At 45.9% G+C, this 57,671-nt stretch carries 57 protein-coding genes, 1 pseudogene and 1 other annotated feature (2 of these 59 running past the window's edge); of the genes and pseudogenes, 47 read left to right on the top strand and 11 right to left on the bottom strand.

The genetic code is table 11. The features are described 5' to 3' along the window. Window positions 1-1,101 carry the 3' portion of a sensor histidine kinase gene (locus tag IRE19_RS11515; RefSeq protein ID WP_191715479.1) on the top strand. Its footprint begins 36 nt before the window's first position, so only the last 1,101 of its 1,137 coding nucleotides appear in the window; its start codon lies beyond the left edge, outside the window; its stop codon occupies window positions 1,099-1,101. Further along, the gene (locus IRE19_RS11510) at window positions 1,098-1,697 is read left to right on the top strand and encodes a response regulator transcription factor (protein WP_191715480.1); all 600 of its coding nucleotides are present in this window, start codon (window positions 1,098-1,100) and stop codon (window positions 1,695-1,697) included. Before IRE19_RS11515 ends, IRE19_RS11510 begins: the two co-directional genes overlap by 4 nt. A 38-nt stretch (window positions 1,698-1,735) precedes the next feature. Here the strand turns inward: IRE19_RS11510 and IRE19_RS11505 are convergent, their stop codons facing one another. Next, entirely contained in the window at window positions 1,736-2,098 is a 363-nt protein-coding gene (locus tag IRE19_RS11505) for a DUF2188 domain-containing protein (protein WP_191715481.1), read from the bottom strand. Between the two features lie 111 nt (window positions 2,099-2,209). Between IRE19_RS11505 and putP the strand changes: the two genes are divergently transcribed. Beyond that, window positions 2,210-3,730, top strand: coding sequence for a sodium/proline symporter PutP (gene putP / locus IRE19_RS11500; RefSeq protein WP_203340484.1), 1,521 nt, complete (start codon window positions 2,210-2,212; stop codon window positions 3,728-3,730). A 69-nt stretch (window positions 3,731-3,799) separates the two neighbouring features. Here the strand turns inward: putP and IRE19_RS11495 are convergent, their stop codons facing one another. Further along, window positions 3,800-5,356 carry a BCCT family transporter gene (locus IRE19_RS11495; protein ID WP_203340483.1) on the bottom strand — a complete coding sequence of 519 codons (1,557 nt, stop codon included), beginning with the start codon at window positions 5,354-5,356 and terminating at the stop codon, window positions 3,800-3,802. 197 nt (window positions 5,357-5,553) lie between these two features. Here IRE19_RS11495 and IRE19_RS11490 point away from each other — a divergent pair, with 197 nt between their 5' ends. Together IRE19_RS11490 and hflX are read left to right on the top strand one after the other, a co-directional pair. Further along, window positions 5,554-6,267 (top strand): VOC family protein, encoded by a 714-nt coding sequence (locus IRE19_RS11490; protein ID WP_203340482.1) that lies wholly within the window; start codon window positions 5,554-5,556, stop codon window positions 6,265-6,267. A 78-nt stretch (window positions 6,268-6,345) separates the two neighbouring features. Beyond that, complete coding sequence (hflX, locus tag IRE19_RS11485) at window positions 6,346-7,617, top strand: GTPase HflX (RefSeq protein WP_203340481.1); 1,272 nt, start codon at window positions 6,346-6,348, stop codon at window positions 7,615-7,617. A 280-nt stretch (window positions 7,618-7,897) separates the two neighbouring features. Here hflX and IRE19_RS11480 read toward each other — a convergent pair whose 3' ends face one another. Then, window positions 7,898-8,077 carry a hypothetical protein gene (locus IRE19_RS11480; RefSeq protein ID WP_203340480.1) on the bottom strand — a complete coding sequence of 60 codons (180 nt, stop codon included), beginning with the start codon at window positions 8,075-8,077 and terminating at the stop codon, window positions 7,898-7,900. A 96-nt stretch (window positions 8,078-8,173) separates the two neighbouring features. After that, a complete protein-coding gene (locus tag IRE19_RS11475) occupies window positions 8,174-9,892 on the bottom strand; it encodes an ABC transporter ATP-binding protein (protein WP_203340479.1) in 1,719 nt (572 codons plus the stop codon). A gap of 202 nt (window positions 9,893-10,094) precedes the next feature. Between IRE19_RS11475 and IRE19_RS11470 the strand changes: the two genes are divergently transcribed. The 8 genes from IRE19_RS11470 (at window position 10,095) to IRE19_RS11435 (ending at window position 17,606) form a co-directional block, all read left to right on the top strand. Next, window positions 10,095-10,958, top strand: a complete 864-nt coding sequence (locus tag IRE19_RS11470; protein WP_203340478.1) for a DUF6612 family protein — start codon at window positions 10,095-10,097, stop codon at window positions 10,956-10,958. A 370-nt stretch (window positions 10,959-11,328) separates the two neighbouring features. Beyond that, window positions 11,329-12,279, top strand: a complete 951-nt coding sequence (locus IRE19_RS11465; RefSeq protein ID WP_191715489.1) for an ABC transporter permease — start codon at window positions 11,329-11,331, stop codon at window positions 12,277-12,279. Beyond that, window positions 12,272-13,222: an iron chelate uptake ABC transporter family permease subunit gene (locus IRE19_RS11460; RefSeq protein WP_203340477.1), complete on the top strand. Its 951-nt coding sequence runs from the start codon at window positions 12,272-12,274 to the stop codon at window positions 13,220-13,222. The genes IRE19_RS11465 and IRE19_RS11460 overlap by 8 nt, the downstream gene beginning before the upstream one ends. Further along, complete coding sequence (locus tag IRE19_RS11455; RefSeq protein ID WP_191715491.1) at window positions 13,219-13,980, top strand: iron ABC transporter ATP-binding protein; 762 nt, start codon at window positions 13,219-13,221, stop codon at window positions 13,978-13,980. The genes IRE19_RS11460 and IRE19_RS11455 overlap by 4 nt, the downstream gene beginning before the upstream one ends. Window positions 13,981-14,001: 21 nt before the next feature. Next, a complete protein-coding gene (locus IRE19_RS11450) occupies window positions 14,002-14,961 on the top strand; it encodes a siderophore ABC transporter substrate-binding protein (protein WP_203340476.1) in 960 nt (319 codons plus the stop codon). A gap of 177 nt (window positions 14,962-15,138) precedes the next feature. Next, window positions 15,139-16,203, top strand: coding sequence for an ABC transporter permease (locus IRE19_RS11445; protein WP_203340475.1), 1,065 nt, complete (start codon window positions 15,139-15,141; stop codon window positions 16,201-16,203). 3 nt (window positions 16,204-16,206) lie between these two features. After that, on the top strand, window positions 16,207-16,881 hold the full coding sequence (locus tag IRE19_RS11440; RefSeq protein ID WP_203340474.1) for an ABC transporter ATP-binding protein: 675 nt from the start codon (window positions 16,207-16,209) through the stop codon (window positions 16,879-16,881). 86 nt (window positions 16,882-16,967) lie between these two features. Then, entirely contained in the window at window positions 16,968-17,606 is a 639-nt protein-coding gene (locus tag IRE19_RS11435) for a phosphatase PAP2 family protein (RefSeq protein ID WP_203340473.1), read from the top strand. A 27-nt stretch (window positions 17,607-17,633) separates the two neighbouring features. On the opposite strand, the gene IRE19_RS11430 is transcribed toward IRE19_RS11435, so the two are convergent. Both IRE19_RS11430 and IRE19_RS11425 read right to left on the bottom strand, forming a co-directional pair. Beyond that, window positions 17,634-18,923 carry an ammonium transporter gene (locus tag IRE19_RS11430; protein ID WP_191715496.1) on the bottom strand — a complete coding sequence of 430 codons (1,290 nt, stop codon included), beginning with the start codon at window positions 18,921-18,923 and terminating at the stop codon, window positions 17,634-17,636. A 12-nt stretch (window positions 18,924-18,935) separates the two neighbouring features. After that, complete coding sequence (locus tag IRE19_RS11425) at window positions 18,936-19,277, bottom strand: P-II family nitrogen regulator (protein WP_142827327.1); 342 nt, start codon at window positions 19,275-19,277, stop codon at window positions 18,936-18,938. A 117-nt stretch (window positions 19,278-19,394) separates the two neighbouring features. On the opposite strand from IRE19_RS11425, the gene IRE19_RS11420 reads away from it, so the two are divergent. From IRE19_RS11420 to IRE19_RS11320, 21 genes are all read left to right on the top strand, one after another. Then, the gene (locus IRE19_RS11420; protein WP_191715497.1) at window positions 19,395-20,039 is read left to right on the top strand and encodes a uracil-DNA glycosylase; all 645 of its coding nucleotides are present in this window, start codon (window positions 19,395-19,397) and stop codon (window positions 20,037-20,039) included. 100 nt (window positions 20,040-20,139) lie between these two features. Continuing rightward, the gene (gene zupT, locus IRE19_RS11415) at window positions 20,140-20,949 is read left to right on the top strand and encodes a zinc transporter ZupT (protein WP_191715498.1); all 810 of its coding nucleotides are present in this window, start codon (window positions 20,140-20,142) and stop codon (window positions 20,947-20,949) included. A 53-nt stretch (window positions 20,950-21,002) separates the two neighbouring features. Next, the gene (locus IRE19_RS11410; protein ID WP_203340472.1) at window positions 21,003-21,953 is read left to right on the top strand and encodes a DUF4003 family protein; all 951 of its coding nucleotides are present in this window, start codon (window positions 21,003-21,005) and stop codon (window positions 21,951-21,953) included. Window positions 21,954-22,173: 220 nt separating this feature from the next. Next, window positions 22,174-23,391: an MFS transporter gene (locus tag IRE19_RS11405; protein ID WP_203340471.1), complete on the top strand. Its 1,218-nt coding sequence runs from the start codon at window positions 22,174-22,176 to the stop codon at window positions 23,389-23,391. After that, entirely contained in the window at window positions 23,357-23,587 is a 231-nt protein-coding gene (locus IRE19_RS11400; protein ID WP_203340470.1) for a hypothetical protein, read from the top strand. Before IRE19_RS11405 ends, IRE19_RS11400 begins: the two co-directional genes overlap by 35 nt. Then, on the top strand, window positions 23,578-24,423 hold the full coding sequence (locus tag IRE19_RS11395; RefSeq protein WP_203340469.1) for a GNAT family N-acetyltransferase: 846 nt from the start codon (window positions 23,578-23,580) through the stop codon (window positions 24,421-24,423). Before IRE19_RS11400 ends, IRE19_RS11395 begins: the two co-directional genes overlap by 10 nt. A gap of 86 nt (window positions 24,424-24,509) precedes the next feature. Beyond that, window positions 24,510-25,478, top strand: coding sequence for an ABC transporter ATP-binding protein (locus IRE19_RS11390; protein WP_203340468.1), 969 nt, complete (start codon window positions 24,510-24,512; stop codon window positions 25,476-25,478). Continuing rightward, on the top strand, window positions 25,475-26,113 hold the full coding sequence (locus IRE19_RS11385) for an ABC transporter permease (protein WP_191715503.1): 639 nt from the start codon (window positions 25,475-25,477) through the stop codon (window positions 26,111-26,113). Before IRE19_RS11390 ends, IRE19_RS11385 begins: the two co-directional genes overlap by 4 nt. Before the next feature lie 13 nt (window positions 26,114-26,126). After that, window positions 26,127-27,032, top strand: coding sequence for a glycine betaine ABC transporter substrate-binding protein (locus IRE19_RS11380; RefSeq protein WP_203340467.1), 906 nt, complete (start codon window positions 26,127-26,129; stop codon window positions 27,030-27,032). Between the two features lie 218 nt (window positions 27,033-27,250). After that, window positions 27,251-28,399 (top strand): acetyl-CoA C-acyltransferase, encoded by a 1,149-nt coding sequence (locus IRE19_RS11375; RefSeq protein WP_203340466.1) that lies wholly within the window; start codon window positions 27,251-27,253, stop codon window positions 28,397-28,399. A gap of 28 nt (window positions 28,400-28,427) precedes the next feature. Then, complete coding sequence (locus tag IRE19_RS11370; RefSeq protein WP_203340465.1) at window positions 28,428-29,198, top strand: 3-hydroxyacyl-CoA dehydrogenase; 771 nt, start codon at window positions 28,428-28,430, stop codon at window positions 29,196-29,198. Between the two features lie 12 nt (window positions 29,199-29,210). After that, complete coding sequence (locus tag IRE19_RS11365; protein ID WP_203340464.1) at window positions 29,211-30,359, top strand: acyl-CoA dehydrogenase family protein; 1,149 nt, start codon at window positions 29,211-29,213, stop codon at window positions 30,357-30,359. Next, the gene (locus IRE19_RS11360; protein ID WP_203340463.1) at window positions 30,360-31,343 is read left to right on the top strand and encodes a CaiB/BaiF CoA transferase family protein; all 984 of its coding nucleotides are present in this window, start codon (window positions 30,360-30,362) and stop codon (window positions 31,341-31,343) included. Continuing rightward, a complete protein-coding gene (locus IRE19_RS11355) occupies window positions 31,340-32,956 on the top strand; it encodes a long-chain fatty acid--CoA ligase (protein WP_203340462.1) in 1,617 nt (538 codons plus the stop codon). The genes IRE19_RS11360 and IRE19_RS11355 overlap by 4 nt, the downstream gene beginning before the upstream one ends. Window positions 32,957-33,200: 244 nt before the next feature. Continuing rightward, window positions 33,201-33,436: a binding site (T-box leader), on the top strand. A gap of 62 nt (window positions 33,437-33,498) precedes the next feature. Further along, entirely contained in the window at window positions 33,499-34,491 is a 993-nt protein-coding gene (trpD, locus tag IRE19_RS11350) for an anthranilate phosphoribosyltransferase (RefSeq protein ID WP_203340461.1), read from the top strand. Continuing rightward, window positions 34,488-35,264, top strand: coding sequence for an indole-3-glycerol phosphate synthase TrpC (trpC, locus tag IRE19_RS11345; protein ID WP_203340460.1), 777 nt, complete (start codon window positions 34,488-34,490; stop codon window positions 35,262-35,264). Before trpD ends, trpC begins: the two co-directional genes overlap by 4 nt. Further along, a complete protein-coding gene (trpB, locus tag IRE19_RS11340) occupies window positions 35,261-37,057 on the top strand; it encodes a tryptophan synthase subunit beta (protein WP_203340459.1) in 1,797 nt (598 codons plus the stop codon). Before trpC ends, trpB begins: the two co-directional genes overlap by 4 nt. Beyond that, window positions 37,054-37,824, top strand: a complete 771-nt coding sequence (gene trpA / locus IRE19_RS11335; RefSeq protein WP_203340458.1) for a tryptophan synthase subunit alpha — start codon at window positions 37,054-37,056, stop codon at window positions 37,822-37,824. The genes trpB and trpA overlap by 4 nt, the downstream gene beginning before the upstream one ends. Window positions 37,825-37,844: 20 nt before the next feature. Further along, on the top strand, window positions 37,845-38,435 hold the full coding sequence (locus tag IRE19_RS11330; protein WP_203340457.1) for a DNA-3-methyladenine glycosylase: 591 nt from the start codon (window positions 37,845-37,847) through the stop codon (window positions 38,433-38,435). Window positions 38,436-38,505: 70 nt separating this feature from the next. Then, window positions 38,506-39,027 carry a type 1 glutamine amidotransferase domain-containing protein gene (locus IRE19_RS11325; RefSeq protein WP_349291271.1) on the top strand — a complete coding sequence of 174 codons (522 nt, stop codon included), beginning with the start codon at window positions 38,506-38,508 and terminating at the stop codon, window positions 39,025-39,027. 191 nt (window positions 39,028-39,218) lie between these two features. Beyond that, window positions 39,219-40,514, top strand: a complete 1,296-nt coding sequence (locus IRE19_RS11320) for an arsenite/antimonite efflux transporter (protein ID WP_203340456.1) — start codon at window positions 39,219-39,221, stop codon at window positions 40,512-40,514. Window positions 40,515-40,555: 41 nt separating this feature from the next. On the opposite strand, the gene IRE19_RS11315 is transcribed toward IRE19_RS11320, so the two are convergent. Then, a complete protein-coding gene (locus IRE19_RS11315) occupies window positions 40,556-41,365 on the bottom strand; it encodes a GNAT family N-acetyltransferase (protein ID WP_238943197.1) in 810 nt (269 codons plus the stop codon). 209 nt (window positions 41,366-41,574) lie between these two features. On the opposite strand from IRE19_RS11315, the gene IRE19_RS11310 reads away from it, so the two are divergent. From IRE19_RS11310 to IRE19_RS11295, 4 genes are all read left to right on the top strand, one after another. After that, window positions 41,575-42,501, top strand: coding sequence for a manganese-dependent inorganic pyrophosphatase (locus tag IRE19_RS11310; RefSeq protein WP_191715517.1), 927 nt, complete (start codon window positions 41,575-41,577; stop codon window positions 42,499-42,501). Between the two features lie 388 nt (window positions 42,502-42,889). Then, complete coding sequence (locus IRE19_RS11305; protein ID WP_203340455.1) at window positions 42,890-43,600, top strand: DsbA family oxidoreductase; 711 nt, start codon at window positions 42,890-42,892, stop codon at window positions 43,598-43,600. A gap of 109 nt (window positions 43,601-43,709) precedes the next feature. Next, a complete protein-coding gene (locus IRE19_RS11300; RefSeq protein WP_203340454.1) occupies window positions 43,710-44,348 on the top strand; it encodes an FMN-dependent NADH-azoreductase in 639 nt (212 codons plus the stop codon). Window positions 44,349-44,577: 229 nt separating this feature from the next. Further along, on the top strand, window positions 44,578-46,131 hold the full coding sequence (locus tag IRE19_RS11295; RefSeq protein ID WP_203340453.1) for an FAD-dependent oxidoreductase: 1,554 nt from the start codon (window positions 44,578-44,580) through the stop codon (window positions 46,129-46,131). 281 nt (window positions 46,132-46,412) lie between these two features. On the opposite strand, the gene IRE19_RS11290 is transcribed toward IRE19_RS11295, so the two are convergent. Then, a complete protein-coding gene (locus IRE19_RS11290) occupies window positions 46,413-46,934 on the bottom strand; it encodes a YceI family protein (protein ID WP_191715521.1) in 522 nt (173 codons plus the stop codon). A gap of 202 nt (window positions 46,935-47,136) precedes the next feature. On the opposite strand from IRE19_RS11290, the gene murB reads away from it, so the two are divergent. From murB to IRE19_RS11270, 4 genes are all read left to right on the top strand, one after another. Then, window positions 47,137-48,054: a UDP-N-acetylmuramate dehydrogenase gene (murB, locus tag IRE19_RS11285; protein WP_191715522.1), complete on the top strand. Its 918-nt coding sequence runs from the start codon at window positions 47,137-47,139 to the stop codon at window positions 48,052-48,054. Window positions 48,055-48,158: 104 nt separating this feature from the next. Then, complete coding sequence (locus tag IRE19_RS11280) at window positions 48,159-50,525, top strand: penicillin acylase family protein (protein WP_203340452.1); 2,367 nt, start codon at window positions 48,159-48,161, stop codon at window positions 50,523-50,525. Between the two features lie 375 nt (window positions 50,526-50,900). Beyond that, window positions 50,901-51,251 (top strand): hypothetical protein, encoded by a 351-nt coding sequence (locus tag IRE19_RS11275; RefSeq protein ID WP_203340451.1) that lies wholly within the window; start codon window positions 50,901-50,903, stop codon window positions 51,249-51,251. A gap of 330 nt (window positions 51,252-51,581) precedes the next feature. Beyond that, window positions 51,582-52,040 carry a hypothetical protein gene (locus IRE19_RS11270; RefSeq protein WP_203340450.1) on the top strand — a complete coding sequence of 153 codons (459 nt, stop codon included), beginning with the start codon at window positions 51,582-51,584 and terminating at the stop codon, window positions 52,038-52,040. Window positions 52,041-52,334: 294 nt separating this feature from the next. Here the strand turns inward: IRE19_RS11270 and IRE19_RS18430 are convergent. Beyond that, window positions 52,335-52,472: pseudogene (locus tag IRE19_RS18430) on the bottom strand (DUF1541 domain-containing protein); the annotation flags it as partial. 300 nt (window positions 52,473-52,772) lie between these two features. Here IRE19_RS18430 and IRE19_RS11260 point away from each other — a divergent pair. The 3 genes from IRE19_RS11260 to IRE19_RS11250 all read left to right on the top strand — a co-directional run bounded on the left by IRE19_RS11260 (window position 52,773) and on the right by IRE19_RS11250 (window position 54,095). Further along, complete coding sequence (locus IRE19_RS11260) at window positions 52,773-53,105, top strand: hypothetical protein (RefSeq protein ID WP_203340449.1); 333 nt, start codon at window positions 52,773-52,775, stop codon at window positions 53,103-53,105. 310 nt (window positions 53,106-53,415) lie between these two features. Then, complete coding sequence (locus tag IRE19_RS11255; RefSeq protein ID WP_203340448.1) at window positions 53,416-53,769, top strand: fluoride efflux transporter FluC; 354 nt, start codon at window positions 53,416-53,418, stop codon at window positions 53,767-53,769. Continuing rightward, window positions 53,766-54,095 (top strand): fluoride efflux transporter FluC, encoded by a 330-nt coding sequence (locus IRE19_RS11250; RefSeq protein ID WP_191715530.1) that lies wholly within the window; start codon window positions 53,766-53,768, stop codon window positions 54,093-54,095. The genes IRE19_RS11255 and IRE19_RS11250 overlap by 4 nt, the downstream gene beginning before the upstream one ends. Window positions 54,096-54,227: 132 nt before the next feature. On the opposite strand, the gene IRE19_RS11245 is transcribed toward IRE19_RS11250, so the two are convergent. Together IRE19_RS11245 and IRE19_RS11240 are read right to left on the bottom strand one after the other, a co-directional pair. Continuing rightward, window positions 54,228-54,647: a universal stress protein gene (locus IRE19_RS11245; RefSeq protein WP_203340447.1), complete on the bottom strand. Its 420-nt coding sequence runs from the start codon at window positions 54,645-54,647 to the stop codon at window positions 54,228-54,230. A 12-nt stretch (window positions 54,648-54,659) separates the two neighbouring features. Then, window positions 54,660-56,126: a SulP family inorganic anion transporter gene (locus IRE19_RS11240; RefSeq protein ID WP_203340446.1), complete on the bottom strand. Its 1,467-nt coding sequence runs from the start codon at window positions 56,124-56,126 to the stop codon at window positions 54,660-54,662. A gap of 254 nt (window positions 56,127-56,380) precedes the next feature. Here IRE19_RS11240 and IRE19_RS11235 point away from each other — a divergent pair, with 254 nt between their 5' ends. Together IRE19_RS11235 and IRE19_RS11230 are read left to right on the top strand one after the other, a co-directional pair. Beyond that, window positions 56,381-56,737, top strand: a complete 357-nt coding sequence (locus IRE19_RS11235; protein WP_203340445.1) for an ArsR/SmtB family transcription factor — start codon at window positions 56,381-56,383, stop codon at window positions 56,735-56,737. Beyond that, window positions 56,730-57,671, top strand: partial view of a heavy metal translocating P-type ATPase gene (locus tag IRE19_RS11230; RefSeq protein ID WP_203340444.1) — the start only. Its footprint extends 1,128 nt past the window's final position; the window shows 942 of its 2,070 coding nt (coding positions 1-942); it begins with the start codon at window positions 56,730-56,732; its stop codon lies beyond the right edge, outside the window. The genes IRE19_RS11235 and IRE19_RS11230 overlap by 8 nt, the downstream gene beginning before the upstream one ends.

Here is a 57,671-nt window from a genome sequence, read left to right as displayed (position 1 = left end):
TGGTTGAGTCTTTACGCCTGGGTCATCTTTTGTATTTTGCCTTTTTTCTTTATTTTTCGTTCTTCCTCATTGCCTGAGATCGTCATCGGCATTTTGCTGCTGCTGCTGTTCTTTATTGCGTACCGTCTTTCATTCAATTCGAAAACCGGCTTTGTCTATGTCTGGGTAAGTATAGAAATGGCTATCAATATTGCGATGATTCTGTTGTTCGGTTATGTTTATCTCGCTATTTTTGTGGCGTTTTTCATCGGCAATCTGCGTAATAAAGTCGGCTTTTTCATCATCTATGGCCTCCATATTGGCACGACGATTGCTGCTGTGGTATTCGGCTTTTTTGAACACAGTGAATTGTATGTTTCGCAGTTGCCGTTTATCGTGCTCAGCATATTGGGAGTTATTCTGCTGCCTTTCAATACCTACAACCGCAACAAACGAGAGAAGTTGGAAGGCCAACTTGAAGATGCCAATAAGCGGATCTCCCAATTGGTTATTATTGAAGAACGCGAGCGGATTGCACGTGACCTGCATGACACTTTAGGACAGAAGTTGTCACTGATTGGTTTAAAAAGTGACTTGGCAGGCAAGTTGATCTACCGGAATCCGGAGTCGGCCTTGAATGAAATCAATGACGTGCGGCAGACAGCCCGTACAGCTCTAAAGGAAGTGCGGGAGCTGGTATCCAATATGCGGGGCACGAAACTGGACGAGGAACTTCTGCGGATTCAGCAAATTTTAAAAGCGGCTGAAATCGATTTTGTGTTTTATGGTTCGCCGCAATTGACCAATACACCGCTGCTTGTTGAAAACGTTTTGAGCATGTGTCTGAAAGAAGCTGTGACAAACGTCGTGAAACACAGTAATGCTACACGGTGCAGTGTCCTGATCAAACAAAATCCTGAAGAAATTCTTGTTCAGGTACAGGATGATGGAAAAGGATTTCCGGAAGGAAACACATCTTTGCAAGGAAATGGATTGGCAGGGATGCGCGAACGCCTGGAATTTGTCAACGGATCAGTGGATATCAAAGTAATGGAAGGCACCACATTGAATATTCGGGTGCCGAACGTGATTCTTTATAGTTCAAAGGAGGCGATTAAATGATCCGAATCGTATTGGCTGAAGATCAGCGGATGATGTTGGGGGCTTTAGGTTCTTTATTGGATTTGGAAGAAGATATGGAAGTAGTGGGCAAAGCATCGAATGGAGAAGAGGCCATTGAACTTGTCGAAAAGCTGCAGCCTGATATTTGTATCATGGACATCGAGATGCCGTTAAAAAGCGGGTTGGACGCAGCTGAAATCTTGAAAGAAAAGCCGTGTAAAATCATTATTTTAACGACCTTTGCGCGCTCAGGTTATTTTGAACGTGCTCGAAAGGCAGGAGTCAGCGGCTATTTGCTGAAAGACAGCCCGAGCGAAGACCTTGCAACATCCATTCGGACAATTATGGATGGACGCCGTATTTATGCACCGGAATTGGTGGATTTGGCATACGGCGACGAAAATCCCTTAACCGAGCGTGAGAGCCAGGTAATGGAGTTGATTGCCGAGGGGCGGAGTACGAAAGAAATTGCCAAAGAGTTGTTCATAACAACTGGAACAGTACGCAATTACATCTCGACGATTTTGGATAAGCTGGAAGTGGGGAACCGGATTGAAGCCATTTCCCGTTTTAAAGAAAAAGGATGGTTCAAATAAAATGCCGCTGTCATCCGACAGCGGCGTTTACTTTTCAATCATTCATAAAGTGTATCTGACAAGGAGCCGTCTTCCGTGTAGATATGGAGTTCTCCGTGATTTTTATTGACATAACGCTTGGCTTCTCCCATCAGGCTTTCTTTGGTTTCTTCAATCAAGATGGCTTTTTTGCTGTCTTTTTTCTTTAATTGCCAACCTTCGTCGTGCTTTCTGATTTCATAAATCGGCCGTTCTTCGTCGCCCTCTACGCTTTTTTTTGCCTGATCCAAAGCAATTGGAATGGCACGGCCTTCTTCGTAGCCATCACGAAGCAATGCGTTGGCAATTTCAATGGCTTTATTGCGGACGGCACTGTCTAGATTTTTGAACGAATCCGGATAATCATTTTTGCTCCACGGCATAATAATCTCCTCCTTGAGATTCTTTTCCCCACTTGGATTGGCTATAAAACCGAAAAAGGGACTTTTAATAAAAGTTAAGGATGTTACACTGTAAAACAAGGAGGGGATAGAATGACAGATACTACTTATCAAATCATTGCACTATCTATTTATCTTGCAGCCATGTTGTTTATTGGTTGGTACGCTTATCGGAAAACAGCAGATTTATCCGACTACATGCTTGGTGGAAGGGGTCTTGGACCAGCAGTTGCTGCACTTAGTGCCGGTGCCTCGGATATGTCCGGTTGGCTCTTGCTTGGCTTGCCGGGAGCGATTTACCTTAATGGACTAGTTGAAGTGTGGATTGCGATCGGATTAACCGTCGGTGCCTTTTTAAACTGGTTCTTCGTTGCACCGAGGTTGCGGATTTATTCATTTGTAACCAGTGACTCGATCACGATTCCAAGTTTTCTGGAGAATCGTCTAAAGGATAAATCACGGTTATTGAGAATTGTTTCAGGTATTATCATTTTAATCTTTTTTACATTCTACGTTTCATCCGGAATGGTCGCTTCTGGTTTGTTCTTCCAGAGTTCATTCGGTATGGACTATCATTTAGGGTTAGTCTTGGGCTCGATTGTTGTTGTAGCCTACACTTTATTCGGCGGATTCCTGGCCGTCAGCTATACGGATTTTGTTCAGGGCATCATGATGGTGCTGGCTTTGATCGCAGTACCGGCAGTAGGCATTTTTGCCACAGGCGGATTCGGCGAAACAGCTGCCAGTATCCGTGAAGTGGATCCCAAGATGCTGAGCCTGGTTTCCGGTGCTTCCACAATCGGTGTCATTTCAGCAGTAGCCTGGGGACTTGGTTATTTTGGCCAGCCGCATATCATCGTCCGTTTTATGGCGATTAAAACCTTGAAGGAAGTACGCGTAGCCCGCCGTATCGGTATGGGCTGGATGATTTTCAGTCTTCTTGGAGCAGCAGCAACAGCACTTGTTGGGATTGCCTACTTCCAGCAGAACCCTTCAGCGACTCTGGTGGATCCTGAATCGGTCTTTCTGGACTTGAGCCAGATTCTGTTCCATCCACTGGTTGCTGGATTTGTACTGGCTGCTGTTTTAGCAGCGATTATGAGTACAATTTCTTCCCAGCTTTTGGTGAGTTCATCAGCGTTGATTGAAGATCTGTATAAGATTGCCTTCAAGAAAGAATCATCGCCAAAAGGATATGTGAACTTAGGGCGTATCGCTGTGGCGTTGATTGCTGTTATTGCCGCCTACCTGGCATGGGAACAGAACAATACAATTCTTGGCTTGGTTGCGTATGCGTGGGCCGGATTCGGTGCCGCTTTCGGACCGATTATCCTGTTGTCTTTATTCTGGCGTAAGCTAACATCAATGGGTGCTTTAGCCGGAATGATCGTCGGTGCTGTAACGGTCATCGTATGGGATTTGATCGGTACAATTCCCGAGGATCCTGGAGCTACTGAAACAACGAATTTCATCGGCAGTGTCTATGAAATCATTCCTGGATTCTTCCTGTGTTTGCTTGTTACATGGCTTGTCAGCCTGGTCACATACAAACCAGATGCACAGATTGAGAAAGAATTCGATGAAACAGTTCGATTGATCAACGAAGACAAATAAGTTTACCAACAAAAAGGCGTACAGCTCCTTCCAAATGGAAGGGCTGTACGCCTTTTGCATGCTGAGTTATTAACTATTACGGTTGCGTTGTTTGCGGGATTCCTGTTCCATCCGCTTAAAGCGCTGCAATTCCGATTCCTTAATAGGTGGTGATTCTCTGCGGATGATTTTTGTGAAAGACCAAAGCATCAGTACCAGCAGCACCGTGAACGGCAGAGCTGAAATCAAAGATGCGGTTTGAAGAGCTTCTAATCCGCCTGCATACAGCAGGACTGCTGCAATTGCAGCCATCAGCACACCCCAGACAATCTTGAAGGCTGTTGGTGGATTCAGGCTTCCGTAACTGGTCATAGAAGCCAGAATATAGGTAGCAGAGTCAGCCGAAGTCACAAGGAAAGTGAAAATCAGAAGGATTGCGAGAATGGACATGACGGTTGTCAGCGGCAGAACATCAAACGTCTGGAACAATGCCGAAGTCAGGTCATTATCGACCGCTTCAGCGATTCCTGTGCCCTGATTCAAGTCATACCAAAGGGCAGTGCCCCCAAAGACGGCAATCCATAGACAGGCGATAGCAGGCGGGATGACAAGCACACCCATAACGAATTCGCGTATTGTGCGCCCTCTGGAGACGCGTGCAACAAAGGCACCGACGAATGGAGACCAGGCAATGGCCCAGGCCCAATAGAATATCGTCCAGCCTTCTACCCAGTCGCCGTTTGCATATGGCTGAAGGCGAAGACTGTAAGAAACGAAGCTGGTGATGTAATCGCCCAATGCCAAAGTGAAAGTTTCCATGATGAAAACGGTTGGGCCTGCAATAAAGACAAAGACCATCAGGACCAGCGCCAACCCAAGGTTCAGGTTGCTTAAGTACGCAATCCCTTTTTTCAGGCCGGTAGAAGAAGACAGAGTGTAAGCGGCGAACATGACAACGATGATCCCTAGTTGGATTGGAAAGGCATTGTCGATGTCAAACACCGCATTCAGCCCGCCATTCATTTGGAGAACGCCAAGCCCAAGAGATGTAGCGATTCCCATCACGGTAGCGATAACTGCCAGCGAATCGATGGAATGTTTGACTAAAGGTTTACCGCCGAGCACCGGCTCAAGTGCCGTGGAAACCAATCCAGGTTTCTTTTTGCGGAATTGCAGAAATCCGATGACAAGACCAACGAGTGCGAATACCGACCACTGGCTGACTCCCCAATGAAAGAATGAATAGCCCATGGCAATTCGAGCCGATTCCGGTGTCTGTGCTTCGTCGCCGAAAGGTGTGGTGAAAAAATGGCTCATTGGTTCGGCTACTCCCCAGAAAACAAGGCCTGCTCCAAACCCTGCAGAAAACAACATGCCAATCCAGGTGAAGAATGGGAACTCGGGGCGATCACTGTCAGCGCCAAGGCGGATGCCGCCGTATTTGGATAAAGCGATGATGATGAGGAAGAGGGTGATGATAAAGACGGCAAGGAGATAAAACCAGCCGAAATTCAAGGTCGTAAAGTTAAATAAAGTTCCTGCTACATCTCCAAAACGGACCGGCATAACCGCTCCTAAGACGACAAGGATAAGTATGACCGTAGCAGAGACGATGAATACGGGATTTCCAAGTGATTTTCTATTCATTTGTACCTCCTAAAAGTGTTTCTATAATTTAGCCTACCGAACATAGCAGAAGAAAACCACCCTATCTGGCAAAAAAATCTAAATTATCGCTAAGTATTTGCCTTATTCTTTAGAATATTACTTTTCGCCATTTAAAGGAAACCTGCAGGAAACGGCGAACGGTATAGCATGGGTAAAAAAGATAAGCGAGGTGCTTTATGAAATTGGATCACATAGTTCATTTTATTCAAAAAAAGCCCAAAGAAGCTGTGGAACAGTGGCAACAGAAAAACTTTCATGCCGCTGTTGGAGGACAACATGTAAATTGGGGAACGCATAATGCGTTGCTGTACCTGAAGAATTGCTATATTGAATGGCTGGCAGTAGAGAAAGAAGAAATAGCTTCCTGTGCAGATCACCCTTTGACAAGGCTGTTGTTGCACGACCAAATAGGTTTTGGAACCATATGCCTTCGGACCAGCGAGATTCAGGCAGTCCACGAAGACTTAGAAGGCCGAGGGATTAAAACTTCCGGCATTTTGGATGCCGAGCGGCAGACTGAAGCGGGACAAGTGATCAAATGGAAGATGTTATTTATCGAAGAGCCCGTATCGACGAGCTTGCCTTCCCCATTTTTCATTGAATGGCAGGAAACGGACGAGCAACGCTACAGGAAGTTACGGGATAATGGCGCCGTGCAGGATATGAACGAAAAGCTTGCGATCGACCACTGCGTGTTTGGAGTATGGAATCCGGAGGAAACGGCAGATGCATGGCGGAAGATTCTCGGCGGCAGCCTGGAATTGCCGAATTGCCGAATTGAATTCAGAAAAACCGATCAGCCAAAGGAACGTCTGGAAGAAGTGCATTTTGTGGATGGTGAAAATAAGGTTGAATATGCACATGGCCGGTACTGGCTGCCGCGTCTATAGTTTAGCTGCAGCTAATCTGTGGTAAAATGGATAGATTGAATGGGAAATTGCCTTTCCTGCAAAAGGAGGACATGATTAATGGATGAACTACAAGAAAGAGCGGTCATCGTCGGTGTCCAGCTTCAAAAGGATCTTCATTTCGCATATGGAATGGAAGAACTGCATAATTTAGCGGAAGCTTGTAATGTCGAAGTGGTCGGGGAAGTTACACAAAACCTGGATCGCATCAATCCTTCGCATTACGTCGGAAGCGGTAAAGTGGAAGAAATTAAAGCCTTCTATGAAGAAGCCGATGCTAATCTCGTGATTTTCAACGATGAGTTGTCGCCATCGCAGATTCGAAATTTAGAAGAAGACTTGGAATGCAAAGTCATTGACCGGACGATGTTGATTTTGGATATCTTCTCGCGGCGTGCAAAAACGCGTGAAGCGCAAGTGCAGGTGGAACTGGCTCAGCTTCAGTACATGCTGCCGCGCTTAGTCGGCCTGCGTGCATCACTTGGCCGCCAAGGCGGGAGCAGCAGCGGTGGCGTAGCCAACCGTGGAGCTGGTGAAACCAAATTGGAACTGGATCGCCGGAAAATCGAAGACCAAATCTCGAAGCTGCACAAAGAGCTCGAGCATATTAAAGACCAGCGCGTTACGCAGCGCAAACAGCGCACCAAAAAAGGTATGCCCGTCGTGTCGTTGGTCGGTTATACGAATGCCGGAAAATCAACGGTGATGAATGGATTACTGACGAAAACAGGACAAAATGAGGAAAAGCAGGTATTTGAAAAAGACATGCTGTTTGCTACATTGGAAACGTCTGTCCGTCAGATTCGCCTGGAAGACAATAAAAGCTTCTTGCTTACAGACACAGTCGGTTTCGTCAGCAAACTTCCGCATCATTTGGTGAAAGCGTTCCGCTCGACATTGGAAGAAGCCCGCAATGCAGACCTGTTGCTGCATGTTGTCGACGTGTCTAATGAAGAGCACCGTTATATGATGGAAGTCACGAACCTAACCTTGCAGGCCGTTGGAGTGGAAAATGTGCCAACACTGTATGTATACAATAAATCCGATTTAGCGGGAGTCCGATACCCGGCCGTAAATGGCGACGGCTTGTGGATTGCTGCAAAAGAAGGGAAAGGCCTGGATGAATTGCTGGAAGTCATCAAAAAAAGGATTTTCGCCGATTATGTCACTTGCCGGATGGTCATTCCGTTCGATCGCGGCGACATTGTCGCTTATCTGAACGAACACGCCAGCATTCTGGAAACCGAATACGAAGAAGAAGGCACCTTGCTGAAAGTGGAACTAAGCCATGCGGATTACGACCGCTACCAGCAATTTGTCATCGGGAAATAAAAAACTGAAAAAAGGGGCTTTCACATAAGTTCCTAAAATAAAACCGCTGGAGAAAAATCATTGATTTTTCTCCAGCGGTTTTTGCATTGTATGCGATTTTTTTGGATTTATTTTGAAAAGAAGATTAGTTTTATTCCATTAAAAGAGCTTACTATCCAAGTTGAGTGAAATACTTTCTGTTTGGATGTAAATACTTTCCGTAAACAGCTGAATACTTTCTAATAAGCTCTAAATACTTTCCATGCCTTCAAAAAGCTCAGGAATAGGATATATTCGATCTTTATAACTCCTGACGAATGGCATATTTGCCGATTTCAACATCTCGGAGGCGGTAGTAGTGGAATGAATCCCAGTGAATATCCCGCTTGCTGATCGTCATTTTGACCAATGCCTGGTATTGCAGCAATGCATCGAGATAAGCGACCGGATCACAATAGCCACAAATTCCGATGCGCCACATTTCCCGGCAGTAATTCCAGTCATTCAGGACCCAATACACCTCTCAAAATGAATCGCACAGCTTCTTTTTTGACTTGTCGTGCGATTTCTTCAGACCTTATTGCTGGAACTGGAGGCGGTGAAGATTGGCGAAAATGCCGTCGGTTTCCAGCAACTCAGTGTATCCGCCTTGTTCGGCAATGCCATCTTCCGTCACCACGATCACGCGGTCAGCATCGCGGATGGTCGCGAGGCGGTGTGCAATAATCAACGTCGTCCGGTTTTCTGCAAGTTCAGCCAACGCCTCTTGGATGACCCGTTCTGTTTGGGTATCGAGTGCCGAAGTGGCTTCATCCAAAATCAAGATCGGTGGATTTTTCAGGAACATACGGGCGATTGCCAGACGTTGCTTTTGTCCGCCAGACAACTTCAAGCCGCGTTCCCCGATTTGTGTATCATAACCTTGCGGCAGCTTTTGGACGAAATCTTCCAAATGAGCTTTTTTAGCAGCCGCTAAAATTTCTTCTTCGCTGGCATGGCGTTTGCCATAGGCGATGTTTTCGCGGATAGTTCCGGTAAACAGAAAAACATCCTGTTGGACAATGCCGATTTGTGAACGCAAGGAATGCTTGGTCATGTCCCGGATATCCATGCCGTCAATGGAGATGCTTCCTTGCTGAATGTCATAGAAGCGGGGAATCAATGAACAGATGGTCGTTTTCCCGGCGCCTGAAGGGCCGACAAACGCAACGGTTTCACCGGCACGCAAATTCAAATCGATTCCCGATAAAACGGGTTTGTTGTTGTCGTAGCCAAAATGGACGTTGTTGAATGAAATATCTCCATTCAGTTTCTCAACAGCTACAGCGTCTTTTCGGTCGTTGATGTCAGGTGCCTGATCAATCAAATCCCGGAATCGGCTGAAACCAGCCATTCCTTTCGGATAGAGCTCAAGCAATGCGCTGATCTTATCGATCGGCTTAATCAAGACATTCAGGAACAATACGAAACTGACAAGTTCCCCGTAAGACAATTCCCCTTGGAAATTGAGCCATGCTCCATAGACCAGCACGACTAAGGTCAAGAGACGCGTCATCATATAGATGCTCGAATGTGTAGCTGCCATGACTTTGTAAGCAATCAGCTTGGCAAGGCGGAAACGGTCGTTATCGGTTTTGAAGCGTTCGATTTCAAATTCTTCATTCGTAAACGACTGCACCACACGTGCTCCTGAAACACTGTCTTCGACTCGGCCGTTGACGTCGGCGATTTTGCCGTACATATTGCCCCAGGTCTGATTCATCTTGATGTTGCAATACGTAATAAGCCAGATGAGGAACGGAATGACAATCAGAGTAACGAGCGCCAATTTCGGGTTGATCCAGAACATGATGCCGAATGCGCCGAAAAAGGTCATGATGGCGATGAAGAAATCTTCCGGCCCGTGGTGGGCGAGTTCGCCGATATCGAATAGATCGTTGGTGACACGGCTCATGATGTGTCCGGTTTTGGTATTGTCGAAGAAACGGAAGGACTGCCGCTGAACATGGGTGAACAGTTCTTCCCGCATGTCCGTTTCAATATTGATGCCCAGTTTATGCCCCAGGTAACTGACAATATACTGTAGAAATGTACTCAATAGGAAGACAATCAACAACAGGAAGCTGACGGTAGTGATCGTTCCCCAATTGCCGCTTGGCAACAGGTCGTCGATAAACCACTGGACTGCGACCGGAAAGGCAAGTTCCAGGATAGCGACAAAGACCGCGCTGGAAAAATCAATGACAAAAAGCCGTTTGTGCGGCTTATAATACTGGAAAAATTGTTTTAATCTCAATAAAATCCACCTCGTTTTTTTCTCACAATGAAAAGTATAATCGATGTAGGCGAAATAAACGAATGGAATTTGGATAAATAAAGAATATGAAACTTTTTCCAAGATTTTTCGTAGAATAGCTAAGTCTAGCCAAAGAAGATTTTTTCTCGCTTGTTTGGTGGAGTCACACGGCACTAAAAAAACTTATAGGAGAGTGATTGTTTTGAAGAAATGGATCATGTTTATGAGTACAGCTACATTAGCGATAGGGCTTGCTGCTTGCGGAGAGACAGCAGAACCGGTATCTGGCGATGAGGCGGCGAAAGGCGAAAACAGCGAGTTGACGGCAGAAGAGGTATATACGAAATCAATGGAGGCATCTGAAGAAATTACGAGCCTTCATGCCGATATTGTAACTGACCAAGTGATGGCTATGCAGCCGGATGGCATGGTGATCAACATGAAAATGGACTCTGCAATGGACATGACCACTGAACCGTTGGCATTCCATCAAACGGCAGAAACATCCATGGTGTCAGAAGACATCGAGAACACCAATCCGATGAGCATGGAAATGTATTTTACAGACCAAGGTTTATATATGTACGAAGAAACAATGGCGACTTGGCTGAAGATGCCGGATGACAGCATCGAGGACTTGAAGGGGCTTGCTGATCAGCAGACCGCTGACCCTTCTCAGCAACTTGAAGAACTGGCCGATTTCCAGGATGATTTTACTTTTGAACAGACAGCGGATGAATACATTTTGACGCTTGATGCCTCGGGTGAGAAAATCCAGGAATTGATGGCTCAGCAACTTGAGAAAACATTGGGCCAAATGGAACTTGAAGCCCAGACGGCACTTGAAGACATGACCATCCATTCTGTAAATTATGTAATCAATGTCGATAAAGAAACCTTCTTGACGAACAGCTTGGATGTGAAGATGGACATGGATATGAATATTGAAGGGGAATCGATGAACATCAAATCGGATATACAAGCCGATTACAGTAAATACAATGAAATCGAAGCGATTACCATCCCGGCCGAAGTGCTCGAGCAAGCACAGGAAATTACAGGTTGATCAATAAGCCCCAATAGGAATTATTGCCCGGCTTTATCTATATGGAAGAAAAGTCCGGCCTATACGCCGAGAATCGTTCTTTCTGAATGGTGGTGCACCCTTGCACATCATTCAGAAAGGGCGATTTTTGCATTTTAAATAGTGGGCTTAGCTGTTTATTGGGAGTTTGCCTACATAAGCCTTATTCGTGTTCTGAATGTTTGACGAACTTTTGACAAATTAGAATCATTCTCATCTAAATGAAAATAATTCTCAATTAATCATTGACTCTAATTCTCAACATGCTATACTGAAATCTGTACGGCAGTGATAATGATTATCACTATCGAATAATCAATAATGTTTTATTGAGGACAGATGAGGGACAGTAATGAAGAAACGTTATTTAATACCAACATTGATCATACTGTCGATTGTTTCCTTGTTTGTCGGAGTAAGCAGTATCAGTGTTAGTGATTTGCTTGACTTCCAATCGGAAGAGACAGAAATATTCTTGATTAGCCGTCTGCCAAGGCTGGTTGCGATTTTGCTGGCAGGTGCAGGAATGAGTATGGCAGGACTCATCATGCAGCAGTTAAGCCGCAATAAATTTGTGTCTCCGACGACGGCAGGTACATTGGATGCCACTCGGCTTGGGATTCTGGTTTCGATGCTCTTGTTCGCAAACGCATCGATGCTCGAAAAAATGACAGTGGCTTTCGCTTTTGCGCTTGCCGGTACATTCCTTTTCATGCAAATTCTAAACCGCATCAAGTTTAAAGATGCTATATTCATTCCGCTTGTCGGTTTGATGTTCGGGAACATCCTGTCTTCCATCACAACGTTTTTCGCTTATCGCGCGGACGTTATCCAAAACATGTCCGCTTGGCTGCAAGGTGATTTTTCGATGATTATGAAGGGGAGTTATGAACTTCTCTACATCAGTGTTCCTGTATTTATCATCGCCTATCTGTACGCAAACCGATTTACGGTTGCCGGCATGGGTGAAGACTTCTCCAAAAACTTGGGGATGAAATACCGGAGCGTTGTCAACATCGGATTGGTGCTCGTGGCTTTGATTACAGCGACAGTTGTGTTGACGGTAGGAATTATCCCGTTCCTAGGGTTGATTATTCCGAACATCGTTTCGATCTTCAAAGGAGATCATCTACAAAAAACATTGCCGCATACTGCGATGCTTGGAGCTATTTTCTTGCTGGTGTGCGATATCTTGGGAAGAGTGCTGATTTACCCGTATGAGATTTCCATCAGCCTGATGGTCGGCGTTATCGGAAGCTTTATTTTCCTCTTCTTGTTGTTTAGGAGGAAAGCGTATGCGTGACCTACATAAGATGCTTATACTCGTCGGCTTGGCTCTAGCGGCTTGTGGAGTTTATCTGTTTCAGGATTTGAACGGAAGTTTCGATTATGCATTGCCGAGACGCGGTGTAAAAGTATTCGCTATGGTGTTGACGGGAGTTGCCATTGCCTATGCAACGGTGGTTTTCCAAACCATCACCCATAACCGGATACTGACGCCGAGCATTATGGGCTTGGATTCGCTTTATATGCTGCTTCAGACTGTGCTGATCTTTTTCCTTGGTTCAGATCATATTACAATCGTCAACAAGCAAGTGAACTTCTTGCTGTCGATTGCCGTAATGGTAATCTTCGCCTTGTTGTTCTACCGCTTGCTCTTTAAAAAGAATGATCGGCCGGTTTACTTTCTCTTGTTGGTCGGTATCATCTGCGGAACGTTTTTCGGCAGTATTACGACCTTCCTGCAGGTGCTGATCGATCCCAACGAATTCTCGATCATTCAGGACCGGATGTTTGCCAGCTTCAATAATGTCAATTCGGATTTGGTGTGGACCTCACTGGTCATCATCACTTTGCTCGTTGCCTTCGCTTGGAAACAAAATTCCTCTTTGGATGTTCTGACATTGGGACGCGATACAGCAATCAATCTCGGTGTAAATTACGACGCGCTGGTAAAACAAATGCTGGTGCTGTCGGCTGTCTTAATCGCAATTGCCACGGCGCTTGTCGGACCGATTACGTTTTTCGGTTTGATTGTTGCAAACCTTTCCTACCAATTCTTTACTTCGTATAAGCATTCGGTTTTATTGACAGGGTCTATTGTCATCAGTGTAGTAGCCTTGGTCGGTGGCCAGTGGGTAGTGGAGCGGATCTTCACTTTCAATACGACATTGAGCGTCATCATCAATTTCATCGGTGGAATTTACTTCATCTACCTACTATTAAAGGAGAGTCGATCTAAATGATCCAAGTTCGTGAATTGACAAAGCTATACGGAAAAAAACAAGTTGTGGAAAATGTCTCTGTTGATATCCAGCGCGGTCAGATTACGTCCTTTATCGGACCCAATGGTGCTGGGAAATCCACGCTGCTTTCCATGGTCAGCCGTCTTTTGGATGCGGATACCGGGGAAGTACTCATTGATTCAACCAATACCAAAAAGTTGAAATCCAATGAGTTCTCCAAACGTGTATCGATCTTAAAGCAGTCTAACTACATGAATGTCCGTTTGACGATTCGCGAGCTTGTTTCTTTTGGGCGCTTTCCTTATTCAAAAGGCCGCCTGAATGATGAAGATGAAAAAATGGTGGACCAGTCAATCGACTATATGGATTTGAAGGAAATGGAAAATTCATACCTGGATGAACTTTCGGGCGGGCAACGCCAGCGTGCGTTTATCGCGATGGTCATTGCACAGGATACCGATTACATTCTATTGGATGAACCTTTGAATAATTTGGATATGAAACACTCTGTCCAAATCATGAAAATTTTGCGCCGTTTGGTTGATGAGCTCGGCAAAACTGTGGTCATCGTCCTTCACGACATCAACTTCGCTTCTGTCTATTCCGACCGCATCGTGGCATTGAAAAATGGTCGAGTGGTGAAAGATGGGACAACAGAAGAAATTATTCAAAGTGCGGCATTAAAAGAAATCTATGACATGGATATTCCGATTCAGCAGATGAACAATTGCCGGATTTGCGTATACTTCAATTCTTAAAAAAGAGGAGCTCGAAAAGATATGAAAAAATGGTTATTGGTCGCATTTACCCTTATGATGGTGGCTTTCCTTGCAGCTTGTGGATCCACTGAAGAGTCGACAGAATCTGATACAGCAACTGCTAAGGCAGAAGAAACAGAAGAGATGACAGTTAAGCATGAATTTGGGGAAACAACTTTTGACAAGAACCCAGAAAAAGTTGTCGTATTTGATTACGGTGTCCTTGATTCAATGGACAAATTAGGCATTGAAGCTGTTGCAGGAGTTCCTCAGGAATCTTTGCCGGCATACCTTGAAAAATTTGAAGACGTTGAGAAATATGAAAACGTCGGTACGTTAAAAGAGGCGGATTTTGAAGCGATTAATGCAATGGAACCGGACTTGATCATCATCTCTGGACGTCAGGCTGATATGTACAATGAGTTCGCTGACATTGCACCGACAATCCACATGGCTGTAGATACTACTAAATACATGGAGTCATTCAAATCAAACATGAACACACTTGGCGAAATCTTCGGTAAAGAAGATCAAGTAACAGAAGAGTTAGCAGCAATTGATGCACAGATCGAAGAAGTAAAAGCGACGGTAAGTGAGTCTGATGAAAAAGCGTTAATTACTCTTGCAAACGAAGGCAAAGTAAGTGCTTACGGCGCGGCTTCACGTTTCGGTATCATCCATGATGTATTCGGCGTAAAACAAGCGGATGAAGGCATCGAAGCTTCAACTCACGGCCAAAGCATTTCTTTTGAATACATTTTGGAAACAAATCCAGACATGATGTTCGTAGTTGACCGCAATGCTGCTGTCGGAAACGAAGCAAGTGCTGCTGATTCTCTTGAAAATGAATTGGTACAAAAAACAAATGCTTACAAAAACGATAAAATCATCTACTTGGATCCGGATTTCTGGTACCTGTCAGGTGGCGGACTGCAATCTGTTTCTCAGATGGTAAAAGATATTGAATCTGCATTTGAATAAAGAGTGACTTTAGTCAGCGAGGGCGTTGTGCCCTCGCTGATTTTTTTATTTTATAAGCTTAATCGATTGAAAAAAATGAAATTGGGTATATAATATTTGTATAGGTTTTATATAAGTAATATAGTAATATAGACTGGTATTAAGGGTAAGATACATTATAGAGATGGAAGTGACGAAATGTTTTTAGCGTGGAACGAAATTATAAAGAATAAACTGCGGTTTACATTGATTATTGGCGTATTGATGCTCGTTGCCTATCTGGTATTCTTTTTATCCGGATTGGCAAGTGGGCTGGCTAGCTTGAATAGGGAGGCCGTGGATAAATGGGATGCTGATGCCATCGTCTTGACTGAAGAATCGGATCAGAGTCTGACTCAATCTTCTTTTGGCAGCGATGCAGTCGATACTATTGATGCAGATGAAACAGCAGTTCTTGGGCAATTGAATGCCATCGCGCAGACTGGCGACGAAAAAGCCAATGTCTCTATTTTTGGCATCAACAGTGATGAATTCATTATGCCTGAAATAACTGAAGGGAAGGAATTCACCGGTGCCAATCAGGTGGTAGCCGGTGATGCACTGAAAGATGACGGCTTTAAACTGGGAGATACCATCAGCTTGTCTTCAACTGAGGAAAAGTTGGAAATTGTCGGATTCACAGACGAAGCACGTTTCAATGCGGCTCCTGTTCTTTATACGGACTTGGATACGTTCGAACAAGTAAAGTTTGGTGAAGCGGCGGGAAGTGAAAGTCAAATCAGCGGAGTTGCTGTACGGACTGATGATATTTCAGGGGTTACAAATGAAGAGGACCTCGCGGTGATTGAGACAGAGACATTCATTGAAAGTCTCCCTGGATATACAGCGCAAAGCCTTACGCTGAACTTTATGATCTACTTCCTGTTTGCTATCTCCTCAGTAATTGTGGCGATTTTCCTTTACGTGTTGACGGTGCAAAAAATCAGTATGTTTGGGGTCATGAAAGCACAGGGAATTCCAAGCGGTTACTTGGCTCGTTCGGTTATTGCGCAGACAGCTATCCTCGCAGCGGTCGGTGTAGTGGTTGGCCTTGGATTGACGCTTTTGACAGGCGCCTTTCTTCCGAGTGCAGTTCCTGTAGCGTTTGATATTCCAACAATGCTGATATACGGATTGGTACTGATTGTGGTAGCCATTCTAGGTGCAGTGTTCTCGGTGTTAACCATTGTGAAAATTGATCCATTAAAAGCGATTGGAGGTTAAATCATGGCAGTATTAGAATTGAATCGAGTAAAAAAGTCATTTGGAACAGGGCATAAAAAAGTAGATGCATTAAAAGAAACGAACTTTCATGCGGAACGGGGAGAATTGATTGCTGTTATTGGGCCTTCGGGTTCCGGAAAAAGTACATTTTTGACGATTGCAGGAGGGCTCTTATCTCCGACAGATGGGGATATACTGATCAACGATACAAACATCGCGACATTAAATGAAAAGCAATTGTCGAAAATCCGGTTAAAGGAAATCGGCTTTATCCTTCAAGCTTCCAATTTGGTGCCTTTTCTGACAGTGGAAAAGCAATTGAAGCTTTTGGATAAAGTCAAAAAGGACAATCTGAACAAAGAACAGTTGGAACAGCTATACAAAGATCTGGGTATTGGGGACCTCCGTGCCAAATATCCATCAGACCTTTCGGGGGGAGAGCGCCAACGGGTGGCGATCGCCAAAGCGCTATATAGCAATCCCTCCATCATATTGGCGGATGAACCGACAGCCTCTCTTGACTCTGACCGTGCTTATGAAGTAATGGAATTATTGAAAGAAGAAACGAAAAATAAAAAGACCACGACGATTGTAGTGACGCATGACATCCGTCTGATCGACTATTGCGACAAGGTCTATAAAATGGTCGATGGCGTGCTGGAACTGCAGCAGCCGTGACAGTCGAGTTCGTTTGCCGATATGGCAGACGGGCTTTTCTTATGGCTTATGGTAAACTATGGGTAATGATGAAAGAGGTGAATGCGATGAAGCGTCTATTTTATCCGCTGGCAGTAGCCGCCTTACTCGGTTTTTTTGCTATTCTTGTAAATTACTCGAATGAATCCGTAATTCGAATCGATCAATCAGCGGCGGAGCTGCTGGGCGGCAGAGTGTTGCTCGATGGCATGTCCTTTATCGGTGACCCATGGATGATCATTACTGTGAGCCTGTTGCTGCTTGTCTATCTTTGGGTATTCCGGAAAAATTACAGGGGAATGTTGTTTGTCTTTTTTTCTGTAGGTCTCGGAAACGTCTTGAATCAATTGATGAAAGAATGGTTTGAACGCCCGCGCCCGGAGTCGCCGCATGATCTGGAGTCTTTTAGTTTTCCATCTAACCATGCGATGGTTGGGCTGCTCTATCTTTTTACAGTAGCGTACTTTCTCTCGGAGGCAAGTGCTTCCAGAAAATCGAAGGTGATTATCTGGGCATTGGCTGTTGCATTGGCTGTAACTGTTGCGTTGTCGCGTGTGGCGGGGGGAGAACATTATTTCTCTGATGTAGCTGCAGGTTCACTTCTAGGTTATGCGTGGTTTGTTGGAGTTGCGGTCTGGTATGAAATACGAGAACGACAGTTTCGCAACAAGGCAAAGACGCAAAAAGAAGAGGAATTCCTGGATTGAGCAGGAATTCCTCTTCTTTTGTTTGGATCAAGAAATTGATTTGCGTGGAACTGGTGCATCTCCGAGTTGATTCAGACGATGAGCGAATGAATCATTGCTTGCTGTTGGTGAACCTTGCAGCACGTCCTGCATTGAATAAGCTTGTGAGCCATGCTCTGAAAAATCGAGTCCAACTTCTTCTTCTTCGGCAGTGACTCTGAGCGGCACAATGGTGCCGATTGCAAACAGTACAAGAGTGGTTGAAATTGAAGCCCATACAATTACAGCAAGCACGCCGACTGCCTGGATGCCGAGAATTTCAGCTCCGCCTCCGTAAAGCAGACCGCCGGTAGTATCAAATAAGCCGATTGCAAGCGTCCCCCAGATACCTGCAATACCGTGAACGGAAATAGCTCCGACCGGATCATCGACACGAATTTTGGAATCAAGCAAGCGAATCGCTTCGGTCATGACGACCCCGGCTATCAACCCGATAGCAAGAGCGCCGACGAGAGAAACGTTTGCTGCGCCTGCGGTGATGCCGACAAGGCCGGCAAGTGCGCCGTTCATTGTCAAGGAAGCATCGATACGGCCATAACGCAATCGTGTATATCCAGCTGTAGCGATAACTCCGGCAGAAGCTGCCAATAAGGTATTGGCAATTACTGGAGGTACTAGAGCGGGGTCGGCTGCCAAGGTGCTGCCTCCGTTAAATCCGAACCAGCCAAGCCAAAGGATGAAAACTCCCAATGCGCCGAGCGGCAAACTGTGGCCAGGAATCGTATTGATAGCCTTGCCGCTGTATTTGCCGATGCGTGGACCGATTTTCCAAGCGGCGATAAATGCGGCTACGGCTCCTGTCAGGTGGACTACTGTGGATCCCGCGAAATCGATAAAGCCGATCTGTGACAGCCAGCCGCCTCCCCACACCCAATGGCCGACAATCGGGTAAATGACAGCGGTCATAGCGATGGTCAACAAGATGTATGCAGATAAATTCATTCGTTCTGCTACAGCTCCGGAAATGATTGTTGCGCAAGTGGCGGCGAAAACAGCTTGGAAGACAAAGAATCCGATATCTTCAACGCCTGATAAGGCGAATCCTTGTGTGCCGATTAATCCTAAAGACGAGGGACCGAACATAAGAGCATATCCGACGATAAAATAAAGAATGGACCCAAGTGAGACAGTAATCATATTTTTCATAAGAATGTTCAATGTGTTTTTAGATCGTGTAAATCCTGATTCCACCATGGCAAATCCTGCATGCATGAAAAATACCAACATAGCCCCGAGCATCACCCATAACATATCTACTGAACTTTGAACTGCTTCCATCCAATCTCCTCCTTATCCAATTGCGACTATGCCGCGTTCTTTTGTTCTGATGCGTATGGCTTCTTCGACTGGGAGTATGAAAATCTTGCCATCCCCGACTTGGCCGGTTGAAGCATATTCCAACAGCGCCTGAATAATATCCTCGACTTTGTCATCGTCCACTACCATTTCCAATTTCAATTTCGGGGAAAATTCCATGGTGTAGGCGTTGCCTCGGAATAACCCGACACGGCCTTCTTGCTTTCCGATTCCGGCGATTTCCGTTACACTCAAACCGTCTATTCCTTCAAGTGCCAAAGCTTGGCGAACGTCTGCAAAAACGGATGGCCGAATGATTGTCTCGATTTTTTTCATGTCTTCTCCTCCTTGATGTTAGGTTTGTTAACATCATAATTTATATTTTCTGAAAACGCAAGAGTTTTTTTATTTAAATGTTAGATAACCTTACATTAAAAACAGAGGTGAAAAGGAATGTATAGAATATCTGAAGAAATAGCTGCTTTGGGGAAACGAAGAATTGAAGGATACCCGGTAGAAGGCTTCGTTTGGGGAAGCGGACCCACAAATCCTGCTCTTATGCTTGTAGGCGAGGCGCCAGGAGAAAATGAATTGGAAACAGGCATCCCGTTTACCGGCAGAGCGGGAAAAGAGTTGATGGCTTCCCTGCAAAGTGTTGGCTTGTCGAGGGAAGACGTCTACATAACAAGCGCGGTCCGCAGCCGGCCGTATAAATGGGGGGCAAAAAAGAAGCGCAATGGAGAAATAATCGAAAGAAAATACAACCGTGCTCCGACGAAAAAGGAAATTATTGCGCATGCGCCCATATTAGATGCGGAAATTCGGGATGTCGGCCCACCGCTGATCGTGACCCTGGGAAATATTGGGCTGCAGCGCCTGATCGGACCGCAAGCGAAAGTAACGGAACTGCACGGCGTCCTCATGGAAACGCCAATTTTGCGGTGGAATGAGGAAGAAGGCAGCTTTAAAGAAACTGCTGAAGTTTATCATATTTTCCCTACATTCCATCCTGCCAGTGTCTTTTATAATCCGTCTGTCAGAGCACTTAAAGATGATGATTGGCGGAGATTAAAGGATCTTCTTGGAGAGATAAGATAAATGAATAATGGGAAATCTTTCTTAGTTGAAAAATGTTGCGCAAAGGAAACTTTTGCCGTACAATAACGTTATTCACTTGAATTGGAAAGAAGGCATGTCTATGGATAGTGCAGTCTTATTTGCATTAGGATTGACTCTTTTTGCTGGACTCGCCACAGGGATTGGCAGTTTAATCGCATTTTTTGCATCCCGTACAAATACGAAGTTTTTATCAATTTCTCTTGGTTTTTCAGCCGGAGTCATGATTTACGTTTCTATGATTGAAATTTTCTTCAAAGCAAAAGATTCTTTGACGGGTGCCCACGGTGAGACGATGGGTTATTGGTTGACGCTTGCAGGCTTTTTTGGCGGAATGATCTTTATGGCAGGGCTGGATCGCATCCTTCCTCAATTGGGGAATCCGCATGAAGTTAAAACCGTGGAGGATATGGATGACGGGCCGACCAATGACGAATACGCCAGATTGCGTAAAATGGGTATTTTTACAGCGTTGGCTATCGGAATCCACAACTTCCCTGAAGGAATCGCCACATTTATGTCAGCTATACAAGATCCGGCTCTTGGGGTGGCGATTGCCATTGCGGTAGCTATCCACAACATTCCAGAAGGAATTGCAGTTTCGGTGCCGATTTATTATGCGACTGGAAGCCGGAAAAAAGCATTTCAGTACAGTTTTCTTTCAGGCATTTCAGAGCCGGTAGGAGCGATTGCGGCCTGGTTGTTCTTGATGCCGTTTCTTAGTGACACGTTATTCGGGATAATATTTGCCGGTGTGGCGGGCATCATGGTCTTTATTTCGCTGGATGAATTATTGCCAGCCGCTAAACGATACGACGAAGCACACCTGTCCATTTATGGGTTGGTAGCGGGAATGGCAGTCATGGCTGTCAGCCTGGTACTCATCGTTTAAATGAAACTTTTTGCCTCCTGTTCTCGTAGTAAAGAGAAAAGGAGGCTTTTTCTATGGATATCAAACACATTGAAGAAACTTTTTCAGAGGTGTCAAAAACATTGGGATGGGCAGTGGATAAACGGATTGCCTTAGCCGTAACGAATATATACTTATCACGTGGCAAAGCCTTCGATGCCGAAGTTCATGAAGCTGTTGTTGGAGTGATCAAAAAGAATGAAGAGTGGACGTCGCCGTTGCGCTCTCATCTGCTCCATGTAGCCGCAGCTTTCATGGCGGCGAAAGAAGAGGACGTGGAAAGTTCGCTGAAGTTGATCAACCAAAATCAGAAAGAGTTGAATAACGCGGGTTTCTGGAAAACATCCTATACGTATTTGGCGGCCTTGCTGATGAAGAAACCGGAAGAAGCGGACCGGGCAAGAAAATTATACGGAGAGATGAAAAAATATCATAAATTCCTGACCTCCAATGAAGATATTCCTTATGCCGTTTTATTGGGGAGCAGGGAAGGGTCGCTTGAAGAGAGAGCTGAAACGATGAATATATACTACCGTGATTTGCGTGAGCAGGGCTTCAATATGGGGAATGATCTTCAGTGGCTATCCCAAATCATGACGTTCGATTCGCCCGTTTATGATCCGGAAATGGTCGGCAGGGTTTTGGCGATCCACCAATTTTTTAAAGAAGAGAAAATCAAAATTCGTGCGGCGCAGTATCCCGTTCTCGGTTTTTTGGCGGTCATGCGAGCAGATGGGAAAGCGCTCCGGGAGATTGTAGAAAATACTCGTGAATTAGAGGGAAATAAAATTTTCCGCTGGTATAAAGATGTGGCGTTTTCAACTGCTGTGCAGCAGGCGCTGAATGATACGATTGACGCGCAGGAAATTTCGGCAATGACCTTCTCTACGTCACTGGAAACCTTGATGCAGGCCCAACAGGCTGCCATGATGGTCAGCATCAATGCGGCAGTCATCTCTTCGACCAATAGTTCCTCAGGTTCGTGATCATAGGGCAATGTTCGAACCGTAGTGGCTTTGTGCAAAGGGCAGCTGACAGATATGATTCGGCAAGAAGTACTTGGAAGAATATTATTTTGCTTAAATGAATTTATATTGAATTAATTGAAAAAACAGACTTTTGGGTAGAGGGTTGTCACTGATTCTCCTACGGCGTATAGTGGTGTAAAGACAGTAGTTTACACGTGTCATGACAAGGAGAATGAAGATGTCAGTTTTAGTTGGGCAAAAACCAAGTACAATTTCAAGAAACAAATTATTGTGGGTCGCAGGACTGGGTTGGCTTTTTGATGCCATGGATGTTGGAATCCTTTCCTTTGTTATTGCGGCGTTGCATGAAGACTGGGGTTTGACTTCGAGTCAGATGGGCTGGATCGGCAGCGTCAACTCCATCGGGATGGCAGTAGGTGCTTTTGTTTTCGGGATTTACGCAGACCGGGTGGGCAGGAAGAAGATATTCATCATCACCTTGCTGTTGTTTTCTATAGCTAGCGGACTTTCTGCCTTTACCACCACATTAGCGGCGTTTATGATTTTACGGTTTTTTGTCGGGATGGGATTGGGAGGAGAATTGCCGGTGGCCTCCACTCTGGTTTCCGAAAGTGTACCAGCGAGAGAGCGCGGACGCGTGGTGGTCTTGCTCGAGAGTTTTTGGGCAGCAGGCTGGCTGGTTGCAGCGATTATTTCGTACTTCATCATTCCGTCGTTCGGCTGGCGGATTGCGCTGTTGCTGACGGCATTGCCGGCGCTCTATGCGCTTTATTTGCGTATCAATTTGCCGGATTCACCGCAGTTTTCTGCTAAAAAGAACGTTTTGCGATCCGTCTCTACTAATATTAAAGATGTCTGGTCCAAAAAATACAGACGGCCTACTTTGATGTTGTGGATTGTCTGGTTCACAGTCGTCTTTTCGTATTATGGAATGTTCCTATGGCTTCCGAGTGTGATGGTGCTCAAAGGATTTACGCTGATCCAAAGCTTTCAGTATGTATTGATCATGACACTGGCGCAGTTGCCTGGCTATTTCTCAGCGGCCTGGCTGATCGAACGCATGGGCCGGAAGTTTGTGTTGGTCAGTTACCTGATCGGAACAGCTGCAAGCGCTCTGGCGTTCGGCAATGCGGATACAATTGCTTTATTGATTGTGGCTGGGGCATTTTTGTCCTTCTTCAACCTGGGTGCCTGGGGCGCGTTGTATGCCTATTCGCCGGAGCAATACCCGACGGTTATCCGCGGGACTGGAACGGGGATGGCAGCATCTTTCGGGCGTGTCGGGGGTGTTCTTGGACCACTTCTAGTAGGCTCGATGCTGACAGCCGGTATTGGCGTGAATGTGATTTTTGCGATTTTCTGTGTGTCTATTTTGATTGGAGCACTGGCGGTTGCGTTTCTTGGAACCGAAACAAAGCAATTGGAATTGGAATGAAAAAGCGATAGGCAGCGCTCTCGATTTAGTTTCGGGAGCACTGCTTTTTTTTTCGGCCAAAGGAACTACTGCCTTAAGAGAAACGAAGACTTCTTTGGCAAAGAAAAAATGGATGTCAGCAGGAATTTACCAGAATATAGCTAATACCATTAAGAAGAGGAATTACGACAGAATGGACGTGGGAAAATGGAATTGATTATCTATTCGGATTCAGCTGCTTTTTCAGAAAGGGTTGCTCCCTTGTTATATCGGGACGAAGACATCCATAGTTTGTTTTTAGGGATACTCGGGCAAATCGAAGCCGAGCGGTATGAAGATTATTTTTTAGCCATTGGAGAAGAGCAGGGAGAGATTGTGGCAGCTTGCTTGATGACTCCCCCGCATGCTTTGCAGTTGGTGATCTTTCAGCCGCTGCCTGACATCGAACGAGAAGTTGCCGATCACCTGCAGAATCTGGGCGTGGAAGTCAGCGGGATTGTAGGTGAACAGGAAACGAGCCGTCTTTTTGCTGAAGCCTGGACCTCTATGAATGATGAGCAAATAAAGGTGCTGATGAACCAAGGGTTGTATCGCATCGACGCGGTCAATAAAGGGTTGCGGAAAAGTGAAGGAACATGGAGGATAGCGAGTAAAGAGTATGCGGAACTCCTGGAGGGATGGTACCGTTTATTCGAAGAGGAAACGGGGATCGGCATATCCACTAAAGCTGAGGCTGCACATAAGATTGATGATTTTCTGGAAAGAAAGGAAGTTTATATATGGGAAGTGGATGGGGTGCCTGTTTCCTGTATGAAGAAAACACGGCCTTCCAAAAATGGCATCACTGTCTCTTTTGTGTTTACCCCGATGCAATATCGGGGCAAGGGCTATGCCCGGACGCTGGTAGCCGAAGTCACCGATGAATTGCTGATGGAATATGATTTTGTAATTCTGTACACCGACCTCACCAATACAACAGCCAATAAAATCTATAGGGAAATCGGCTACGAACAAATCGCCAATCCGGTCCATCTTGTTTTTGAAGAGCAATAAATTTATGCCGACCGCTAAAGGAATAAAATAAAGGTGAAGAGGGTATAAAAAACCTAGGCTGAAAGAAACAGAAGGGAGCGGAGGCTATGATACGATTTGAAAACGTCACTAAGCGTTTTCCGGATGGAACGGAAGCCTTGAAAGACATTTCACTCGTTCTTCCCACTCATGAGTTGACTGCCATCATCGGTCCCAGTGGATGCGGCAAAACTACGCTGATGAAAATGATCAATAAGCTGGAAAAACCGACTGGCGGCACTATTTATATTGATGAAAATCCAATTAACGGAATGGATGAAGTTCAGCTGCGGCGATCGATCGGCTATGTTATTCAACGAATCGGCTTGTTTCCCCATATGACGATTTCTGATAACGTATCTCTTGTGCCGAAATTGCTGGAATGGCCTAAAGACAAAAAAGAAGCGCGGGTTCGGGAATTGCTGCAATTGGTCGGTCTTGATCCGGAAACTTACATGGACCGCTTTCCGCTCGAATTGAGCGGTGGGCAGCAACAGCGTGTAGGTGTAATCCGTGCACTTGCGGGAGACCCCAATATTGTCCTGATGGATGAACCGTTTTCAGCGCTTGATCCCATCAGCCGGGAACAATTGCAGGACGAACTCAGAAATCTTCAACAGACCATCAATAAGACCATTGTGTTTGTTACCCATGATATGGACGAAGCGTTGAAAATTGCCGATTCCATCATCGTTATGCGTGATGGCCAAGTGGAACAGATAGGGACGCCTCAGCAATTGGTGGACGATCCGGCCAACGAATTTGTCCGTAACTTTATTGGCGTAGAACGTATCAATCAAAAGCGGGCATTCGGTGAAAAACGACTTTTTGAGTTTTTGGACTTATTTACTGCAGAATGGAGTGGCGGTGCCGAGAAGATTTCTGCGGATGCCACCATTGAAAAAGCATTTCTTCAATTGGACGACAGCCGCCATAATTACCTGGCGATTGTTGAAGGCGAGCAAATTATGGCGTATGCCACCGATCGCGATCTGTTGAAAGCGGCTTTGTTTAAAGAACAGGGGGTATCGGTATGAAGAGTTTTTTGGATACTCTCGTCAGCCGCCAAGATATGATCATCAGCGCTTTTCTGGAACATATCTATCTTTCGTTTGTAGCGGTGGCAATCGGTATCGCAATTGCCTTGCCGCTTGGAATCATTATTACGCGCTACCGCCGCTATGCTGAACCGATCATTGGGGTAACTGCCGTTTTCCAGACTATTCCGAGCCTTGCTTTGTTCGGTTTTTTAGTGCCAATTTTAGGGATTGGCTCACCTACCGCTTTAATTGCGCTGATCATCTACGCTTTGCTGCCGATTCTGCGCAATACGTATGCGGGAATTGTGGGAGTCGACGGCTCTACTATTGAAGCCGGGCGGGGAATGGGCATGACGCGGACACAGATCTTGCGGCAGATTGAGTTGCCTCTTGCGTTGCCGTTCATCATGGCTGGAATCCGGACTGCGACTGTACTCACTGTCGGAATAGCGACACTTGCTACTTTCGTTGGAGCGGGAGGTCTGGGAGATATCATCTACCGCGGCCTGCAATCGTATAATAATTCCCTGGTCTTGGCGGGTGCCCTGCCGGTTGCGTTGCTGGCCATTGGATTTGATCAGATTTTGAAATGGATTGAAAAAAGAGCAACACCAAAAGGCTTAAAGACATAGGAGGAAATTGAGGATGAAAAAAGCGGCATTAGGTATTTTATTGGCTGGAACAACTGTCATCATTGCGGGTTGCGGTCCGGGTGGAGGGACATCGGATCCTCTAGTGATCGGCGGAAAGCCGTGGACAGAGCAATACATTTTGCCTCATATCCTTGGGCAGTACATTGAAGCGAATTCCGAGTACACAGTGGAATATGAAGACGGGCTTGGTGAAGTGGCGATTTTAACGCCTGCATTGGAGCAGGGAGACATCGACATGTACGTAGAGTATACAGGCACCGGCATGAAGGACGTCCTGAAGGAAGAATCGGTGCCTGGACAATCTTCGGAAGAAGTGTTGGAAATCGTCAGAAAAGGATATGAAGAAACGCTGGACGCGACTTGGCTGGAGCCACTTGGATTTGAAAATGGTTATACATTAGCGTTCTCAAAAGACAAAGGCTACGATGCTGAAACTTACTCGGATCTGGCTGAGATTTCGAAATCGGAAAATATGCGTTTCGGAGCACCGCATCCTTTCTACGAACGCCAGGGAGACGGCTTTGATGACTTAGTGGCAACCTATCCTTTCGAATTTTCAGCAACGGAAAGCTTTGATCCCGCGATTATGTACGAGGCCGTCAATAGTGGGGAAGTAGACGTCATTCCTGCCTTTACGACAGATAGCCGCATCGGACTCTTCGATCTTGAAACGACCGAAGACGATCAGTCGTTTTTCCCGAAATACGATGCAGTTCCTGTTGTGAGAATGGAGACGCTTGAGGAATATCCTGAACTTGAAGAGGTCCTAAGCGGACTGGCTGGACAAATCAGTGAAGAAGAAATGCTGGCTATGAACGCGCGTGTGGATGTGGATCAAGACCAAGCCAGTGATGTAGCCCGTGAGTTTCTGATTGAAAAAGGATTGATTGAAGAATGAGAGAGATTCTGCAGCTTCGGCTGTAGAATCTTTTTATTTGAAATACGCATCTTTTTTATTTTAGTTCAGCCTCTGCCTGATAGTGATCGTCACGGGGATTACTTCTTTATTTCTTCTAGCATTTGGGAATAGGTTCTTGTACAATGAATTTAATGAGTGAATAGTCATTCAATTCAGCTAAATGAAAGCGATTCCAATAAAATGGTGGGGTGAGACATGTGAGAGAAGTTGTGATTATAGAAGGGGTACGTTCTCCGGTAGGAAGAAGAAAAGGTGCGTTTGCCAATACACGTCCGGATGAACTGGCAGCAATTGTACTCGATGAACTGGTGACGCGTGCAGGAGTAGATAAAAAAGACATAGAAGATGTTATTTTAGGGTGTGTATCGCAGGCTGGTGAACAGGGAGGGAACATCGCCCGTACGGCAGCGTTGATCGCTGGGTTTCCGGATTACGTGCCAGGCGTCACCATTGACCGCCAATGCGGATCGAGCCAGCAGGCTGTCCATTTCGGGGCACAGGCGATTTTAGCAGGAGACATGGACATTGTCATCGCAGGCGGTGTAGAAAGCATGACGCGCGTGCCGATGTTCTCCAATATGCAAGGCGCCAAGCTGAGTGAAAAACTGACCGATCAATACGAAATCATTAATCAAGGTTTGTCGGCGGAACGGATTGCTGAAAAATGGGGATTTACACGCGAACAGCTGGATGACTTTGCAGTGCAGAGCCATGAAAGGGCACAGCAAGCCATTCAGGCGGGACATTTCGAACGTGAAATTGTGTCGATTGAGACGCAAGGGCGAGAAGGTGAAACGCAAACAGTGGCGGTGGATGAAGGGCCGCGTCCAGGAACAACCCAGGAAGTATTGGCGGGGTTAAAAACGGCCTTTGACGAAAAAGGAGTAATTACGGCAGGCAACGCCAGCCAAATGAGTGACGGCGCTTCAGCCGTTTTGTTGATGTCGGCTGAGAAGGCAAACGAATTGGGCTTGAAGCCGAAAGCGAGAATCGTTGCGCGTGTAGTGGTGGGTTCTGACCCGACATTAATGCTGACAGGGCCGATAGCGGCGACAAAGAAAGTACTTGAAAAAGCAGGGTTGAAAATCGGCGACATGGACCGCTATGAAGTCAATGAAGCATTTGCGCCGGTGCCGCTTGCTTGGCTCCGCGATATCGGGGGCGACCCAGACAAGTTGAATGTCAACGGGGGAGCAATTGCTCTTGGCCACCCACTCGGTGCGACAGGCACCAAACTGTTGGTGTCGCTGCTGCATGAATTGGAACGTACAGAAGGACGCTACGGCTTGCTGGCTATTTGTGAAGGGATGGGCATGGCCAACGCGACGATTATTGAAAAGCTATAAATCACATTGAATGTTAAGGGGGAAGACGATGGACTTTTCACAGGTGAAGGCAGTGGTGACAGGTGGAGCTTCCGGGCTTGGAGAAGCGACGGTGCGCCGCATTGCAGAAAGTGGCGGGAAAGCGGCTATTTTTGATTTGAACGCAGAACGTGCAAATCAGTTGATTGGGGAATTGGGCGAAGAATCGGTTGTTTACATGGAGACGGATGTGACAGATGGCGGACAAGTTGAGCGTAACGTCAATGCAGCGGTTGAGCGATTCGGGGCTATCAATTTGATTGTCAACTGTGCAGGAATAGGAACTCCTGGAAAAGTGCTGTCCAAAGGAACACCGATCGCGTTGGATCAATTTGAAAAAGTCATCAAAGTGAATTTGATCGGCAGCTTTAATGTTATCCGAGTTGCTGCGGCAGCCATGCAGAAAAACGAACCGAACGAGGAAGGCGAGCGCGGAGTCATCATTTCAACCGCCTCTGTTGCAGCCTATGAAGGGCAGATCGGGCAAGCGGCTTATAGTGCTTCGAAAGGTGGGGTCGTATCGATGACATTGCCGATAGCCAGAGAGTTGGCGAGAGACGGCATCCGTGTCATGGCGATTGCACCGGGGCTGATGGAGACGCCGATGGTGGAAGGGCTGCCGGATGCTGCGATTGCTTCCTTGTCTGCAGCAGTGCCATTTCCGGCACGCCTCGGAAAACCTGCTGAATATGCACGATTGGTCGAAAGCATTACAGAAAATCCGATGCTGAATGGCGAGACGATCCGGCTTGATGGAGCAATCCGCATGCAACCGAAATAAGGGGGAAGAAAAATGGGGAAATACCGTTTTGAAGAAGAAGAGCATGTCATGTTCCGCAAGTCGTTGCGGAAGTTTTTAGAGAAAGAAGCAATCCCGAATTATGAACAGTGGGAAAAAGATCGCCTCATTCCAAAGTCATTTTGGAAAAAACTTGGGGAAATGGGCTTTTTGAGTCCTCAAGTAGAAGAACAATACGGCGGGCTTGGCCTTGATTTTCGTTATGCGGTCGTAATCGGAGAAGAAATGGAGCGGGTGGGCGCCAGCTTGACAGGTGTCGGGCTCCATAATGACATTACGGTTCCTTACATTGAAGCATATGGAAACGAGGAACAGAAACGGCGCTGGCTGCCGGGCTGTGTGACGGGTGACCACATTACGGCCATCGCCATGACCGAACCGGGTGCAGGGTCTGATTTGGCGAATATCGCAACCACTGCAGTTCGAGACGGAGACAATTACATTGTCAATGGCCAGAAAACGTTCATTACCAATGGCATCAACTCGACTTTGGTGTTGGTGGTGGTGAAAACCGATCCGAAAGCAGAACCGAAGCACCGCGGAATTTCGTTATTGATGGTGGAAGAAGGGACGCCTGGTTTTACAAAAGGACGCAAGCTCGACAAAGTCGGCCTCCATGCACAGGATACATCCGAGCTGTATTTCGAGGATTGTGTAGTCCCGGCGGCGAATTTGGTCGGTGAAGAAAACAAAGGGTTTATTTATCTGATGGAAAAACTGCAGCAAGAACGCCTGGTGGTTGCCATGGCAGCTCAAGTGGCTTCGGAAGATATGCTGGAAATGACCTTGGATTACGTGAAATCAAGAAAAGCTTTCGGCAAACCGATCGGCTCGTTCCAAAATTCCCAATTCAAGTTGGTGGAAATGGCGACGGAAATCGAATTGGGCCATTCGTTTTTGGAATCGCTTATTGAAGACCATATGGCTGGCAAAGACATCGTCTCCAAAGTGTCGATGGCAAAATTTTGGCTGACCGACACGGCGAAAAGGATTTCCGGCGAATGCATGCAATTGCATGGCGGATATGGATATATGGAAGAATACAAAATTGCCCGGCGCTACCGCGACATTCCTGTAGCCGCAATTTATGCGGGTTCCAATGAAATCATGAAAACCATCATCGCTAAACGGATGGGGCTGTAAATGAAAGATGCGTTGAAAGGCGTTCGCATACTGGATGTCACTTATTATGTTCCGGGACCGTATGCCGGCATGCGGCTCGCTGAATTGGGAGCGGAAGTCATCAAAGTGGAGCCGCCTGCCGGTGACCCTGCTCGCTATATGAGCGGCGGCCATGTCCACCGGGCCAATAACCGGGGGAAGAAAATTGTCCATATCGACTTGAAATCACCTGAAGGGCGTTTGGAGATGTTGGATTTGGTGAAAAGTGCGGACGCGCTCATTGAAACATTCCGGCCGGGCGTCATGAAAAAGTTGGGATTGGATTACGATAGCTTGAAAGCCATTAAACCGGATTTGGTTTATTGCTCTTTATCGGGGTACGGGCAAACCGGTAAAATGGCAAGCCTTGGCAGCCATGACCTGAACTATATGGCTTTATCCGGTGCCTTGGATCAATTGGCGGATGCTTCGGGAAAACCGGTCCATCCGACCAATACCTTTGCTGATTTTACTGGAGGCCTATTGGCATCTGAACAGCTGATTGCGGCATTGTTGAAGAAATTCAGGACCGGCGAGGGACAGTATTTGGATATCGCCCTTGTAGAAGTAATGGCGGAATTTCTTGGCAACCATGATGTCTACCATGAAGCGGGCATTTCAGAAAAAGGAGTACCTGAAATCGGCGGTACACGCGTCAGCTATGCTATTTACGAAACAAAAGACTGCCGTTATATGACATTGGGGGCGCTTGAAGACAAGTTCTGGCGGGCGTTCTGTGAGTTTGCCCAACAGCCGGAGTGGCTTGAGTGGGCAGAGAAACCGCTGGATAGCCCGGAATACCAGGAAATAGCGGAGTTTTTCAAATCAAAGGATTGGCAGGAATGGTACCAAATTTCCTTGCAGGTAGATGCCTGCCTGGCGCCTGTATTAAAAGCGCATGAACGGCATGAGCACCCGTTTTTCATCGAAAAAAATAGAGCGAAAAAGGAGTCGGATGTGACATGATGGATTCGCCGTTACTATTATCATCTTTCGTAAAAAGAGCAGAGCGTTACTTTCCGGAAAAACTGATCATTTCACGGACTGGAGAAAATAGGGTCCATCGCATTCCTTATAAGGAGTTTGCTGTGCGGACTCGAAAATTGGCTGCTGCTCTAACGAAAATCGGCATGGAGCGGGGCACGAAAGTCGGAAGTTTTGCCTGGAATCATCATCGTCACTTGGAATTGTATTTTGGCGTGCCAGGTGCCGGCGCGATCCTGCACATGATCAATATCCGCTTGTCTCCGGAACACATCGCCTATGTCATCAACCATGCGGAAGATGAAATTCTGCTGGTTGATAATGATTTATTCCCATTGATTGAAAAATTGGCGCCGATGTTGAAAACAGTTAAACATTTTGTCGTCATGAAAGATGGCAACGATTTGCCGGAAACGGCACTTGAAAACGTCTATTCCTATGAAGAGTTGTTGGCTGCTGAAGACGGCAGTTTTGAATTCCCGGAAGATCTGGATGAAAATACACCCGCTGGCATGTGCTACACGTCGGCAACGACCGGCAATCCAAAAGGCGTCGTCTATACGCATAGAGGATTGGTGCTCCACAGCTATGCGCTGGGTATGAATGATGCTATGGGCTTGTCAGAACGTGACATCGCCTTATCGATTGTGCCGATGTTCCATGCCAACGCATGGGGCTTGCCGTTTGCTTGTGTTTTGTTCGGGACGACGCAAGTATTGCCGGGACCTGGATTTGCTCCAGGGATGCTTCTGGATTTGATTGAATCAGAGAAAGTGACGTTGACTGCCGGCGTTCCGACAATCTGGATGGGTGTTTTGAAGGAATTGGAAGCCAATCCGCGAAATATTGATACGCTGCGGATGATCATCTGTGGGGGATCCGCTTCACCAAAAGGGTTGATCCGGGCGTTTGAAGAGAAATACCATGTGCCGTTCGTAACAGGATACGGCATGACGGAAACATCGCCGCTTGTCAGTCTGGCCGTCACAACTTCAGCTATGGCTGATATGACGATGGACGAGCGCATCGAACGCCGCTCCATGGCCGGCTTGCCGATGCCGGGCCTGGAAGTGCGGATCGTCAACGAAAACGGCGAGGCTCCATGGGATGGTGAAACGATGGGTGAGTTGAATGTCAAAGGCGCATGGATCGCTGATGAATACTATAAAGACGAACGGACCACAGATGCGTTCAAGGATGGTTGGCTTTATACGGGTGACATTGCTGTGATTGAGCCGGATGGCTACATCAAGCTGACAGACCGCACGAAAGACCTGATCAAGAGTGGCGGAGAATGGATTTCCTCTGTCGATTTGGAAAATTCCTTGATGACCCACGATGCAGTTTTTGAAGCGGCTGTGGTCGCCATTCCTCATGAAAAATGGATGGAACGACCGCTTGCCTGTGTGGTACTGAAAGAAGGCTACGCGGAAGACGAAGCGACGAAATCGGAATTGCTGGCCTATCTGGAGAGCCAATTCGCCAAATGGTGGGTACCGGACGATGTGGTCTTCTTAAAGGAAGTGCCGAAAACATCAGTCGGAAAATTCCTCAAAGCGGCTTTAAGAAAAGAATTGAACGGCTATTATCAATAGTTTTTATTGATTTGAGCGCAAGTGCCCCGATAAATTTGGGCGCCTGCGCTTTTTTAATCGGTTCTTCATGGAAAAGCGCACTGCTTTGCTGGTCTTTCTTGCACCGATTAAGGTGGTATGGTGGCTTTCGCATTTCTTTTACTTGACAGAATATACAAAACCTTTTAACATAAGGGTCAACTTGTTGTACGAGAAGCAAGTCCTTTTGAGAGAAGAGCCCAGAGAAGATGAGAATAGAAGAGTGTATAAATCGAGGATTGAGACGAGTAGGCAGGGAAATCCATTTAGAGAGTCAGCGGCTGGTGGGAGCTGATTGGGTGATCTGCGCGAATGGACTTAGGAGAGCTGGCCTGAAAGCGGAAGCGAGTAAGGGAGACGTAAGCCCTGCGTTAAAGGGAAAGGCGAAGAGCCTGTTTAAGTGAGTGCAGAAATTTATTGCATTAATGCGTGGTGGTACCGCGGTTTCAACCCGTCCCCGCAATCAGATAGCTATCTGATTGCGGGGATTTTTGTATTTAAAAACGAGACGAGGAGAGATTAGCATGAGCAGAGTAGAGAATATGAGCGAGCAAGCAATGTACGAGAAATCCTTGGAAATTTTGAACGGCACTATAGATGAGCAGCGGGTAAAAGCTTTTTTATCGGGTTTGCATGAAAAAGGCGAAACAGCAGATGAATTGGTGGGTTTGGTCAAAGCGATGCGCGAAAAAGCAGTAGAGCTGCCAATGGTAGAAGGAGAACTGGTTGATGTTTGTGGAACCGGTGGTGACCGCTCATACAGTTTTAATATCAGTACGTTGACCGCTTTTGTGCTGGCAGGTTGTGGGTTGACGGTAGCGAAGCATGGCAATCGCAGTGTTTCGAGCAAAACCGGCAGTTCGGATGTATTGGAGGCGCTTGGCATTTCCACCGAATCGGACATCGAATCAATCCCAATGATGCTTGATCAGACAGGGATAGCGCTTTTATTCGCCCCGGCCATCCATCCGGCACTCGGAGGAATGCGCCAAATCCGTAAAGAGATCGGGACGCCGACTATTTTCAATTTGGTGGGGCCATTGGCGAATCCGCTGCCGATTACCGTTCAAATGACCGGTGTCTACCGCCGCGATATGCTGGAACCGATGGCGGATGCTTTGATCCGGTTAGGCCGAAAGAAAGGCGCACTGGTTCATGGGGCCGGCGGATTGGATGAATTATCGCTTGCAGGAACCAATGAATTGATCATCTTCGACGAGCATGGGAAACGGGAAATGACCATCCATCCGAATGAAGTCGGTTTGGAAGTTGCTTCAATTGAAGCGATTCGCGGAGGCGATCCGGAACGCAATGCAGAAATCTTTATGGATGTATTGTCCGGAAACGACAGCCCTTATCTGGATACAGTGGCATTGAATGCAGGTACGGTTCTGTATGTCAGCGGCAAGGCTAAAACAGTGAAGGAAGGCGTTCAGCAAGCGAAGGCTTCGCTGCAGGCAGGCGAAACTGCACGTGTCTTTGATTTGCATCGCTTAGCGGCGGGGGTGTTGGTATGACGACGATATTGGATAAAATCATTGCGACTAAACATGAAGAAATAAAAGCATATCAACCAATCGGACAAAGTGCTGCTGTTTTTCCTGAAAAAACGAAGTTGCTTCAGCGCCTTCAGGAAAAGAATGGCGTCATTTCGGAAATCAAACGTGCTTCTCCTTCGAAAGGAGATATCCAGACCGAAGTGAATATCGTAGCACAAGCAAAAAAATACGAAAAAGCAGGCGCGGCTGCAATTTCAGTGCTGACCGATGAAACTTATTTTAAGGGATCGATCGATGACTTGCGCGAAGTGGCGCAAGCGGTGTCCATTCCAGTTTTGTGCAAAGATTTCATGGTCAGTGAAATTCAGATTGACCGGGCTCAACAAGCAGGAGGCACCATTATTCTGTTGATTGTCGCAGCGTTGGATAAGCAGCAGCTGCAACACCTTTACCGATACGCGCTCTCTAAAGGACTCGAGGTTTTAGTGGAAGTCCACGATGAAGAAGAGCTGCAGGCGGCATTGGAGCTGGATGCCAAATTGATCGGCATCAATAACCGTGATTTGAAAACTTTCGAAGTATCGATCGAACGGACCGCTCGATTGGCGGAGAAGTTCCCCTTTGACGGCGAACGCGTACTCATCAGTGAAAGCGGGATGCACACAAGAGAAGATGCGAAATTTGCCTATGCAAACGGAGCGGCCGGAATTTTAGTGGGCGAAGCACTGATGCGGTCTGAAGACCCGGGCAACTGGATCCATCAGGCGACCAGTGAGGAGGCAGTCAAGTGACCAAAGTGAAAATCTGTGGTTTAAAAGAAGCGCAACATGTCAAAGCAGCGCAGCGGGCTGATGCGATCGGATTCGTCTTTGCCCCGAGCAAACGGCAGGTGACAATTGAACAAGCCGCGCAATTGGCTAAATATGCTCCAGTAGATACCGATAAGATCGGTGTTTTCGTCAACGCTTCTTTACAAGAAATCGAAGATGCAGTAGCTGGTGTTCCATTGACGATGGTACAGCTGCACGGAGATGAGCCGGACGAATTGGTCGAGGCGATTCGTGTACCCGTCATACAAGCTTTCTCGATCCGCACAAAAGAAGACGTCGATCAATTGAAAAAATCACGGGCTGATTATGTGCTGGTGGATGCACCCGGTACCGATTACCGTGGAGGCAGTGGCAATGTCTTTGATTGGACTTTATTGGACAGAGCCAATATTGACTCCTCCCGCCTGATTGTAGCAGGAGGTTTGAATCCCGAAAATGTCCATGCGGCAATCGGCCAAACAGCTCCTTATATGGTGGACGTTTCAAGCGGCGTTGAAACCAAGGGACGCAAAGATTCTTCGAAAATACAGGAATTCATTAAACAAGTAAAGGATGATTCGATGGAACAGACAATAGAAAAAACAGGATTTTTCGGCAAGTACGGTGGACAATTTGTGCCGGAAACCTTAATGAAAGCAGTTAAGGAATTAGAAGATGCTTATAATGAAGTAAAAGAAGATCCTGAATTCCAGAAAGAATACCATCACTATCTATCTGAATATGTGGGACGTGAACAGCCGCTGACATTCGCAAAACGGATGACTGAAGCATTAGGCGGTCCTAAAATCTATTTGAAGCGCGAAGACTTGAATCATACCGGTGCCCACAAAGTGAATAACGCGATTGGCCAGGCGCTGCTTGCGATGCGTATGGGCAAACGCAAAATTGTAGCGGAAACCGGAGCAGGGCAGCACGGTGTGGCGACTGCAACCATTTGTGCGCTTTTTGATCTGGAATGCGTTATTTTCATGGGTGAAGAAGATATTAAACGCCAGCAATTGAACGTCTTCCGCATGAAATTATTGGGTGCCCGTGTTGAAAGTGTCACGAAAGGCAGTGCGACCTTAAAAGATGCTGTCAATGAAGCCTTGCGCTACTGGGTTGCCAATGTAGAAGATACTCATTATTTGATCGGTTCGGCTCTTGGGCCACACCCATTTCCGACGATGGTCCGTGATTTCCAAAGTGTCATCGGCGAAGAAACCAAGCGGCAGATTCTTGATAAAGAGGGCCGACTGCCTGATGCCATCCTGGCATGTGTCGGCGGGGGCAGCAACGCCATCGGCATGTTTTATCCGTTCATTCAAGACAAAGATGTCCAGTTGATCGGTGTTGAGGCTGCAGGTGAAGGTGTGGATACAGAAAAGCATGCTGCAACGTTGACCAAAGGAACCGAAGGCGTGCTTCATGGCGCATTGATGAAATTATTGCAGGACGATGCCGGCCAGGTGCAGGAAGCGCATTCAATTTCTGCTGGGCTTGATTATCCGGGAATTGGTCCAGAACATGCTCATTTGGCAGACATAGGCCGTGTTGAATACCGCGCGATTACCGATGAAGAAGCGTTGGCTGCGGTCATCAGCATGTCCCGCCTTGAAGGGATCATTCCTGCACTTGAATCGGCTCATGCGATTGCGGAGGCCGAAAAGCAGGCGAAGGCGATGACTGCCGACCAGATTATGGTCATTTGCGTATCAGGGCGCGGCGATAAAGATATGGCTACGTACGCTGAAAAATTGGAGGGACTGTCATGAATAGACTGGAACAGCTGAAAAGTTCAGGGAATAAAGCATTTGTCGCTTATATCATGGCGGGAGATGGCGGTCTCGGCCGTTTGAAGGAACAAGTGCAGTATTTGCAGAAAGCAGGCGTGACGGCCATTGAAATCGGCATCCCTTTTTCGGATCCGGTAGCGGACGGCCCGACGATAGAAGCGGCGGGAAACCGTGCCTTGAAACAAGGGGTCACCCTTCAGAAAGTGTTGGAAGAACTGCAAAGCTGGACTTTCCAGGTTGAAATCCCGTTATTGGTCATGACCTATTTGAACCCGGTGCTGAGATTCGGTGTGGAACGTTTCGCTACTGAATGTGGCAAGGCTGGAGTCTCAGGCGTGATTATTCCGGATCTTCCTTTCGAACATAAACAGCTGGTACAGCCTTACGTGGATAAAGAAGGCATCAAGCTGATTCAGTTGGTGACTTTGACGACGACCGATGTCCGGTTGGATGCTATTCTTAGCGAAGCGGAAGGCTTTGTTTATGCGGTTACTGTCAAAGGCATTACAGGATCACGCGATGAAATGTCCGAAGAAGTCAAAGCGTTCATGCGGAAAGTCCGGGAGAAAAGCCCGGTTCCGGTCTATGCCGGTTTCGGTATTTCGAAAAGCAGCCATGTCGAATTGCTGCGTGATGACGTGGATGGCTTTATTGTGGGAAGTGCCATTGTCGAAGCTTTCAATGACAATAGAATTGAAGAAATCGAACCGCTTATCCATGCAGTGACTGCCACCCATTCGGTATAATACCGATAGGAGGGGATTTTATGTTTACACCACTTGCTGCTGATTTCTTTCATGCTCCCACTTTGGAACTGTCCCGCAATTTGCTTGGCCAGATTTTGGTCCATGAATTGCCGGAAGGCCTCGTGGCGGGACGCATCGTCGAGACGGAAGCCTATATGGGAGCGGAAGATCGCGCTGCCCATAGCTTCGGCAATCGGCGCACGAAACGAACAGAAATCATGTTCGGAAAACCTGGCCTTGTTTATACTTATCAAATGCATACCCATACATTGATCAATGTCGTCAGCGGACCGGAAAATACTCCGCGGGCGATTTTGATTCGTGCAGTCGAACCGGTCGAGGGCATTGACTTGATGGCAGAACTGCGCGGAAAACACATGCCGATCAAGCAATGGACCAGCGGACCTGGAAAGCTGACCAAAGCGTTGGGCATTACAATGGATTATTACGGCCATCATTTTACAGAGAAGCCGCTTTACATCGCGCAAGGAGATCCGGTCCATGCAGTCGCAGTCGGGCCGCGTGTCGGTATCGGAAATTCACTCGAAGCTGTTCATTATCCTTATCGTTTCTGGGAAAAAGACAATCCGTTTGTCTCGAAATTTCGTTAGTTCTGTGTTTAATTTCCTTCTTTTGTGGAATACTAAGAAAGAATGATTAAAACAGAAGGAGTGGAAGATAGTGGCTAAAATTGCAACGTTAATTACAGATATGTTTGAAGATGTAGAATATACAGATCCGTCGAAAGCATTCAATGACGCAGGTCACGAAGTTTTCACCATTGAAAAAGAAGCGGGCAAAGAAGTAACAGGCAAACAAGGCGAGGCGGTCGTTACGATCGATAAAGGAATTGACGATGTCAGCCCGGACGATTACGATGCGTTGTTCCTGCCGGGTGGATTTTCACCGGATCAATTGCGTGCGGATGACCGTTTTGTTGAATTTACAAAAGCGTTCATGGATGCGAAAAAACCGGTCTTTGCAATTTGTCATGGACCGCAATTGTTGATTACGGCAAAAGCGTTGGAAGGCCGCAAAGCAACAGGGTATAAATCGATTCAAGTCGATATGGAATATGCAGGTGCTACAGTAGTCGATGAAGAAGTGGCAGTGTGCCAGGACCAACTGGTAACGAGCCGACAGCCTGATGATATTCCGGCATTCAACCGCGAATCACTGCGTCTGCTTGAACAATTGGCTTAATAAGAAAACGGAAGCCGGACCAGCATTGCTGGTCCGTTTTTTTATGGAAAAAAAGTAAAATTAAATGGATGAAGCGAGAAAGACTGTCCGGTATGCATAATTTTTCGCTTGAATACATAAGCGCTTACTTATATAATAAAATGATTGCAGAAGGAATAGAAGAAAATGATAAGCAGGGAGTTGTATAACGCGTGGATGTTTGGTTAGCGAGTTTTATTTTTATTGTGACATTGATTTTTGTTATTTGGCAGCCAAGAGGTTTGTCGATCGGCTGGTCTGCAATTGCCGGCGCGGTTGTTGCGCTGCTGTTTGGCGTTGTTGATTTCGGTGATGTTTGGGACGTAACCGGCATCGTCTGGAACGCGACATTGACGTTTGTCGCCTTGATCATCATTTCATTGATTCTTGATGAAATTGGATTTTTTGAATGGGCAGCTTTACATATGGCGCGCTTTGCCAAAGGCAGCGGCTTGCGGATGTTTTTCCTGGTCATCATGTTGGGGGCAGTTGTTGCTGCGTTGTTCGCCAATGACGGGGCGGCCTTGATTTTGACGCCAATTGTGCTGGCGATGGTTCGGGCTTTGAAATTCAAAGATGCCATGATTTTACCGTTTATCATGGCTTGTGGATTTATCGCCGATACGGCGTCTCTGCCTTTTGTCGTAAGCAACTTGGTCAATATCGTCTCTGCAGACTTCTTTGGCATCGGATTTACTGAATACGCCATCCGGATGGCTGTGCCGAACTTGTTCAGCATCGCTGCAAGTATGCTTGTGCTGTATCTGTATTTCCGAAAAGACATTCCAAAGCATTTTGACGACAGTGTTTTGAAAACCCCGGCTTCAGCAATAAAGGATATCAAGATTTTCCGTTTGTCATGGGTGGTGCTGGTGATTTTGCTGATCGGCTATTTCAGCAGTGAAGCTTTGAATATCCCGGTTTCCTTGATTGCCGGAGCGGTAGCTATCATTTTCCTGGCGATTGCACGGAGAAGCAAATCGGTTGAAACGATGACCGTTTTAAAAGGAGCGCCTTGGGCCATCGTCTTTTTCTCGATCGGTATGTATGTTGTCGTTTATGGCCTGAGAAATGTTGGGTTGACATCGGTGCTCGCGACGGCCATCGAATGGACAGCGAGCCATGGGTTGTATGCAGCCACCATTGGCATGGGTTTTATCGCAGCCATTCTTTCGTCGGTCATGAACAATATGCCGACAGTCATGATCGATGCACTTGCCATAGCTGAAACCGATACGACAGGAGTCGTGAGGGAAGCGTTGATTTATGCCAACGTCATCGGGTCGGACCTAGGCCCGAAAATTACGCCAATCGGTTCATTGGCAACTCTACTGTGGCTGCATGTGCTGAAAACAAAAGGTGTGGAAATCACATGGGGCTATTACTTCAAAATTGGGATCATCCTGACGATACCGACTTTGTTCATCACATTGACGGGCTTGTATTTGTGGCTCAACATTTTAAATTAAAACAACGAAAAAGGAGCTTGCCGCAGGCGAGCTCCTTTTTGCTAGTCTAGAAATTTTGCTAAATAGATTTCGTTATGTGGTTTTCCATCGATCATCATGGATTTTTGGCGGATGCCTTCAGATTCAAAACCGGCATTTTCATACAATTTGCGTGCGGGTTCATTTTCTTCGACAACGGTCACTTCCAGTCGGGTGATGCCTTTTTCCCTGGACCATTCTTCTGCTTTTTCAAGAAGCGATTTTGCGATGCCTTTGCCTTGCGCATCTTTCTGCAGGCCGAGGTCGATAAAAGCACGATGCGCAGCACGTTTTGCATCATTCCCCATCACCATTAAAAAGCCGACATGCTGGCCATTTAAAATAGCGATGATGATGGTGGAGTGTCCGCTTTGTTTCCACTCGATGATTTGCTTACGGACTTTTTGTGTGGATTGCGTCCGCTCATCTTTTGCGTACAGCATATAATCAGACTCGGATTCCACTGTCTTTTGCAAAGCGGCCAGAGAACGTGCATCTCCATGCTCTGCTGTGCGGATAAGAAGAATGTCCTGGTCCTCATCGTCTTTATTGGAACCTTTTCCATTTGAAAGATCGGCTCTTTCGAATACAACGAAACGATCAGGTTCCACATCGCTGACAAAATAGCCGGCATCTACCCAGGCGTGAAAATGCTTGGCGGGTGGTTTTGTTTTTTTCCACCAGCTTTTATTCAGGTAGGCAGCATTGGGCAAATTCTGCCCCATAATCTGTTCAATCTCAGAAAAGGTTAATCTTATTGAGGCATTCGTCGCTCCGGAGAAATAATCGGCCAGAGGAATGTATTTCTTTTCCAGTAAAATGGTCACAGGCATCTCTTCCTTCCACCTAACTTTGAATTAGTTAGTCATATTATACCATTCGCATATGCTAAAGTACATAATGAATTTTTAAAATACAGATAATTCTATAAACTTATACTCTTTTAGGTCTATTTTTCTTTCTTTACCAGTTGGATTTATTTGAATAGCGGTCTTATGGTAGAATAAATACAGAAACTAAGAATTCCAGGAGGCTATTATTCATGTCAAATGTTTTAGTATTGGGCCACAAAAATCCGGACACTGATTCAATTTGTTCGGCCATTTCATATGCGTATTTAAAAAATGAAATGGGCATGGTTGCTGAACCGATCCGTTTAGGAGAAGTGAACAACGAAACAATCTTCGCATTGGAAACGTTTAAGTTCGATCAACCAAGACTGGTAACGCAGGTATCCAAAGAAGCATCACAAGTGATTCTGGTGGATCACAACGAACGCCAGCAAAGTGCTGAAGACATCAATGAAGTACAAGTAATTGAAGTAGTGGACCATCACCGGATCGCTAACTTCGAAACCACTGACCCGCTTTATTTCCGTGCGGAACCTGTTGGCTGCACGACGACCATCATCTTGAAGTTATTTAAAGAAAACGGTATTGAAGTACCGCCGAATATTGCGGGCTTAATGCTGTCAGCCATTATTTCGGATTCACTGCTTTTCAAATCACCGACTTGTACTAAACAAGATGTTGATGCTGCTGCCGAATTGGCAGAAATTGCGGGCGTTGATGCACAAAGCTACGGCCTTGATCTTTTGAAAGCAGGAGCTGATCTAAGCAATAAAACATTGGAAGACTTGATTTCATTGGATTCAAAAGAATTCGAGGCAGGCGACCGCCGTTTTGAAGTCGCTCAAGTCAATGCAATTGATGTAGAAGAAGTCATGATTCGCCAAAAAGAGCTTGAAGTGCTGATGGCAAACACCATCGCTGCTAAAGATCTTGATCTTTTTGTCTTTGCTGTTACCGATATCCTTAACAACAATTCGGTTGCCATCGTCCTTGGCGAAAGATCCGGCATCATCGAAAGCGCCTTTAAATCGAGCGTTGTTGATAACCGTGTGTTGTTGCCAGGCGTTGTTTCACGTAAAAAGCAAATCGTTCCAGTCATTACAGAAGCATTAAGCTGATTCCCAATGGGAGTCAGTTTTTTGCTTGGAGTTGGTATTTTCGTTTGGTTTAAGATGAGTGCTTGTGCATTTCTTATTGTCTAGCTTCGGCGCCTTGAATCTCGGGGTCTTAAGTCATTCCGTCTGTGCGGCAAAAAGCGCCGCTTCGACGATCTGCCTTAAGCCCGTCGATTCAGGACAGACACCTCAGCTTTTCCTTCCTGTCCAGACTCCAGCAGCCAGCTCCTCGAGTCGCTTCACCCTTGCCGGCAATGGCTGAAGAACGCCATTACCGGCAAGGCTTCCAGCGCTTGTCGGAGCTTAACGGCTGCTTCCGCTTTTCTTTCCACAGGCAAAAAAATTGAGCGCTTTTGTTTTCGTTGCTATAGTTAATGGCGAGGTGGATAATATGAAAATTGAAGTTTGGTCGGATTATGTGTGCCCATTCTGCTATATAGGCAAGCGAACTTTGGAGAAGGCATTGGTTCAATCAGGTTTTGAAAGCCAAGCGGAGATTTCGTTTAAGGCCTACCAATTAGACCCGAGTACACCCATTGATTCGACTGTTTCAACTTATGACAGTTTAGCAAAAAAATTGGGACAGACAGTGGAACAGGCAAAAGAAATGACTAAGGGAGTGGCACAACATGCCCGCTCAGTTGGTTTGGAATATGATTTTGATAACATGATGGAAGCCAATACACTGGCTGCCCATCGTTTGGTGAAGTGGGCTGAAACCGAAAACAAAGATGCAGAACTGACTGAACAGCTTATGCACCAGTATTTTGTGGAAGCAAAAAATGTTGGCAATCAGGATATTTTATTGGCCATTGTGGAATCGATTGGATTGCCGCGAGAGGAAGCAAAGCAAGTGCTTGAATCGGATCAATTTATGGCTCAAGTCCAATTGGATATTGCCGAAGCCGGTCAAATCGGTGTACAAGGCGTACCATTTTTTGTGGTTAACCGCAAATATGCGCTTTCCGGTGCACAGCCGTTGGATGCCTTTGTAGAAGCGCTGGAGCAGATTGCTGAAGAAGAAGGCATTCGCCCAAAGCTTAAGCCGATGGGCAAAGCGAAAACCACTTATTGTACGGGAGATTCCTGCGAAGGGGTTTAAGTTTGAGGCAGAGTAATTGACTTTTACTCTGCCATTTCTTATGATAAGAAAGTGCTTTTAATTTGAGATAAATAATTTTAATATAATTACAAAAGGAGTTTTACATTAGATGACTAACGTTTTAGTAGTAAAAGCAAATAACCGCCCTGCATCTGAAGGAGTTTCAAGCAAAATGTATGAAGTATTCATGGATTCGATCGGAACAGGTTCTGATCTTGACATCAATACATTTGACGTATTTAAAGAAGATATGCCCTATTTCGGCCAGGACTTTTTTGATGCAATGCAAAAATCAGCTCAAGCTGAAGAAATGACTGAGTTGGAGCAACGTATTTTGACTGCTGCCAACAAAGCAATGGACGCATTCATGGATGCTGATGTGGTTGTCTTCGCATTTCCGTTATGGAATAAAACAATTCCTGCGCCTTTGCAAACGTTCATTGACTATGTTTACCGTGCAGGCGTTACGTTCAAATATACAGCTGAAGGCCCGGTTGGCCTAGTTCCTGAGAAAAAAGTCATCATCTTGAACGCGCGCGGCGGAGTTTATTCAACACCAGAAATGGCTCCTGCTGAAATGAGCGTTAACTATATCCGTTTGATCATGGACTTCTTCGGCATCACTGACATTGAAGAAGTGATCATTGAAGGACACAACATGTACCCAGACCGCGCTGAAGAAATCATTGCGGACGGCATGAAACGCGTAGAGCAAGCTGCAAATGCATTAGTAAAAGTAAACGCATAAGTTTTTAATGAAGGACTGCCCTTAACGGGTGGTCCTTTTTTTGCTTTAAAAGGCGGTTGGACAGTAAATGTGTCAAATCGGACAGTATTTCCGAAATCTGGACAGTATTTTGTCTTAATCGGACAGTATGTCCAAATAACTGGGAATTTCCACTGCTCTCCCATTATATTGATTAGGATTTTTCAATGGGGGTAGACATTTACTAAAAGCTTTCTTGAGGAGGAACGGCATGGTACAAGGTGATAACATGAGTCGGGTTCCAGAAGAGCAGAAGTCTTATTGGAGAGAATACAAGGATATACCGAGCTATCCCGCTTTACAGGAAAATCAATCGACAGATATTGCGGTTGTAGGCGGAGGCATGGTTGGGATCATCAGCGCTTACCTATTGGCGAAAGCCGGCAAAAAAGTGACGTTGATTGATGCTGGGAAATTAGTGGACGGAGTTACGGGTTATACGACGGCAAAAATTACGGCGCAGCATGGCCTGTTTTATTACCCGCTGGTCAAGCTGGTGGGAGAAGAACAGGCGAAGCTCTATTACGAGGCAAATATGGACGGGTTGAAATTCATTGAAGAAACAGCGAAAGAGCTCAATATCGACTGCGATTTTTCCTATCACAATGCATTTGTTTATGCCAATACGGCAGTAGGAGCAAAATTGGTAGAGAAAGAAGCCGAAACTTATCGGCAGCTGGGCATCGAGGGAGAATTAGCGAAAGATGAAGTTGAGTTGCCATTCCAAGTAAAAGAAGCAGTGGTCATGCGCGGACAAGCGCAATTCCATCCGGTGAAATTCCTTGCTGGGCTGGTAAAGGAAATTGAGCGGCTGGGCGGCAAGATTTATGAACAGACCCGTGCTGTAAAAATTTTAAGCAAAAATGATCCCGTGATCCAAACCGAAAATCTATCGCATTTATCGTGCAATAAAGTCATTGTGGCTACCCATTACCCATTCAATGATTTTGATGGGATGTATTTCTCCCGCTTATCGATCAATCGATCATATATCATCGCAGCCAAAGTGAATGGAGATGTACCGAACGATATGTACATCAGCGGCGATATGCCTTCCCGTTCGTTGCGCTATGCACCGGGTGAAAACGGAGAGAAGCTGTTGTTGATCGGCGGCGATGGCCATGCGACTGGAAAAAGTTCCAGCGAAACGATGGAACATTACCGCAATCTCGAGAAATTCGGAGAAGAGCATTTCGGCATCCAGGAGATTCCGTACCGCTGGTCTGCACAGGACATGACAACACTCGACCAAATTCCGTATATTGGAACCATCACTGCAGGCTATGACAACATCTTGGTAGCTACAGGTTTCCATAAATGGGGGATGTCGAACGGCGCACTGGCGGGTATCCTGCTGACTGATCAAATTTTAGGCAAAGAAAATCGCTACGCACCGGTATTCAGTCCGACCCGCCCGAAAATGAAAGCTGTGGATGTTGCAAGCTTTGCGAAAGACAACGCCTCAGTTGCGAAGGAATTGGTGAAAGGCAAGCTGAAAAGAGCTTCCAAAACAGTGGATGATTTGGGCAAAGATGAAGGTTCACTTGTTAAAGTCGGCAAGAAGAAAGCAGGCGGCTACCGTGATGAATATGGCCAAGTCCATCTCGTCGATACCACTTGCACCCATATGGGCTGTGAAGTGAATTGGAATGACGCGGAACGTTCTTGGGATTGCCCATGCCACGGTTCCCGCTTCTCTTATACGGGGGATGTGCTGAACGGACCGGCCGTAAAACCGTTGAAGAAAATTGAACAGGAATACTGAAAAGCGTAAGCGCCCGTTTAGCTCTGCCGGGCATAAGCCACTCTGGCGAAGCGGCATGTTTTCAGCCGCATAGGCAGAGTGGCTTATGACCCAAAGAGCTGGGCGCTGGAGTCTAGACACTGAAAAGCGTAAGCGCTTGTACAGAGGAACGTAAGCTAAAGGCGCGACTTCCTGTCGCACCGCTTACGTGATCCGCCTCCTGCGGACCTCTGGCAGACATAAAATAATAAAATAAAAAAGCAGTGCGAGAAAATTTTCTCGCACTGCTTTTGCTTTATTCCTTAAGCTGGGTTGCCTTCTAATTCTAATGTGATTTTGATATCTTCGCCGACAAGTACCCCGCCAGTTTCAAGGGCCTGGTTCCATGTAAGGCCAAAATCTCTGCGGTTTACTTTGCCTTCTACGTTAAATGCCACAACTTCAACGCCCCATGGGTTTGTTGCTTTGCCGCCGTATTCCACTTCAAATGTAACAGGGCGAGTAACGTCTTTCATTGTAAGATCGCCAGTCAATTCGTATTCATCACCTTTTTTGATGATGTCATTCGCTTTGAATGTAATATATGGGAATTGTTCAACATCAAAGAAATCAGCAGAGCGCAAGTGGTTGTCGCGATCTGTGTTGCTTGTATCGATGCTTGCTACGTCAATTTTAAAGTCGATCAATGCGCCTTGCAAATCTTCTTCATTTGCTTCAACGGTTGCTTCGTAAGATGTGAAAGCGCCTTTTACTTTTGAAATCATCATGTGTTTTACTGAGAATCCGACTTCCGAGTGTGCTGTGTCTACTGTCCATTTTTTCATGTTAAATTCCTCCTAGATATAATGTTCTGAAATCAATATACCAAGTATAAATCTCGATGTCAATAGTTATTAATTAATAATTCTCGAATTCAAGATATTATTTTATTGGACTTTCGTACCTAAGAACGTTATATCGCTTGTCAAATCGGGCTGAAAATTGGATACTAGTAGAAGCTATAAGTTTAGAAGGGATTTGCTTTGAATGACGAAAGAACAATGGTTGACGGATTTACGCGAGTTTTTGGCGGATGATCACGTCAAGATGGATGAGCCGCTACACCTCCATACATTAACTAAAATGGGTGGGCCAGCTGATATTTTTGTGACACCGACAACTGAAGACGAAACTGCATTTGCAGTTAAATACGCATATAAAAACAATATACCTTTATTGCTTCTAGGAAACGGATCCAATATGGTTGTCCGGGACGGAGGGTTCCGTGGAATCGTTCTGACGCTGAAAAGCCTAGAGGCGATTCGTATAGATGGAACTCATGTTTATGCGCAAGGTGGAGCGAACATCAAGAAAGTCTCGAAAATCGTGGCAGCGAAACAACTGACTGGATTTGAATTTGCTTGTGGGATTCCTGGGTCCATCGGTGGCGCCATGGCGATGAATGCCGGCGCATACGGCGGGGAAATCAAGGACATCATTAAACAGGCGACAGTTCTTTCGAAAGAAGGAGAAAAATTGGTTTTGTCCAAGGAAGATTTGGCTCTTGGCTACCGGAAGAGCATCATCACTAAAAAAGGCTTTTACGTCTTGTCGGCCGAATTTGAACTCGAAGTCGGTAAACAAACGGTCATTGATGCCAAAATGAGTGAATTGACTTATCAGAGAGAAAGCAAGCAACCGCTGGAATTTCCTTCTGCAGGCAGTGTCTTTAAACGGCCGCCTGGTAATTTTGCGGGGAAATTGATTCAAGAAAGCGGTCTGCAGGGACGAGGATTCGGCGGAGCGGAAGTATCCACTAAACACGCTGGCTTTATCGTCAATAAAAACAATGCTTCCGCCAACGATTATATTCAGACGATTGAAATGGTCAAAGCGGCTGTTCAGGAAAAGTTTGGCATTGATTTGGAGCTTGAAGTGAAGATTGTAGGAGAAGATTTAACTTAATTAGACGGAAGATGCCCTTTTGCCGGGCATCTTTTTTTAATGGAAAAAGGAATTGATCCTTCGACAGTCGAATAAAACATAATACGAAAAAAGGGGGCACGACAATGGGTGGGAAAGTTAAGAATAAGAGATGGCTGAAATGGCTTTTAGGGATTTTGGGTGTACTTGTCGCAATTGCAGTAGCAGCGCTTATTTTTGTAAACGTTTACATAGGGAAATCCAAGCCGCTTATTGAAGGGGAAGCGGCAGTAGCAATATTGGACAGTAATGTGACAGTTGTGCGTGACGATATCGGCGTTCCGCATATTCGAGCTGAAACCGACGCAGACCTTTACCGTGCGCAGGGCTATGTGCAGGCACAGGATCGCATGTTCCAGATGGATTTATCCCGCAGGCAAGCAAGCGGCCGTTTGGCGGAAGTGATTGGAGCGGATGCAGTCGATACCGACAAGTTTTTCCGGACATTCAGTTTACGGGATGCTGCCGAGAAATCCTGGGACGGCTATGACGCAGAAGCGAAACAGGTGCTTGAGTGGTATGCAGAAGGCGTTAACGCTTATATGGAAGAAGCCAAAGAAAGTGGGGATTTGAGTTTTGAATTTGCGCTGCTCGGTTTTGAACCGGAGGAATGGACACCTGTCGATTCCTTGACGATCGGTAAGTTCATGGCTTATGACCTTGGGGGACATTGGAACACGCTGGCCGTCCGCCACTGGGCATTAAATGAATTCCCGGAAGACAAAGCACGGGAATTGTTTATCGAATACCCTGAAGATGCACCGGCTATCTTGGCGGCCAACAAACAATCGCAAGTTAAAGTGGCAGGTGAATTCGATGCTTCTGTCATTCCGCCCGAATTCAACGGCAGCAACAACTGGGTGATATCCGGAGATAAAACAGCAAGCGGCAAACCGTTGCTTGCGGACGATCCGCATCTGGGGCTCAGCACACCATCCATTTGGTACCAAATGCATTTGGAATCGCCCGAACAAAACGTCAGTGGCGTCATTTTTGCCGGCATCCCTGGGATTATTCTGGGGCATAACGAAGAAATTGCATGGGGTGTGACCAATGTGGGGCCAGATGTTCAGGATCTTTACATTGAAACACCGAACCCCGATGACCCGACACAATTTCAGTATGAAGGCAAATGGGAACAGGCGGAAGTAAGAGACGAACCGATTAAAGTGAAAGATGCGGAAACAGAGGCTTTTGAAGTGCTGGTGACGAGGCACGGCCCTGTCGTATCGAATGTCCTGTATGAAGACGAAGACCCGGGCGCAGTCTTTTCGATGCAGTGGACAGCTCTTGAACCGACGCTAGAACTGCAAGCGGTCCTTAATTTCAATAAAGCATCCAATTGGGAAGAGTTCGAATTGGCATTGGAGGATTTTCAGGCTCCTGCACAGAACTTTGTTTTCGCATCCACGGATGGCACCATTGCCTATAAAGCGAATGGCCGCATTCCAATCCGCAAATCCGGGGACGGCCAGTTGCCGGTTCCAGGAGACTCGGCGGAATATGGATGGGAAGGGTATGTGCCATTTGATGAATTGCCGCAGTCGGTCAATCCGGAAAACGGATTTATCGCCACAGCGAACAACGAAGTGGTTGACGACTCCTATCCTTATCACATCACCGATTTCTGGGCGCAGCCGTATCGATATGAACGGATTGCGGAAGTGCTGGAAGCATCAGACGAGTTGACGGCGCAGGATATGATGGACCTGCAGATGGACCAAAAGAATTTGTATGCCGCAGAGTTTTTGGCAGACATGATTGCTAACGTACGCAACAGCACTGATGAATACAATGAAGTGCTGGCTTTGCTTGAAGAGTGGGATCAGGTGGACAGCAAAGATCAGGCGGCGCCATTGGTTTTCCATAAATGGATGAAGCAATTGCCTGAGACGTTATTGGGCGAACAATTCCCTGATGACGTATTTGAAATGTTGGCAGGCAAAAACCACATCACCGATGAAATGATGCGGAATGCATTTGCAGGAGATGAAGGTGCTTGGGTGACCGAATACGGCGGATTGGAAAAATGGCTGGTGGATTCGCTGGAGACGGCAGTGAGTGACATTGAAGAAGAGCAGGGAAGTGATTTGGCTGACTGGACGTGGGGTGAGCATCACCAATTGACTTTCCCGCACCCGATTGCGGGCGCTTCGTCCATTTTCGCCGCATTCCTGAACCCGGATCCAGTACCGATCGGCGGTTCCAATATCACGGTTCAGGCAGCTGCGTCCACACCGGAAGGCAATGTCAATCACGGAGCGTCTTGGCGATTTGTGGCCGATCTTGCTGATCTATCGAGTGCCTACCATATTGTCGGACCGGGGGTGAGTGGACATTTGAAATCTGACTACTTCCATAACCAAGTGGACGATTGGGCTGAAGGAGATTTTCATGAGACGGAAATTGTCGAAGATGTGAAGGGTTCGACATTAATTTTGAAGGCTGAATAAGTTCTAGCTGAAAATCGTTCGAAAAAGTCTATAGATAGTCGCGAACGTTCGTAAAGTGTTTTAACACATTTACGAACGTTCTTTTTGTGGGTTTATAGGGGAGTTCGGAGCGTTCGTAAATGTGTACTTTTACGAACGCTTTTATTTCCAAAATTATCTAGCTATTCATTTGAGTACTAAGTATATTTAACCTAAGAGGTTCAATTCAATTCTTAAAGATATAAAAATGAAAAAAGCCTCTAAAAAATCCCAATGGAATTTTTGGGGCAAAGACTAGTAACTGAATGTAACTTAAGTGCAGTTAAGTTACATTCAAACTTAGTTAAAATATTAAAGAATATTGTTTAGACAAAAATGAAATATAAGGAGTTTGTAATGAAAAAAAATATAAGTTCTATAATCGTGATTTTGGCATTGATCGGCTTATTAGTTGCAACGTTTTTTCTTCAGTATGAATATTTATTTCTCACTCGTATTGCTTCACTTATCTTCGCAATCGTTTATTTAATAATTGAAGTAAAGCACAGGTATTTCTCAACAAAGAAGCCGTTATTTATTCTCTTTGGTGTCATTAGCGTATTAGCTATAACGGGATGCATTATACTTGATGAGAATTCAGCGACTGATGGATTCAATGCTAGAAGTTTTATGCTCCTGGTATTTGTTTTCATTCTTCTGGTCGTTAGCTATAAAGATTTATACAACAAAAACGATGCTGCAAAGTAATGTCAGTTCAACTTTAGTTTTATAAATTCTTTGATTTGAATGTAACTTATTGTTAATTAAGTTACATTCGCACTCCTTATTCTAGTGAAGTTGTAAAAATAAGAAGAAAAAGTGAATTTGCTAGAAAAAATGATACATTGAAAAGGCGATTCAGTACGTTTTTATAATTATAAATTAACGAACTAACGAAGTGGTTTAGTTGAAGGAAGCATATGGATTCCAAATAGAAGTGTACATCAAATAAGAAAAATGTAAATGCATGATCAGTTTGAATGAGATAAGACGCAAAACAATCTCCCTGTTTCATTTCAAAAGAAAGGAATTATGAAAATGAAATATAAATTACATTTTACTATCCCTACATTTACTGAGGACTTGGATACCTTTCCAATCCCTGAAAACGAAAATTATGATTACTGGGTTCCTTTGATAAGCTATTTTATTAAGCAATCAAATATCATCGAAATCCATTGCTGGAATGACGAAAAAGATGTTATTAAGGAAACGACCTTGTTGTTCAAAGACTCTTTTAAAATAGTAAATGGTAGAGATGTTACTGTTATTAAAGGAAGCAAAACGGATAATATATCAAACCACTTGTTATACAAGAACCTAAAAACAAACGGCAAATTAAAATGGTTTTCGATTTTCTTTATTAAAAACAATACTCCTCTTTTTCACTCTGAGCATTGGGGAACCGAGTTTTTTGCTCCGAGTCTCAGTGAAGAAAACATAGCATACATCAAATCGATCACACCCACAGGTACAGATTTTCATCAATACAACTAAAATAATTGCACTAAGCTGTTTCGTTCAATGAGATGCATAGCAGTTGCCTGCGAAAAGATTAACTTTCTTAAGGGGTTTCAATGCAATAGGATTTAAAGAAAGTTAAATCCGGTTCATTAATTTCGTTACATTTAAAAATACTATTCATGTATTCACTGCCTGGCATACATATCATGAAGTCATCGGAAGAAGACCGATGGAGAAGGAAATTTATTTCTAGAAAAAAGGAAGGCCAAAAGCGAATTTTTTTCGCTTTTGGTCTTTCTTTTTGAAGAGATTATAACTTCACTCCTTTTATTTCGCTGTTAATTCCTCTTCGGTCACCCATTTGTGATTGGTTATCAATTCACCGCCGCTCGTAGGGGTGAAATCGATCATATAGACGATTGTGTCCTTGGCTGAATCAATCGTAGCCGTTGCACCATCCACTCCTCCATATGATTGAAAAAAGTTTTTGGAAACTGAATTTTCTCCATCATTTCTCGATAGTTTCTTTTTATAATCAACAGAAGAATAGTGGGTTTTTCCAAGCTGAAAAATCGAAGGAAGCAGTGGGCCGGACAATGGGGTTTTATTGATTGGCCTGTCGAAAAAGACCTACCGGAAACTGGTGCAGAATTGATGGCGGACCACTGGTTACAAGATTTTCGCGATTAACGTAAAACTGTTGAAAGCGTAAAACGAAATTGGCTGTAAGATTCCAACAACATTCTTTTAACTGGGGGAGTGGGAATGAAAATTCAGGTCATCTGCGAAGACTGTGAGAACATTGAAGAGTTTGATTCACCTAAGAAAGATGGAGAAGTTGGTATTCACTCAATCGAACAAAGTTTCAGAGTAGGTGTGAGTTGGAAGAACGAAGTGATTGAAAATTTTCAAGACGAGTTCATCGACAAGATAGGCAAGGCAAAATCGAATAAAGAAAGAAGGCGAATTCTGGAAGATGGGATTACAGAAAATGCGTTTTCAGAGACAATCGATTTTGAACTGAGTTTTACCTGTAGGGGATGTGGAAATCGGATTATCTTGAATGACTTTCATATGTTAGATTTGATGGGATTCTAAGTGATGCAGCTTTTCTTTACGGCTGGATCTATTAAAGAAAAGCGGAATAGCCATTACAAAGCGGACAGAATAAAATAAAAAACGTTGTGGAACATTTTCTTGATTAACATACGAGGGCTTATCGGAAGTTAGCGGCAAATACTAAATATAAATTCGAGTTTTCTATTAGCTGTGTCGAAAAGGGTATCATGCAGTCGTAATAATTAAAGCAAAGTGAAGCGCAACAATGATGCCCTCCATTAAAACAGCCAATAAACATGATGTTTTTCAATAAGTTATACTGAAGAAAAACAGATGTGAGGCGTATGAGATGAAACGGATACTGGCAGTAGGATTTGGCGGAATGGCGGGTTCGCTTTTGCGGGCGGGTGTTTATATGGCAGTCACGGGTGGGCTCGGGCTATGGATTGTCAATCTAGTTGGCAGTTTTCTGATCGGTGTGGCAGCAGTCCGTTTGAGTCGCCAGTCCGCGGAACTGCGCTTATTGGTATCGACAGGACTGCTGGGTTCATTTACGACGTTTTCTGCTTTCTCCGCTGATTGGTTCCATTACCTGGAGTCGTCCGTCTGGTGGGGCATAGCGTTTGCCGGGAGCATGACGGCGGCTTGCGTAGCGTCGGCAGCTGCAGGGCTGTGGGTCGGCAGGAAAGGAGTGGCGTCATGATCGGCATCGCAATAGGCGGATTTTCGGGGGCGATTACACGTTACTTTTTTTACTTGCTGATCGAGAGTAAAATGTGGCAGCCAAAAACTGCAACTTGGCTGGTCAACAGCATCGGCTCATTTACGCTTGGCCTGTTTATCGGCAGCGGCAATTTATCGTCTTTCTGGATTACTGGTTTTCTCGGGGCCTTCACGACCTTTTCGACCATGGCTTTGGATATTGTCAAAGATCTGGAAGACGGCAAATGGCTGCACGCTGTCGGTTATGTTGGCGCAACTTTAGCCGGCGGCATTGGGCTGTTCAGCCTCGGCTATGTTTTAATTTGATAAATCTCTGAAACTCCTGCGGCGATTGCAGGAGTTTTTTTGTGAACGCCCACAAATTCTATCGAACGCTCATAAATTAGCAATAAAATAAAAATCCAGCCGCTTTTCAGAAATCCCGAAAAGCGGCTGGATTTATTTGACGATGATGACAGGGGACTGGACGCGTTTGGCCACTTTATGGCTGACGCTGCCCAGAACCATTTCCTGCAGCGCATTCAATCCGCGGCTGCCGATTAATACGACATCATAGCCGATTTCATTGGCATGCTTGACGATGGTCGGTCCCGGAGCACCATGAAGTGTTTTGGTTTCAAACTCAACACCGGCTGAACGAAAGATTTCTTCAAGCGGTGCCAAGTGCTTGCGGCGTTCGAAGTGGACTTCGTCGCTGCTTTGGCCATGCAGGATTTCAGTTCGTGCTTTTTCATAATCAATAACGTACAGCAAGGTGACAAAAGCTTGTGGATTGGCTTTTGCCATCTTGACCGCTTCATGAGCGGCCCGTTTCGAATGGTCCGAACCGTCAGCTGCAACTAAAATTTTCTCGTACATGAAGCATCCCCCTTAATGTGTACTCTTGCCTGCGTTACCGTATGTCGCCAATTTATCTACAAGTTTTTGGCTGGAAGCATTCAAACCGGTGATTTCAACGGTTTGCCCTTGGGCTTGAAGTTTATTCATCACCCGGTCGATGGCTCCTACGCCTGAATCGTCCCAGACGGTTGCATCGGAAAAGTCCAAAATGACTCCTTGGGACGGCTCCACCTGATCAAATGCAGAAACAAAGTCCTGGGAAGACGCAAAAAACAATTGTCCGTGTATGGTATATCTATTCGACGCATCGGACTCCAATCCTTCTTTGCGGACTTCCACTTTGGAAATCTTGGCAGCAAACAGGACTGCGCTTAAAATGACGCCGGCGAATACGCCTTTAGATAAATCATGTGTGTAAACGACAACAACGACAGTCAATAACATCACGACGGCATCTGATTTCGGAGCTGTCACCAAGTATTTGAAGGATCCCCAATCAAAGGTTCCGATGCATACCATCACCATGATTCCTGCCAAGACCGGCATCGGGATTTGAACAACCCAATTGCCAAGGACGATAATCAGGAACATCAGGAAAACCCCAGCGACAAACGTGGACAAACGACCACGGCCACCCGATTGGACGTTGATGCCGGACTGGCCAATCATTGCACAGCCAGCCATGCCGCCGAAAAATCCAGTGATGATGTTGGCGATCCCTTGTCCGCGGGCTTCTTGGTTTTTATCCGATCCGGTTTCTGTAGCATCATCGAGGATCGATGCCGTCAGTAAAGACTCAAGCAAACCGATGATGGACAAAGCCAGTGCTGTCGGGAAAATAATTTGCAGCGTTTCGAAGTTGAACGGAACATTCGGGATGAAGAAACTTGGCAGGGTTTGGGAAATGGTGCCCAAACTGCCGACATTTTGCATGTCGATGCCGCTGTACATGACGACACCTGTCAACGCCAAAATGGCAATCAAAGGAGCCGGGATGGCTGTGAAGAACCGCGGCAGGATATAGACAATCGCTAACGTGATTCCCACAAACGCGTAAGTGATGGCATTGATGCCGAAAATGAACGGCACTTGTGCCATGAAAATCAGGATGGCCAGTGAATTGACAAAGCCGATCATGACAGCACGGGGGATGAATTTCATAAAGCGTGCGATTTTCAAAAAGCCGAAAATCAACTGCAGCACACCCGTCAGGATAGTGGCAGCCAACAGGTAATCCAGCCCGTGGTCACGGACCAGCAACACCATGGCCAATGCCATTGCACCGGTGGCGGCGGAGATCATAGCGGGCCGGCCGCCGACAAAGGAAATGATGACAGCGATGGAAAACGAAGCATACAAGCCAACCATTGGGTCGACTCCGGCAATGATGGAGAAAGCGATGGCTTCCGGAATAAGCGCAAGGGCTACCACAATTCCCGACAAAATGTCTCCGCGGATATTGCCAAACCATTGCTCTTTATAAGATAAGGTATTCAAACAAGTGCACTTCCTTCTATATAAAATGAATTGATGATTCTCTTTACTATGCTTGCTTAGCATAGCAGAGAGAATGGGGTAACATGACTCCTTACTCTCAAAGAAGTCCCGGGGCACAGCAACAGCTAAAACTGTACCACCTTTTTTTCAGAGTGTAAATATGCTTCATTCAAATCGCTGTTTGACTGTAAAAGCAGAGAGATATATACTGAAGTTAACAATCAAATGTTCGTTTGAATGAAAGAGGTGGCAAGATGAAAGAATTGTGTGAAGTGACCAAAGTCAATCCGGAAGTGGTGGACCATGTGCAGAAGCGTATGGCCAATTTGAGTGAAGTTGCCAACCTGTTCAAAGCATTGGCAGATGAAACAAGGCTGAACATTGCGTATGCCTTAACGATAGAAGAAGAAATGTGCGTCTGTGACATTGCAGCAGTCATTGGCTCCTCCACAGCTACGGCTTCCCATCATTTGCGTTATTTGCGAGAGCGCGCCTTGGCGAAATCCGAGCGCAAAGGAAAACAGATTTATTATTCCTTGTCTGACGACCACGTTCGTCAATTGGTGACAATCGCTCATGAACACACGAAAGAAGGTGTGGAAAATGGTTAAAACCTATCGTCTTGAAAACTTGTCATGCACGAGCTGTGCAGCCAAATTCGAAAAGAATGTCCGCGAATTGCCGGAAATCAGAAATGTCAATTTGAATTTTGGTGCCTCTAAATTGACGGTTGATGGAGACGTATCCATTGAAGCGCTTGAAAAAGCGGGAGCGTTTGATCATATCCGCGTCTATCCGGAAAAAGAAAAAGTAAAGCAAGTGCCATTTTACCAACGCCGCCAGACAATCGAAACAGCTTTTTCCCTGTTGTTGCTGATTGCAGGAATCATCGTTTCGTTCCAAGCGGGTGAAACACACCTTTGGTCGATTGCGCTCTTTGGCGGATCTATGGCAATCGGCGGTTACCATATGTTCTGGACGGGGCTGAAAAACCTCAGCACATTCCAGTTTGATATGAAAACTTTGATGACGATTGCAATCATCGGTGCGGTGATCATCGGCGAATGGCGTGAAGGAGCGGTTGTCGTGTTCCTGTTCGCTGTCAGCGAAGCATTGGAGTCTTTCTCCATGAACAAAGCGCGCCAGTCGATCCGCAGCCTGATGGATCTGGCTCCGGCACGGGCATTGATTCAGCGCGACGGGGAATTAGCCGAAATGGATACGGAAGACATCCGTATTGGAGACATTCTACTTGTGAAGCCGGGACAAAAAATCGCCATGGACGGCACAGTCCTGCGCGGACAGTCCGCCGTCAACCAGGCAGCGATTACAGGAGAGTCGATTCCTGCAGTCAAAACGGTGGGAGATGAAGTTTTTGCTGGTACGATGAATGATGAAGGGGCGCTTGAAGTCACCGTCACGAAACGTGTGGAAGACACCACCATTGCAAAAATCATCCATCTCGTTGAAGAAGCGCAGGCTGAAAAAGCACCGACACAGAAATTCATTGATCAGTTTGCCAAATATTATACGCCGGCGATCATC

The organism is Planococcus beijingensis, from assembly GCF_016820615.1.
Taxonomy (GTDB): Bacteria; Bacillota; Bacilli; order Bacillales_A; family Planococcaceae; genus Planococcus; species Planococcus notacanthi.
The sequence above is the reverse complement of the archived record's forward strand: the minus strand, read 5'-3'. Positions and strand labels throughout refer to the sequence as shown.

What these genes read in the sequence shown, in the direction of transcription:
- IRE19_RS11510 (WP_191715480.1), top strand. Translation starts at nt 1,098, where the DNA reads ATGATCCGAATCGTATTGGCTGAAGATCAGCGGATGATGTTGGGGGCT.
- IRE19_RS11505 (WP_191715481.1), bottom strand. Translation starts at nt 2,098, where the DNA reads ATGCCGTGGAGCAAAAATGATTATCCGGATTCGTTCAAAAATCTAGAC.
- putP (WP_203340484.1), top strand. Translation starts at nt 2,210, where the DNA reads ATGACAGATACTACTTATCAAATCATTGCACTATCTATTTATCTTGCA.
- IRE19_RS11495 (WP_203340483.1), bottom strand. Translation starts at nt 5,356, where the DNA reads ATGAATAGAAAATCACTTGGAAATCCCGTATTCATCGTCTCTGCTACG.
- IRE19_RS11490 (WP_203340482.1), top strand. Translation starts at nt 5,554, where the DNA reads ATGAAATTGGATCACATAGTTCATTTTATTCAAAAAAAGCCCAAAGAA.
- hflX (WP_203340481.1), top strand. Translation starts at nt 6,346, where the DNA reads ATGGATGAACTACAAGAAAGAGCGGTCATCGTCGGTGTCCAGCTTCAA.
- IRE19_RS11480 (WP_203340480.1), bottom strand. Translation starts at nt 8,077, where the DNA reads ATGTGGCGCATCGGAATTTGTGGCTATTGTGATCCGGTCGCTTATCTC.
- IRE19_RS11465 (WP_191715489.1), top strand. Translation starts at nt 11,329, where the DNA reads ATGAAGAAACGTTATTTAATACCAACATTGATCATACTGTCGATTGTT.
- IRE19_RS11460 (WP_203340477.1), top strand. Translation starts at nt 12,272, where the DNA reads ATGCGTGACCTACATAAGATGCTTATACTCGTCGGCTTGGCTCTAGCG.
- IRE19_RS11455 (WP_191715491.1), top strand. Translation starts at nt 13,219, where the DNA reads ATGATCCAAGTTCGTGAATTGACAAAGCTATACGGAAAAAAACAAGTT.
- IRE19_RS11450 (WP_203340476.1), top strand. Translation starts at nt 14,002, where the DNA reads ATGAAAAAATGGTTATTGGTCGCATTTACCCTTATGATGGTGGCTTTC.
- IRE19_RS11445 (WP_203340475.1), top strand. Translation starts at nt 15,139, where the DNA reads ATGTTTTTAGCGTGGAACGAAATTATAAAGAATAAACTGCGGTTTACA.
- IRE19_RS11440 (WP_203340474.1), top strand. Translation starts at nt 16,207, where the DNA reads ATGGCAGTATTAGAATTGAATCGAGTAAAAAAGTCATTTGGAACAGGG.
- IRE19_RS11435 (WP_203340473.1), top strand. Translation starts at nt 16,968, where the DNA reads ATGAAGCGTCTATTTTATCCGCTGGCAGTAGCCGCCTTACTCGGTTTT.
- IRE19_RS11430 (WP_191715496.1), bottom strand. Translation starts at nt 18,923, where the DNA reads ATGGAAGCAGTTCAAAGTTCAGTAGATATGTTATGGGTGATGCTCGGG.
- IRE19_RS11425 (WP_142827327.1), bottom strand. Translation starts at nt 19,277, where the DNA reads ATGAAAAAAATCGAGACAATCATTCGGCCATCCGTTTTTGCAGACGTT.
- IRE19_RS11420 (WP_191715497.1), top strand. Translation starts at nt 19,395, where the DNA reads ATGTATAGAATATCTGAAGAAATAGCTGCTTTGGGGAAACGAAGAATT.
- zupT (WP_191715498.1), top strand. Translation starts at nt 20,140, where the DNA reads ATGGATAGTGCAGTCTTATTTGCATTAGGATTGACTCTTTTTGCTGGA.
- IRE19_RS11410 (WP_203340472.1), top strand. Translation starts at nt 21,003, where the DNA reads ATGGATATCAAACACATTGAAGAAACTTTTTCAGAGGTGTCAAAAACA.
- IRE19_RS11405 (WP_203340471.1), top strand. Translation starts at nt 22,174, where the DNA reads ATGTCAGTTTTAGTTGGGCAAAAACCAAGTACAATTTCAAGAAACAAA.
- IRE19_RS11395 (WP_203340469.1), top strand. Translation starts at nt 23,578, where the DNA reads ATGGAATTGATTATCTATTCGGATTCAGCTGCTTTTTCAGAAAGGGTT.
- IRE19_RS11390 (WP_203340468.1), top strand. Translation starts at nt 24,510, where the DNA reads ATGATACGATTTGAAAACGTCACTAAGCGTTTTCCGGATGGAACGGAA.
- IRE19_RS11385 (WP_191715503.1), top strand. Translation starts at nt 25,475, where the DNA reads ATGAAGAGTTTTTTGGATACTCTCGTCAGCCGCCAAGATATGATCATC.
- IRE19_RS11380 (WP_203340467.1), top strand. Translation starts at nt 26,127, where the DNA reads ATGAAAAAAGCGGCATTAGGTATTTTATTGGCTGGAACAACTGTCATC.
- IRE19_RS11370 (WP_203340465.1), top strand. Translation starts at nt 28,428, where the DNA reads ATGGACTTTTCACAGGTGAAGGCAGTGGTGACAGGTGGAGCTTCCGGG.
- IRE19_RS11365 (WP_203340464.1), top strand. Translation starts at nt 29,211, where the DNA reads ATGGGGAAATACCGTTTTGAAGAAGAAGAGCATGTCATGTTCCGCAAG.
- IRE19_RS11360 (WP_203340463.1), top strand. Translation starts at nt 30,360, where the DNA reads ATGAAAGATGCGTTGAAAGGCGTTCGCATACTGGATGTCACTTATTAT.
- IRE19_RS11355 (WP_203340462.1), top strand. Translation starts at nt 31,340, where the DNA reads ATGATGGATTCGCCGTTACTATTATCATCTTTCGTAAAAAGAGCAGAG.
- trpD (WP_203340461.1), top strand. Translation starts at nt 33,499, where the DNA reads ATGAGCAGAGTAGAGAATATGAGCGAGCAAGCAATGTACGAGAAATCC.
- trpC (WP_203340460.1), top strand. Translation starts at nt 34,488, where the DNA reads ATGACGACGATATTGGATAAAATCATTGCGACTAAACATGAAGAAATA.
- trpA (WP_203340458.1), top strand. Translation starts at nt 37,054, where the DNA reads ATGAATAGACTGGAACAGCTGAAAAGTTCAGGGAATAAAGCATTTGTC.
- IRE19_RS11330 (WP_203340457.1), top strand. Translation starts at nt 37,845, where the DNA reads ATGTTTACACCACTTGCTGCTGATTTCTTTCATGCTCCCACTTTGGAA.
- IRE19_RS11315 (WP_238943197.1), bottom strand. Translation starts at nt 41,365, where the DNA reads ATGCCTGTGACCATTTTACTGGAAAAGAAATACATTCCTCTGGCCGAT.
- IRE19_RS11310 (WP_191715517.1), top strand. Translation starts at nt 41,575, where the DNA reads ATGTCAAATGTTTTAGTATTGGGCCACAAAAATCCGGACACTGATTCA.
- IRE19_RS11305 (WP_203340455.1), top strand. Translation starts at nt 42,890, where the DNA reads ATGAAAATTGAAGTTTGGTCGGATTATGTGTGCCCATTCTGCTATATA.
- IRE19_RS11300 (WP_203340454.1), top strand. Translation starts at nt 43,710, where the DNA reads ATGACTAACGTTTTAGTAGTAAAAGCAAATAACCGCCCTGCATCTGAA.
- IRE19_RS11295 (WP_203340453.1), top strand. Translation starts at nt 44,578, where the DNA reads ATGGTACAAGGTGATAACATGAGTCGGGTTCCAGAAGAGCAGAAGTCT.
- IRE19_RS11290 (WP_191715521.1), bottom strand. Translation starts at nt 46,934, where the DNA reads ATGAAAAAATGGACAGTAGACACAGCACACTCGGAAGTCGGATTCTCA.
- murB (WP_191715522.1), top strand. Translation starts at nt 47,137, where the DNA reads ATGACGAAAGAACAATGGTTGACGGATTTACGCGAGTTTTTGGCGGAT.
- IRE19_RS11280 (WP_203340452.1), top strand. Translation starts at nt 48,159, where the DNA reads ATGGGTGGGAAAGTTAAGAATAAGAGATGGCTGAAATGGCTTTTAGGG.
- IRE19_RS11275 (WP_203340451.1), top strand. Translation starts at nt 50,901, where the DNA reads ATGAAAAAAAATATAAGTTCTATAATCGTGATTTTGGCATTGATCGGC.
- IRE19_RS11270 (WP_203340450.1), top strand. Translation starts at nt 51,582, where the DNA reads ATGAAATATAAATTACATTTTACTATCCCTACATTTACTGAGGACTTG.
- IRE19_RS11260 (WP_203340449.1), top strand. Translation starts at nt 52,773, where the DNA reads ATGAAAATTCAGGTCATCTGCGAAGACTGTGAGAACATTGAAGAGTTT.
- IRE19_RS11255 (WP_203340448.1), top strand. Translation starts at nt 53,416, where the DNA reads ATGAAACGGATACTGGCAGTAGGATTTGGCGGAATGGCGGGTTCGCTT.
- IRE19_RS11250 (WP_191715530.1), top strand. Translation starts at nt 53,766, where the DNA reads ATGATCGGCATCGCAATAGGCGGATTTTCGGGGGCGATTACACGTTAC.
- IRE19_RS11245 (WP_203340447.1), bottom strand. Translation starts at nt 54,647, where the DNA reads ATGTACGAGAAAATTTTAGTTGCAGCTGACGGTTCGGACCATTCGAAA.
- IRE19_RS11235 (WP_203340445.1), top strand. Translation starts at nt 56,381, where the DNA reads ATGAAAGAATTGTGTGAAGTGACCAAAGTCAATCCGGAAGTGGTGGAC.